We start from the raw sequence: 56,419 nt of genomic DNA on the forward strand, positions 1-56,419 counted from the left end.
GCGCCACGCCGCCCGCGTGGGCGCGCGCACCATCCTCATTTCGGATCTTGCCGGGCCGCTGATGGAGCCGGCGGCGGATCTCATGCTGGCCGCCCCGCGCGGGCGCTCGGGAAGCGAATTCCAGACGCCGACCATTCCCTTCGCCATCGTCAACGGCATCGTGCTGACGATCGCCGGGCGGCATGAGCGGGAGGTCATCGGAAGACTGGAGAAACTGTCGGAGCTGTTCAACGACTTCGATTGACTGGGGAAAGTGGAGGAGGAAACCATGTTGAAACGACTGTCCATGACCGTACTTGCCGCCTGCCTGGCGCTGCCGGCCGGCGCTCTCGCCGAGGATCTCGACGGCCTGACGCCGGAGCAATTGCTGCCGATCGCCAAGAAGGAGGGCAGCGTCACGGTCTTCTCCCTGTCGAGCCGCATCGCCAAGATCGAGAAGGCCTTCGAGGGCGCCTATCCGGGCGTCGACCTCATCGGGCTCGACATGAGCTCGACCAAGCAGATCGCCCGCGTGGAGGCCGAGCAGCAGGCCGGCGTCCATGCCGTCGACGTGCTCTATATTGCCGATACGCCCGTCGTCTTCTCCAAGCTGGTGAAGGAGAACCGCGTCGTCAACTATGTTCCCCCGCGCATCGCCGGTGAGCTGGAGGATCGCTACAAGACGCCGCTGCTCACCCAGCGCCTTTCCACCAAGGTCCTGATGTACAACGAGAAGGCCTTCCCGGACGGCGCGCCCATCACCAACCTGTGGCAGCTCACCGAGCCGGAATGGCAGGGCCGGGTGCTGATGGTCGATCCGAGCCAGCGCGGCGAGCTGCTCGACCTCCTGACCGAGATATCGCTGCATTCCGACGAGATGGCCGCCGCCTACAAGGCGCTGTACGGCAAGGACATCGTCGTCGAGGACGGTCTCGAGGGCGCGGGCGACCAGTTCATCAAGGCGCTGTTCGAAAACGACCTGATCCTGCTTCCCAACAGCGACGTGCTCAACAAGTCTATCGGCGACGTCGACGCCAAGAACCCGCCCGTCGGCTTCGGCACCTATTCGGACCGCCGCGACAACGAGAAGGAGGGCTGGGCCCTGCAGGTGGCCAACGATGTCGCGCCGGCCAATGGCATCCTCTTTCCGGCGGTGCTGACCATCGCCGACAAGGCGCCGCATCCGGCCGCCGCGCGCCTCCTGATCGACTTCATGTTCGGCGACGATTCCCCGACGGGCGGGCCGGGCTTCGAGCCCTTCAACGTGCCCGGCGACTATGCCGTGCGCAAGTCGATCGCCGACGCCGCCGATTCCGTCAAGCTCGCCGACCTGAAGGCCTGGACGATCGATCTGGCCAAGACCGCCGCCGCCCGCGGGCGCGTCGCCGACCTCATCATCACGCTCCAGTGACGGAGCCGCATGCCGGCGCGCCTTGTCCGGGCGCCGGCATGCCCGGAGGATTTTCCATGACATCGACTTCGCTTCTTGCGCCATCGGGCAGCCGGCTGCTCCGATCAGGCTTTCTCCTGCCGGCCGCCCTTGTCGTCATCGTCGCCGTCCTGGTGGTGGCGCCGCTTGCCCGCATCCTGCTGACGACGCTGACGCCGGAAGGCATGGCGGCATGGAAGGCGGTGCTCGCCAGCCGGCTTTCGGCGAACCTGTGGTGGTGGCCGCTGCTCGACACCATGGTGCTCGGCTTCGCCGTGGCGGGCGGCTGCCTGCTGATCGGCGGGTTCCTCGCCTGGCTGGTCGTGCTGACGGACGTGCCGGGGCGCCGCATCCTCGGCCTGATGGGATCGCTTCCCTACATGATCCCGAGCTTTGCCGCGGCGCTCGCCTGGGGCACGCTGTTCCGCAATTCCCGCCTCGGCGGGTCGGCCGGCTTCTTCGAGACGAACGGCCTTGCCATTCCCGACTGGCTCGCCTGGGGCCTCGTCCCGACGGCGATCGTGCTGGTCGCGCACTATTATTCACTCGCCTACACGATCATCGCCGCGGCGCTCGGCTCCGTCGGGGCCGATCTCGTCGAGGCGGGGCAGATGGCCGGCGCGAAGCGCCCGCGCATCTTCTTCGGCATCGTCCTGCCGGTGGTGACGCCCGCGCTTGTCGCGGCCGCCTCGCTCACCTTCGCCGGTGCGGTCGCCAATTTTGCCGCGCCCGCCCTCCTCGGCCTGCCGGTGCGCATGCAGACGCTTTCCACCCGCCTCTTCGGCATGATCGAGACGGGGCAGAATGAGCGCGGTTTCGTGCTCGCCCTGTTGCTGATCGTCGTCTCGGCGCTGTTCCTCTTCCTGTCCGACCGGCTCGTCTCGGGGCGCAGGGCCTTCATCACGGTCACCGGCAAGGGCGGGCGCACCAAGCGCTTCCCGCTCGGTGCCTGGCGCTGGCCGCTCTTCGCGCTCGCCGTCCTCATCGGCCTGCTCACCACCGTCCTGCCGGTGCTGGTGCTCGCCGCCTCGAGCCTCGCGCCGCAAAGCGGGGCGCTGTTCTCCAACTGGACGCTGCATTTCTGGATCGGCGAGGGCGGCGGGGAGATCGCGCAGGGCCAGGCCGGCATCTTCCGCAATCCCGTGCTCATCGACGCGCTGTGGACCACGATCCGCCTCGGCCTCGTCGTCGCCTTCACGACGATGGTGCTGGGCCTGGCACTCGCCTATACGATCGTGCAGCGCAAGGGCACCCTGCTCGCCACGGTCCTGAGCCAGCTCGCCTTCCTGCCGCTGCTTGTGCCGAGCATCGCCTTCGCGGCCGCCTATATCGCGCTCTACGGCGCGCCGATCGGCCCGCTGCCCTCGCTCTACGGCACCTTCGCGCTGCTGGTGATCGCGGCCTCGGCGCACAACCTGCCCTTCGCCGTGCAGTCGGGCCGCTCCGTGCTCGGCCAGATCTCGGCCGATATCGAGGAGAGCGCGCGGCTGACCGGGGCAAGCCTCGTGCGCCGCCTCTTCGCCATCGTCTTCCCGCTGGCGATCCGCGGCCTTTTCGCGGGCGCGATCCTCGTCTTCGTCAAGATGGTGCGAGACCTCTCCTTGGTCGTCCTCCTGTTCACGGCCACCTCGCCGGTGCTCAGCATGGTCGCCTATCGCTATGCGGTCGAAGGCTTCATGCAGTTCGCCAACGCCATCACCCTCGTCATCCTCGTGGTCTGCCTTGCGGCGTCGTTCCTCGCCCACAGTCTGCAGAACCGCGTCCAGAAATGGAAAGAGTCATGAACGCCCTTGCTGCCGGCGCCGCGGACGCCATCCAGATCCGCAACCTCGTCAAGCGCTTCGGTGCCTTCACCGCCGTCCGGAACGTCGATATCGCCGTGCCCGCCGGCTCCTTCCTCGTGCTCGTCGGCCCGTCCGGCTGCGGCAAGTCCACGCTGCTGCGCATGCTGGCGGGCCTCGAAAGCCCGAGCGAGGGCGAGATCGCCTTCGTCGGGCGCACGGTCTCCAGCGGGACGGGCGGGGTCATCGCCGATGCCGGCCGGCGCAATGCGGGCCTTGTCTTCCAGAGCTACGCGCTCTGGCCGCACATGACGGTGGCCGGCAATATCGCCTGGCCGCTGAAGGTGGCGAAATGGCCGCGGGAAAAGCGCGACAGGCGCGTGAAGGAAGTGCTTGCCCTGCTCGGCATCGACGCCCTTGCCGAGCGCTATCCGGCGGAAATCTCCGGCGGCCAGCAGCAGCGCGTGGCGATCGCCCGCACCATCGCGCCCGAGCCAAGCATCCTTCTCTTCGACGAGCCGCTCTCCAACCTCGATGCGAAGTTGCGCATCGAGATGCGCAGCGAGCTGATGCGCATCCACCGGGCGACCGGCGCCACCTCGGTCTATGTCACGCACGACCAGGTGGAGGCCATGACCATGGCGACCCACGTCGCCGTGCTCAACAACGGCCGCGTCGAGCAGTTCGGCCGGCCCATCGACCTCCTGCGCGATCCGCAGACCGCCTTCGTCGCGACCTTCCTCGGCACGCCGCCGGCAAACCTGCTACCGGTGCGTCGCTCTAGTGAAACCCTCGTCTTCGGCGAGACGGCGCTGGCGCCGGCGGCCCTTTCCGGCGGCAGGGACGACGTACAGCTTCTCTATCGCGCCGAGGATGTGAACGTGGGCGCCGTTGCCGGCGCGCCGACGCTGACCGCACGCTTTGCCGAGGCGGCCCCCATTGCCGGACGCACCATGGTGACGGCGATGGTGGGGGATTTGCGCATCACAGCCATGGCCGACGGCTATTTCACGGCAATGCCGGGCGACCCTCTCGCACTCTCGTTCATACGCACACCCGACGCGGTCTTCGCCGCCACTGGAGAAAGGATTCATCAATGAGGCTCATCCTCATGCGTCACGGCGAAACGGCATGGAATGCCGAACAGCGGCTGCAGGGGCAGGACAATTCGCTGCTTTCCGAGCGCGGCGTCGCCCAGGTCAAGCGCTTCCGTCCCTATGTCAAGGCGTTGCAGCCTGCCCGTATCATCGCCTCCGATCTCGGCCGTACCCGCCAGACGGTGGCCCTGATCGGCCACCCCGACGCGCCCTCCGACAAGCGTTTTCGCGAATTGGACATGGGCGCATGGACCGGCCGTCGCAAGCCCGACCTCATTGCCGAGCAGCCGGAGGACTATACGGCCTGGCGGGCGGGTACCTTCACACCCGACCGCAGCGAGACCTGGCTTGCCTTCCGCGCACGCGTTGCCGAGGGCGTGCGTGACTGGATGGCGCGCACGGAGGGCGATCTGCTTGTCGTGGCGCATGGCGGGGTGATCCGCGCCGTCTGCCACGAGTTCCTCGACCTGCCTCCCTCGCGCGTTGTGCCCGTAACCCCGGGAACCGCGACCATCCTGCATTTCCCAGGGCGCGACGGGCGTGCCGCACAACTCGAAGGCTACAACATCGGTGCCGTCGCCCCCGATGTCTCGGTTGCCGATTGACGGGGCGGCCTGTTCAGGCGCCGGACAAAACTGTCCTATAGCAGACGCTTTTGTCCATGTCCGTCTCTCGTGTTCACCGAACGGCTCGAAGTGGGGGGCGATCTTGCCATTGTACCAATCGGTAGATCGTGGACCGGGAGGGCCCCTCACCTGCGAGCTTGCTTGTCGCTGAATGGGCAAGAGCGGCCTCCTGCCCATTGGCGCTTCTCGCCGATACCTTTGTCGGCGATGGCCGCACGGAAACCTTCGATGGGGAAGTACGGCAGGCTGCGTTTCGGAATAACCTGCCTCGGCGATTGTCCGGCGAGAGTATCGCGCGCCGCTGATAGACCGAGCCTCAAGACAGCGGCGCCCAGCGTGCGGGAATCTTAGTCCCTGACGGAGGCGACTATCAGAAGGATCAGCGCCAGCATGTTCAGAACGGCGCTTCCTGCATGTCCATATTCCCATTGTATGCGAAGCGCTTCCCAGTTCCGCGGGAGGGTCGTCCAGTTCCCGGTCGCCTTGTTCGCCGGGAAAACGAATGTCCAGAAGATCGCCTGAGTTCCGAGAATGGAAAGGCACGCCAACGCGGGAAGCAGATAGGATTGTCCGGCTCGATAGAGCAGGACCGCCAGCAGCAGACTGCTGAGAGCTGCGCCGATGACGACGATCGCGAAAAGGTTCCACCCATCATATGCGCGCTGGCTGACAAGGTAGCCGGCGGCCTCGAGGCGCAATTTGTTGGGCATCGAGAAGAGATGCGCGCCGGATGGAACCAGGGCGAGCGCGGCAAATACAATCGCTATCAGGCGGACTTTCGTCGTCATATCGCCCGAACGCGTTGAACCGCGGTGCGTTCCGTCACGGCGCCGAGACGGCCGGAAGGCGCATGCCTATTCGAAAAGGTCCGGGTTGTCGGCCTCGATCTGCGGCAGGTCGGCGAGGATGCCGTTGAGGTGGCGGCGCATGGCGGCCTCGGCCGCTCCCGCATCGCGCGTGTCGATGGCGGCGATGATCGCCTCGTGCTCGGCGATCAGCTTCGTCATGGAATCGGGATGGCGGAGCTGGAGGTTGCAGACCCGGTCCATATGCGCCTTGATGTCGGAGATGGCGTTCCAGGCAAGGCCGCAGCCGGCGCCCTCGGCGATCGCGATGTGGAACTGCTCGTCCTCGCGGCGGAAGGCATTGTGGTCCTGCGCCTCCATCGCCGCTTTCTGGCGGGCGAGGATCGTGTCGATCCTGCGCCGTGTCCAGCCGTCGAAGGTCTCGCTGGCGCGGCGGGCGACGGCGGTCTCGATCGCCTCGCGCACGAAGCGCGCCTCCATCATCTGCCGCGCGGAGATGCGCACGACGACCGTGCCCCGGTTCGGGCGGATATCCACCAGCTTCGACTTGCCGAGTGCGATCAGCGCCTCGCGCACCGGCTGGCGCGATACGCCCATGCGCGTCGCGATCTCCTGCTCGGAAAGCCGCATGCCGGGGGCAAGCTCCAGCCGGATGATGGATTCGCGCAGGTCCCGCTCCACCTGCGCGGCCGCCGTCTCGCCGGTGTCGATCTTCATAGATTCAAGGTTCATTTCTTTCGCCGCCATCACGCGTTGACATCCAATTTAAACCACCATACAGTACCATACAATTCAAGCCAACAGAAATCCGGCGGCTGAAAACCGGATGACGCAACAGGGAGAGGCGGGCACCGCGTGGCCGGCCTGAAGACGATATTGCTGACCAATTTCATTGCGCCCGATTCCCGTGATCCCCGCCTCGGCATTAAATCCCGCTACCGGATGCTTGTCGATGGCAAGTCCGTGGACGCGGCCTCGGGCAGGACCATCGACCGGGTGAGCCCCGGCCATGCCGGCGTCGTGGTCGGCACCTGGCCGGACGCCTCGGCCGACGACGTTCGCACGGCGATCGCCGCCGCGCGCCGCGCCTTCGATACCGGCCCGTGGCCGCGCATGTCGGGCGCCGAGCGCTCGCGCCTGATGTTCAAGGTGGCGGACCTCATCCTTGCCCATCAGGAGGAGCTGGCGCTTGCCGAAAGCCTGGAGGTCGGCAAGCCGATTGCCCAGGCGCGCGGCGAGATCGGCTTTTGCGCCGACCTCTGGTCCTATGCGGCCGGGCAGGCGCGCGCACTCGAAGGCCAGAGCCACAACAATATCGGCGAGGATCGCCTCGGCCTCGTGCTGCGCGAGCCGGTCGGCGTCGTCGGCATCATCACGCCCTGGAACTTCCCCTTCATCATCGCCTCCGAGCGCGTGCCGTGGGCCATCGGCGCCGGCTGCACGGTGGTGCTGAAGCCCTCGGAATTCACCTCCGGCACCTCGATCCGCATGGCGGAGCTGGCGCGCGAGGCCGGCATTCCGGACGGCGTCTTCAACGTCGTCACCGGCTACGGCGATCCGGCGGGCCAGGTGCTGGCGGAAGACCCCGGCGTCGACATGGTAGCCTTCACCGGCTCCGTCCGCGTCGGCACGAAGCTCGGCGAGATCGCGGCGCGCAGCGTCAAGCGCGTCGGGCTGGAGCTCGGCGGCAAAGGCCCGCAGATCGTCTTCGCCGATGCGGACCTCGATGCGGCGGCCGACGGCATCGCCTACGGCGTTTACCACAATGCCGGCCAGTGCTGCATTTCCGGCAGCCGGCTTCTCGTCGAGGAAGGTATCCGCGATGCGCTGATGGAGCGCCTCGTCGATATTTCCCGCAAGGTCACCTTCGGCGACCCGCTCAACGAGCGTACGAAGATCGGCGCGATGATCTCGGAAGCGCATGCCGAGAAGGTGCATTCCTACGTCGAGGCCGGCGTCGCGGCGGGCGCGGAGCTGCTGCTCGGCGGCGAGAGGGTCGGCAGGGACGCCGGGCTCTATTACGCGCCGACCGTCTTTGCCGGCGTGACGCCCGACATGTCGATTGCCCGGGAGGAGATTTTCGGGCCGGTGCTCTCGACGCTGACCTTTAAAACGGCGGACGAGGCCGTCGCGATGGCCAATGCCACGGAGTTCGGCCTGTCGGCCTCGGTGTGGTCGACCAATCTGGAAACCGCGCTGCAGAGCATCCGCCGCATCCGTGCCGGCCGCTGCTGGATCAACAGCGTGATCGACGGCACGCCGGAACTGCCGATCGGCGGCTACAAGAAGAGCGGCCTTGGCCGCGAGCTCGGCCGCTACGGCTTCGACGAATATTCCCAGTTCAAGGGCGTGCACGTCACGCTCGGGCGCCCGGCGCCCTGGTTCGCATAACCGGCTGCCGCGAGGCGGTTCGGAGGAGGAAAATCTCGGCTGGCGAAATCTTTGGTCGGAGCCCGCCAGCCGAGACTTGGGTCTTTTGGACCCGCATTGCACATCCAAAGGGAGGATACGCAAATGAAATTGACCAGGTTGAAAGCCGCGGTTCTTGCCGCGGGCGTTACCACCATGCTCGCATCGACGGCGCTCGCCGCCGACGTGAAGGCGACGATGATCATCTACCTCGATCCGAGCGTCCAGTTCTTTAATCCCGTGGTAAAGGGCGCGCAAGATGCCGCCGCCCAGTTCGGCGTCGACCTCGACGTGCAATATGCCAACAACGATCCGGTGCGCCAGAACGACCTGATCGAGAGCGCCACGGCAAGCGGCGTCGACGGTATCGCCGTCTCCATCTCCTCCTCGGACGCCTTCGACGAGAGCATCTGCGCGGCCGTGAAGGCCGGCATCGTCGTCATCGGCTTCAACAACGACGACCTCGACGGCGCCAAGGGCAATTGCCGCCAGGCCTATGTCGGCATGAACGAGTTCGCCTCGGGCTACGAGCTCGGCAACCGCATGATCAAGGAATTCGGCCTGAAGTCCGGCGACGTCGTCTTCAATCCGCGCGAGATCCCGGAGGCGAGCTTCGCCGTCGCGCGCGGCGGCGGCATCGAGAAGGCGATGACGGAGGCCGGCATCAAGGTCGAGACGGTGCGCGCCGGCCTCGATCCGGCGGAAGCACAGAACATCATCGCCCAGTTCCTCATCGCCAACCCGAACGTCAAGGCGCTGTTCGGCACCGGCTCGGTCACCTCCACGGTCGGCGCGGGCGCCATCAAGGATGCCGGCGTGGATATCCCGTTCGGCGGCTTCGACCTTGCGGTCGAGATCGTCAATGCGGTGGAGAGCGGCGCGATGTTCGCGACCATGGACCAGCAGCCCTACCTCCAGGGCTACTATCCGATCGCCCAGATCGCGCTTTCCAAGAAGTACGGCCTGACCCCGACCGACATCGACACCGGGCAGGGCGCCTTCCTCGACAAGTCGCGCATCGGTTCGGTCAAGCCGCTGATCGGCAGCTACCGCTAATCGTGCCCCGAGGGGCCCGCCGGCCTTGCCGGCGGGTTCCCGTTCCCCAACGATCGAGTGCCAGACCGTGACACCCATCCTTGCAGAAAGCGCCGCGCCCCGCTCGCGCACCCAAAGACAATCCATCCTCAAGCGGATCATGGCCACGCCCGCGGGGGCGATCCTGCTCGTCTTCGTGACGTTGCAGATCGTCTGCATCGCCGGCGCGCTCCTCTATCCCGACGATTTCCGCTATCTCTCGCCGCAGAACCTGACGATCCTGATGAAGGCTGTTCCGGTGCTCGGCTCGCTGGCGCTCGGCGCGGGCGTGCTGATGATCGCCGGCGAGTTCGACCTTTCCGTCGGCTCTGTCTACACCTTCACCGCGGTGCTGATGGCAAGCCTCGTCGGCGCAGGCCTCAGCGCCTTTCTCGCCGCGCCGCTCGGCATCCTCGCCGGCGTGCTGATCGGCCTCCTCAACGGCCAGATCACGCTCCGCTTCGGCCTGCCGTCCTTCATCGTCACGCTCGGCGGCCTCCTGTTCTGGCGGGGCGCAGTGCTGCTCTACAACGGCGCGGTGCAGGTGCGCTTCGATCCCGAGTCGGCCTTCACCAGCCTGTTTTCCGGCACGCTTTTCGGCATCAATGCCGCCTTCATCTGGATCGTGCTCTTCGTTATCGGCTTCCATTTCCTGCTGCACCGCCACCGTTTCGGCAACCACGTCTTCGCGACGGGCGGCAACCGCGGCGCGGCGGAGGCCATCGGCATCGACACGAACCGCGTCAAGCTCATCGCCTTCGCCATTGCCGGCGGCATGGCGGCGGTCGCCGGTATCCTCGCCACGGCCCGCGTCGGCAGCGTGCAGCCGGGGCAGGGCGCCGGGCTCGAATTGCAGGCGATTGCCGCCTGCGTCATCGGCGGGCTTTCCCTTCGAGGCGGGCGCGGCTCGATCGTCGGCGTCTTCCTCGGCGTGCTGCTCATCCACACCATCACCGACGTGCTGCTGCTCCTGCGCGCACCGGGCTTCTATCTCGACATGTTCATCGCGACGCTCATCGTGTTGGCCGCCATCTTCAACCATCTTATCGAGCGGCGAGGGCTTGCGTGATGTCTCATCTCCTCGAACTGCACAACATCTCCAAGAGCTTCGGCGCGCTCACCGCGCTGCGCAACCTCAGCTTCCACATCGGCGAAGGGGAGGTGGTGGGCCTGCTCGGCGACAACGGCGCCGGCAAGTCGACGACGGTCAACCTCATCTCCGGCATCCACAAGCCGACCGACGGCTACCTGACCGTCGACGGCCGGAAGACCGCCTTCACCTGCCGCTCGGATTCGGCCGAGGCCGGCATCGAGACGATCTACCAGCACACCGCGCTGGTGGATTCGCTCTCGATCACCCGCAACATCTTCATGGGGCGGGAGCTGACGGACCGCTTCGGCTTCCTGCGGCAGCGCGAGATGCGCGACATCGCCATGGAGGTGCTGCAGAACGCCGTGCACATTTCCGGCATCGATTCGCCCGATACGCTGGTCGGCAACCTTTCCGGCGGGCAGAAGCAGGCCGTCGCCATCGCCCGCGCCGTCCATTTCAAGAAGCGCGTGCTGCTGCTCGACGAGCCGACCTCGGCGCTCTCCGTGCGCGAGACCGAGGCGCTCCTGAACCAGGTGCTGAAGCTGAAGGCGGAGAACGTTTCCAGCGTATTGGTGACGCACAATATCTACCACGCCTACCAGGTCTGCGACCGGTTCGTGATCATGAGCCACGGCACGAAGGTCTTCGACGTCGCCAAGGCCGACACGACCATCAGCCAGCTCACCGACTATGTCGTGCTCACCTGAGCGTCCCCGAAAGCAGGAGGCAGATGCCGTGACCATTTCCGTATCCGTACGCCAGGTCGTCGGGCCCGAGGACGCCGCAAGGCGCAACACGCAGGGCCTGCGCGAAGGCTTCGTCATCGAGGCGCTGTTCCAGCCGGGCGAAGTGAACCTCACCTACAGCCACCTCGACCGCATGGTGGTCGGCGGCATCGTTCCGACCGGCGAAACGCTCGTGATCGACCGGGTCGCCGAGACCGGCACGGAGCGCTTTCTGGAGCGCCGCGAGGCCGCCGTCGTCAATATCGGCGGTGCCGGGCGGGTCGGCGTCGGCGGCCGGGATTACGCGCTCGGCTTTCAGGAAGCGCTTTATGTCGGCATGGGCGAGGGGGCGCTTGCCTTTTCCAGCGACGACCCGGCCGAGCCCGCCCTGTTCTATCTCCTGAGCGCGCCGGCGCACCGCGCCTGCCCGACCGTGCACATCACGCGCGAGATGGCGAGGAAGGTGCATCTCGGCTCGGCGGAGGAATCCAACGCCCGCACCATCAACCAGTATGTGCATCCGGATGTCTGCGAGAGCTGCCAGCTCCTCGTCGGCCTCACCATGTTCGAGCCTGGCTCCGTCTGGAACACGATGCCCGCGCATGTGCACGACCGGCGCATGGAGGTCTATCTCTATTTCGGCATGGAGGAAGCGACGCGCATCTTCCATTTCATGGGCGAGCCGGGCGAGACGCGGCATGTGGTCCTCAAGAACCATGAGGCGGTGCTGTCTCCGGGCTGGTCGATCCATTCCGGCGCGGGCACCGGGCGCTATGCCTTCATCTGGGCCATGGCCGGCGATAACATGAGCTTCACGGACATGGACAAGGTGCCGATGGAAGCGCTCCGATGAGAGGACCTATGTATTATACCCTGCCTGAAGACACCGTCTGGACCGAGGTCGCGCCCGGCAATCGCCGCGCGGTACTGAGCGAGCGCCCGGAAATGATGCTCGTCGCCTTCCGTTTCGAGAAGGGCGCCGTCGGCGCCCTCCATTCGCATCCGCATACGCAGGCAAGCTACGTCGCCGAAGGCGCCTTCGACGTCACGGTGGACGGCGTCACCACGCGGCTCGAGGCCGGAAGCAGCTTCATCGTCGCGCCGAACCTCGTGCACGGCGTGGTCGCCCTGACGCCCGGCCTGCTGATCGACACCTTCACCCCGCGCCGGGACGATTTCCTGTAGGCGAGGAGGGGTAGAGCCCGCCGCAGTATGATTCAGCAGGAAACGACGGTGACGGGCAGAGAGAACTGCCGTTCGCGCAGCTTTCTTTTGAAAATATGTCGCGATGCGATGTTTCCGGTTGACCGCTCAATTTCGGGATGTAATTTGCCTGCAGGCAGATCGCCGTATTGTTGCAATCAGGATATGATCCTTAAAGAACTTTACCATCGAGCTGGGGCCGGATGCGCTGATCACCATTGTTTTCGATAGGTGACCATCCGGCAAAGGTCGCAAGTTACGGGATGCTTTTGGCGTTAAGCATCTCTTGGATTAATTTTCTATCAGGCCCTATTGAACGTATCGGGCTGCTTCGGGGGTATCAATGTGCATGTCATTCAAGTGGCTGGTCGCCGCCGCGATGGCCGGCCTGACCGCCATGCCGGGTATTGCGCAGGCGGAATCCTTTTCCAAGCTTGCACGGCAGGATTACGCCGTCGGCAAACTCACAAGGGGAAAGTCCGGTGCGTATGGCTGGATCGTCTCGAACGGTAGCAAGCGGTTCTTCTGCCGGCTGAATGTCAGCCTGGCCTATGTCAACAAGAAGGAGATGGTCAGCCTCACGTCAAGCGGACGGATCGTCAAGCTGGACCGCGCCACCTTCGAGGCATCGATCGGCGGTCATGACCCGTCGATACCGCAATGGAGCGACCTTCAGGCAGGCCGCCCCAAGCCGGCCGACGTCGGGAGCTGCGCGCCCGTTCGCTGAAGAACATGGACACCGTCCGCGCCAAGGGCGACGCGGGCCTGACCAATGACGCCCTGCGCGCCGTTTCGCCATCTACCGGCTCTCCCAAGGTAAGCCAAGCCTTCTGGATGCGGCCCCGTCCGGGTTTTGAGCTTGCGCGGCGTCCTAGGCCATGGCGGCGTAGCGGGCTTCCATGAGGTCGGCTTCGCGCACGAGCTTGCGCACGAGGTCGTCGGAGAGCTTGCGGGCGCGTCCGAGGCGGTAGATCTCGTCGCGTTCGGCTCTCACGCCGGCCAGCCGCAGCCGCCGCTCGATCTCCTCGAGATGCTTGACCTGCTCGGCCTCGTCGCCGGTTTTGGAGCGGGTGTCGATCCTCTGGCGGTAGAGCTCCATCAGCCGGCTTCCGACATCGGCATAGAGGTCGGCGTCGCCCCGGCCTTCGCCCAGTTCGTGTTGCAGCCTTTCGATCATCCGGATCGCCGCTTCCGCCGCGGCGATGCGCGCCGCGTCCTCCTCGCGCTGATGGCCGGGCTCGGGCGGCAGTTCCAGGTCGCGAAGCAGGAACGGCAGGCCGATGCTGGCGGCAAGGAGCGATGCGATGATCACGCCCGCCGCAAGGAAGATGGCAAGGTCGCGCGCCGGGAACGGCGTCCCGTCGTCGAGGACGAGCGGCAGCGTGAGGATACCGGCCAGCGTGATGGCGCCGCGCACGCCGGCCACCGACATCGCCACCACCAGCCGCCAGTTCGGCTTCGCGACCGTCCGTCCCTGCCGTGCGGCGCGATAGAGGGTGAAGCGCAACGATATCCAGACCCAGACGAGGCGCAGCAGGGCCAGCGCGAGGTTGATCGCCACGACGTAGATCGCCAGCCAGACCGGATCGTGATGACCCGTATCGACCACCACCTGCGCCGCCCCCGCCACGATGCTCGGCAACTGTTCGCCGAGCAGCACGAAGATGATGCCGTTGAGGGCGAACTGCGCCGTGTCCCACACGGCCGCGCGGCGCACGCGCGTCACGGCGAGGGCCTGGCCGGTCTGTTCCGCATAGCTCATCGCGATTCCGGCGGCGACGGCGGCAAGGATGCCCGAGCAATGCAGCTCCTCCGCAAGGAGATAGGCGCCGAAGGGAATGAGCAGGCTGATGAGGATCTGCGAGCCCGGCTCCTCGCCGAGCTTGCGCGAGAGGTGGTCCTTGGCCTTCATGACGATCCAGGTCATGCCCGCGCCGATGGCGATGCCGCCGAGCGCGAGCCACAGGAAGGTGCCGAGTGCCGAAACCGGCGAAAAGACGCCGGTGAGGGCGGCGGCAACGGCAAAGCGCATGCAGACGAGGCCCGAGGCGTCGTTCAGCAGGGATTCCCCTTCCAGGATATGCATCAGGCGTTTGGGGATCGGCACGCGGGCGGTGATCGCCGAGACCGCGATCGGGTCCGTGGGGGAAACGATGGCCGCGAGCGCGAAGGCAACGGGCAGCGGCATCGACGGGATCAGCCAGTTGATGAAGAAGCCCACCCCGATCACGGTGAAGACGACGAGGCCGAGCGAGAGCTCGAGGATCGTTCCCTTGTCGCGGAACAGCCCCTCCTTGGGAATGCGCCAGCCGTCGAGAAACAGGAGCGGCGGCAGGAAGAGCAGGAAGAAGAAGTGCGGTTCGAGCTCCACCCTGGACCCGGTGACGCCGGCGATGGCCGCGCCCAGCGCGATCTGCACCAGCGGCAGGGGAACGGCGACCGGGGAGAGGCGGGCAAGCGTCCCGCTCACGACCACCGCCAGCAACAGGATCAGCGCGATACCGATATTCTCCATGCAATCTCCTGCCCTGCGGACCGGCGGCAACCTTGCGAGTCCCGCTTCTCCCTGAGTTTGAAAACGGCGGTTTCGACGGTCAAGTCGCCGGCACCGGAAAAGTGCCGCTATTTCCGAGCGAGGTGAGGCGATCTTCTCGCTTGCGGCGGCATATGTTCGCCTGCGGGAAAATACGTGTTCGCTGCCGGTCAAGCCAACCTTGCGCGAATGCCTGTACAATTCCGCAAAACGGTACAGAATCGAATTCCGTGCATCCGTCGTATTTGCTGGAAACCTTCGAAGTCGCCAAACTGAAAGGATAGCGGTTGGGTTCCATCCTGTTTCCCACGCGTCGATTGTCGACGGAAGACGTCCCGCTGCGCGAGCGGCTTGCCTTCGTGCACGATTTCATGGCGCGTCATATCGGCGGGCGCCGGTTTGCCCCGGCCGACCGCGACAATGTCCGCATCGACATGGAGGCAATGCCCCTGCCCGGCGGCCTGACGGTGGCCCGGGGCCACTACAACCCGATGGGCGGCGCCCGGACGCGGGAGCTGCTGCAGGACGGCCGTGAACAATACCTGCTGCTGATCCACAACGAGGAACACGAGATTTCGATCGACGGCAAGGCGCTGGTCAAGATCGCCCCGGGCGATATCGTTCTCCTGAACGAGGGGACCTGCCACGAATTCTGGTACGGCAGGCCGACGACCGTCGACCTCGTGTCGCTGGATCGCCAGACGCTTGCCGATCTCGCCCCCCGCATCGAGCTGGAAGCGAGCTACCTGATACCGGCATCGGCCTGCGGCATGCCGCTGCTGGCGAACTATGTCGAGACGCTGCGCCGCCATCCGCCCGCCTCGGCCAAGGCCGGCGACATGGCGTCGCGCCACGTCTACGACCTGACGGCGCTGGTGCTCGACGGCTTCGTGCGCGGCGGGGCGGAGCGCAACGAGCGCAGCAAGGCGGCCGCGCGGCGCCGGCTGGTGCAGAGGGACGTCCTGGAGAACCTCTCCGATCCGGGGCTTCATATCGATCTCGTCGCCCAGCGCCAGGGGGTCACCCCGCGCTACATCCAGCGCCTGTTCGAGAGCGAAGGCACGACCTTCACGGAATATGTGCGCGACTGCCGGCTCGACCTCGCCTTCCGCCTGCTCAAGGAGCGCGAGGCGGATTCCGGCATGATCACCGCCATCGCCTACGATGTCGGCTTCTCGGACCTGTCGACATTCAGCCGGGCGTTTCGCCGGCGCTTCAACGCCACGCCGTCCGAGATCCGGCGCTCGTCCTTTTGAGATCGAGCGGCCGGATGGTCCGGCATATGTGCGTCCAGCGTCAAAAATCGGTTCCGTATTTCCCAAGAGCACCATGGCCCCGTTTCGTATCGTTCAGCGTCAACGATGCGGAATCGGTCTCCGCGTCGCAAATCCACGTTGGAGACAGTTCGACATGACCAGGGAGTTACGGAGTGCGCTCGGTATTTCATAGCAACGGCCTGCTGACGGCATCGCGTGCGGGCGCGCAAGACGATGCGCGCGCAGCCGTGTCCATCCGTTCGGTCGGCCGGCATTTCCCATGCTGCCGTGCGGCAGGCATCAGGGCGGGAAACGACAGAAGAATTGTCGCTGACCGTCTTTTCGGCCCCACAAGGAGCTTTGCGATAGACCGCGAGCGTTAGCGCCGTCCATCGGCCCGAGGGGCTGCGCCGCGTCTGCGGCAGCGCGGACCATCAAGCAGAACAATCGGTTTTCAGACTTCGGATGCGCAGGCGTCCGTCGCCGGTGTCGGCGTGTCCGCAGCCGGCAAAAAAACGGGAGCAGAAAATTGCAGAACAGGACTTTCAATCCGCCGCATCCGGCCAGGGGGCCGCGTCTTCGGCATGTGCAGGCGCTTCTGGCCGGGGCCTCGATGCTGGCGCTTGGCCTTCCGGCCTCGGCCGACACGGTGGAACTGGAGAACGGCGAGGTCGAAACCGGCGCGATCTCGCAGCCGGGCAACACCACCTTCCTCGTCAAGGAAGGAGCGGGGGCGACCATGGCGGGGACGATCTCGGGAACGGGGTCGGTTTCCAAGACCGGTCCGGGTACGTTGACGATCACGGGGGAAAATTCCTATTTCGGCGGCACGGACATCGCCGGCGGCTATGTGTGGTTGACGCATGGCAGCGGTCTCGGCACCGGAACCGTCACGTTCAACGGCGGCGGCCTCGGCTTCCTGGGGCCTGACGCGCTGTCCATGTCCAACGACATGGTGTTCAACAATGCCACCGTCCTCTACACGATGCAGGACACGACATTGTCGGGCGTGCTTTCCGGCGGGTCGCTTTTCAAGAAATTCGGCGAAAAGACGTTGACGCTGACGGGCGAGAACACCTTCACGGGCGGTCTTCTCATCCACGAGGGAACCGTGCGGGCGGAAAACGGCAAGGCGCTCGGCTCCGGCACGATCACCTTCGACAGCGGGACGCTCGGGATCTACACGCCCGCCCTGACGACGCTTTCCAACGACATGGCGTTCAACGGCAATGCCACGCTCGATACCGCGCAGCACACGACGATCTCCGGCACCCTGTCGGGCGCGGGCGGCCTGACGAAGACCGGCGGGGGGACGCTGACCCTTTCGGCGGACAACAGCGCGTTTTCGGGCGGCCTGACGGTGCGCAGCGGAACCGTTCGTGCCGAGAACGACCATGCGCTCGGCACGGGAGTGTTGAGCATCGGCCGGTTCGGATACTCGTCGGCACTGTCCTATGCGGATGGTGTCACGGTCGACAATGACGTCCTGATAACCGGGAATACGGATTTTCACGTCGCGGCGGGCACGGCGACGCAGTCGGGCCGGATCGACCAGGCCAGCGGAATGCACTTCCTGGCAAAGACCGGTGCCGGAGAGCTCGTCGTCACCAGTGCCATCGACGCCGGATATCAGTTCAGGGTCAACGAGGGCCAACTGACGGCCGCGGTCGAGGACGTCCTTGCCGGCCGCAGCTACGCCATCTTCGGTGCGGGAACCTTGAAGCTCGAAGCGGACCAGCAGGTCGCTACAGTCACCAGCGCAGGCAAGCTCGATCTCGGTTCCCGCAAGCTGACGCTCGGCACGGACGCACAAGTCGGGGCCGATTTCAGCGGGAAACTCGTCGGAGATGACGACGCGCATCTGGTGAAGGTGGGCAGAAACAGCCAGACGCTCAATGGCGACGGCCTCGACTATTATGGCCGGATCACCGTGGAAGCGGGGAACCTCTCCGTCGGCGGCAATTTCGCCGGCGCGCCCGTTCTCGTCACCGGCGGCCGCCTCAGCGGGGCCGGCCAGCTCGGCGACGTCACGGTGGACGGCGGCATCCTGGCGGGCAAGGACGGCGGCACGCTGTCCATGCGGGACCTCTACCTTACGGGCAACGCGATCGTCGAGGCCAACCTCGGCACGGAGAACAGCGCGGCGCTCTTCGACGTCGCCGGCGACCTCGTGCTGGACGGCACGCTGAACGTGAACAACATGGGCGGCTTCGGCCCGGGCCTCTACCGCCTGATCAGCTATGCGGGCGCGCTCGACGACCGGGGCCTTGAGATCGGCACCGCGCCGATGGGCTACGATGCCGACAATCTCGCCGTGCAGACGTCAATGGCGGGGCAGGTCAACCTCGTCGCGGACGATCCCGACTACGGCCCCGTGATGTTCTGGGATGGCGACGATCCGGCGAACCGGGACAACGGCAAGATCGATGGCGGCGACGGCCAGTGGAGCAAGTACGGCTATTCCTTCACCGATGCATACGGCATGCAGAACGGCAAGATGGATCCGCAGCCCGGCTTCGCCGTGTTCGGCGGCAAGGCCGGCAACGTCGTCGTCTATACGGGCATCGGTGAGGTGAAGGCGACCGGCATGCAGTTCGCCACCGACGGCTATGTCATCTCGGGCGAACTGCTCGAGCTGGTGGCCGGCGATGCGTTCATCCGCGTCGGCGACGGCACGGCAGCCGGAGCGAGTTATACGGCGACCATCGCCAACAAGCTCGACGGCGCGGGCAAGCTGATCAAGACTGACCTCGGCAAGCTCATCCTCACGGGCGACAGCGCCTATCGCGGCGGCACCGAGGTGCGCGAGGGGACGCTCCAGATCGGCGACGAGGGTAACGAGGGCTCGATCGCCGGCCTGCTGGACGTTGGGGCCGACGGCCGCCTGACCGGCCTCGGCATGCTGGAGCAGGTCGTCGTTTCAGGCACGATCGCGCCGGGCCTGTCGATCGGCACGCTTCATGTCGCGGACATCGCCTTCAACGAAGGCTCGGTTTTCGAGGTCGAGGTGAATGCGGACGGGGAATCGGACCGTATCCTCGCCTCCGGCGTGGCAACGCTCGACGGCGGCACGGTGATGGCGCTTGGGGGCACGGGCAACTACGCCGCCGCCACCCGCTACACCATCCTTTCCGCAGACGGCGGCTTTGCGAGCGAGGACGACCGTTTCGACGGCGTGACTTCGAACCTTGCCTTCCTCACGCCGGACCTCGAATACGACGAGAACAACGTCTACCTGACGATGACCCGCAACGGCGTCGCCTTCGAGAATGTCGGCAACACGCGCAACCAGGTCGCGACGGCCGGGGCGGTGGAAAGCCTCGGCGCGGGCAATGCGGTTTACGATGCGGCCCTCGGCCTTTCCTCGGATCAGGCGCGCGGCGCCTTCGACCGGCTCTCGGGCGAGATCCACGCTTCGGCCAAGGCCGCGCGGATCGAGGACAGCCGCTTCCTGCGCAATGCCGTCAACGACCGCCTGCGGGCGGCCTTCGACGCCGCGGGCGCTCCGGCCGGCATGGTCGTCACCTATGACGACGGCAGGCCGGGCGCGGCGGCGGCGAGCACGGACGGCTTTGCGCTCTGGAGCCAGGGTTTCGGCGCCTGGGATCACACCGGCGGCGACGGCAATGCCGCGCGCCTGAACCGTTCGACCGGCGGCTTTTTCGCCGGTGCCGATGCGTCGGTGTTCGACAATTGGCGCTTCGGCGCGGTGGCCGGCTACAGCCATAGCAGCTTCGAGGTGAAGGACCGTGGTTCGTCCGGATCGAGCGACAACTACCATTTCGGCCTTTATGGCGGCGCGCAATGGGGCGAGTTCGCCTTGCGCACGGGCGGCGCCTATACGTGGCACGACATCTCGACCAGCCGCAGCGTCGCCTTCGCCGGCTTCACCGATAGCCTGAAGGCCGACTACGATGCCGGCACGGGGCAGGTCTTCGGCGAGCTGGCCTATGGCTTCGGGATGGGCGAGGCCCGCTTCGAGCCCTTCGCGAACCTTGCCTATGTGAACCTGCATACGGACGGCTTTGCCGAAAAGGGTGGCGCGGCCGCCCTGAAGGCCGGCGCGTCCAGCACCGACATGGCCTTCACGACGCTCGGCCTGCGGGCTTCGACGAATGTCGACCTCGACGGCACGACGGTCACCGCCAGGGGCATGGTCGGCTGGCGGCACGGCTTCGGCAACATGACGCCGACCTCGCGGATGCGCTTCGCCGGTGCCGGCGACGCCTTTACCGTCGCCGGCGTGCCGGTCGCCCGCAACGTCGCCGTCGTGGAAGCCGGCCTCGACGTCGCGCTGACGCCGGACGCCGATTTCGGCGTCTCCTATGGCGCGCAGTTCGGCTCGGGCGCCGTCGACCAGTCGCTGAAGGCCAATCTCAACATCAGGTTCTGAGGCGAAGCGGATCGCTTCTCCAGTCATACGAACGGACAAAACCATGAACTTCGACATTTCCAACGAGGCAACCACATCGGGGAGGAGCGATGCCGCCGCTTCGACGGTCTGGTTCGGCTATCTGGCCAGAACGGTGCTTACCTTCATGTTCTGGTCGAGCGCGCTCGCAAAGCTCGGCGATGCCGAGGCCGCCCTTGCCGAGATGCGGCATTTCGGGCTCGAGCCGGGCTTCTTCTACTATTTCCTCACCGTCATCACCCTGCTCATCGGCTCGCTGCTGGTGATCCTCGATAAAGGGACATGGCTGGGGGCGGGCGCCCTTGCCGTCTTTACTCTCCTGACCATCCCCATCGCCCACGATTTCTGGGCGATGGAAGAACCGCGGAAGACGGCGGAATTCCATGTCGCGATGGAGCACATCACCGTGGTCGGGGGCCTGCTCGTGGCCGTCCATGCATCGGCGGCGCTCAGGAGGCGGTCCGGCGGCGGCCCGGATACCCGGCTGTTCGAGATCGCATCGCGCAAAGGGTGGCCCGGACCATGATCGCAGGACGCTTTCTTGCAGGCGCGCTCTGCATGCTCGCGGCCGGTTGCAGCAGCGGCGATGCGCGGATGAGCGCCCTGCGCGCCGACATGGCCGGCCGGCAGGCCGCCGCGGAACTGGCCGCCAGCCGTCCCGACGGCACGGCCGGGGACAGGGAGCGCGCAAGAGGCTACGCCTCGGCGCAGAAGTGCATCGACCAGCTTCAGGCGCATTCGCGGCGCGTGCAGGCGACGAGCATGGCCACGAGGAGCGCGCTTGCCGCCGTGAGCTTTGCGGGGCCGGGCGGTGCGCTGGCCGCCCGCTCGCTGGCTCCCGTGAGCGGCATGGCCCTGCAGAGCCAGGGCCGATATAGCGTCGCCTGCTACTAGGCGGCGCCTCATCCTCAAACCGCGCAGGTCCTATTCCGAACATGTCCCGGAACCGCTTCGCCGTCGCATTCCTCGCCGTCTCCGCGCTTTAGAAGCTTCGTCTCACCAACTGACGTAGAACATCGCCTTCGCCAGGAAGACGATCAGGCATATCTGGCAGAAGACGCTGAGGTGGATGAACTTGAAGTGCCTCGATCTCAGCTTGCCGCGCGCGCTCAGCGTGATGGCGGTGATGAAGTGCGCAAGGACGCTGAGGGCGAGCAGGATCTTCAGCGAGAGAAGCGTGGCGAAGCTGCTGGCGAAGGGATGGGCGAGGTCGTCGCGGTACTGCCAGGCCATGAGGATGCCGGCGCAATAGAGGACCGCGATGACGAACGGCATCAGGCGGCGGGCCCGCCGGCCGATTGCCGTCTCCACGGTCCGCATGGCCTCGCGCCCCACGGGCTTGCGGATGCCTTCGAGAATGAGGACTTCGAAGAAGACGGTGCCGCCGAACGTGATGGCGGCGAAGAGATGCAGCGTGACGAGGGCGAAATGGCTCATGGGCGTGGGTTCCCTATCCGGTGACCGCACCTTCGTCGGCCGGCCGGGCGAGGGCGGCGAACTTGGCGAGCACGCCGCGGCGATAGCGCGGCTCCGGCTGGATCCAGGCGGCGCGGCGGCGGGCGATCTCCTCTTCCGCCACTTCGAGCTGGAGCAGCCGCCGGTGCGCGTCGATTGTCACGGTGTCGCCTTCCTCGACGAGGGCGATCGTGCCGCCGACATAGGCTTCCGGCGCGACATGGCCGACGACCATGCCCCAGGTGCCGCCGGAGAACCGGCCGTCGGTGATGAGGCCGACGCTCTCGCCGAGCCCCCTGCCGACCAGCGCTGCGGTCGGCGCCAGCATTTCCGGCATGCCCGGCCCGCCCTTGGGGCCGAGATAGCGCAGCACCACCACGTCGCCGGGCCGGATGCGGTCGGCAAGGATCGCCTCCATGGCGGAGGCCTCGTCGTCGAAGACCCGCGCCGGGCCCGAGATGACGGGGCTCTTGAGGCCGGTGATCTTGGCGACCGCGCCCTTTTCGGCAAGGTTGCCCTTGAGGATGGCAAGATGGCCCTCGCGATAGAGCGGCCGGGTCATCGGCATGATGACGCCCTGATCGGCGCGGGGTTCGGAGGGCACGCCGGCAAGCTCCTCGGCGAGCGTGCGGCCGGTGATCGTCAGGCAGTCGCCGTGGAGAAGCCCGGCATCGAGCAGGATCTTCAGCACCTGCGGCACGCCGCCGGCCGCATGCAGGTCCACCGCCATGTAGCGGCCGGACGGTTTCAGGTCGCACAAGACCGGCACCTTGCGGCGCACCCGCTCGAAATCGTCGAGCGTCCAGTCGATCTCCGCCGCATGGGCGATGGCGAGATAGTGCAGCACCGCATTGGTCGAGCCGCCGAGCGCCATGATCAGCGCCACCGCGTTCTCGATCGACTGGCGCGTGACGATGTCGCGCGGGCGGATGTTGCGCTTGACCGCCTCCACGAGGACGCGGCCGGACTGCGCGGCGCTGTCGAGCTTCTCGCGGTCGGGGCTCGCCATGGTCGAGGAATAAAGGAGCGACATGCCGAGCGCCTCGAAGGAGGAGCTCATCGTGTTGGCGGTGTACATGCCGCCGCACGAGCCGGTCGTGGGGCAGGCGTTCCGCTCGATCCCCTCGAAGTCCTCCTCGCTCATCGTGCCGGCCATGAAGGCGCCGACCGCCTCGAAGGCCGAGACGATGGAAAGGTCCTCGCCCTTCCAGCGGCCGGGCTTGATGGTGCCGCCGTAGACGTAGATGGCGGGCGCGTTGGCGCGCAGGATGCCGATCATGCCGCCCGGCATGTTCTTGTCGCAGCCGCCGAGCACCAGCACGCCGTCCATCCACTGGCCCTGCACCGAGGTCTCCACGCAATCGGCGATCACCTCGCGCGAGACGAGCGAGTATTTCATGCCCTCCGTGCCCATCGACATGCCGTCGGAGATCGTCGGCGTGCCGAAGGTCTGCGGATTAGCGCCCGCTTCCTTGATGGCCTGCGCGGCGGCATCGGCGAGCGGCTGGAGGCCGGCATTGCAGGGGGTGATAGTGGAATGGCCGTTAGCGATGCCGATCATCGGCTTGTCGAAATCCGCCTTCTCGTAGCCGAGCGCGTAATACATCGCCCGGTTGGGGGAGCGGGCGATGCCTTGCGTGATGTGCCTGGAGCGTTCGTTGAAGGGCATGGAAACCTCGCAGGAAGACGGCGGCGTCGCACCGCCTTGTCATTTCGGCATAAAGATATATTTTAAATACATGTATTCCTCTGTTTTCAGGAATGCAATGGCGAAAGATCAGGAGAACCCGCCGGATGCGATTGACCAACTTTTCCGACTATGCGCTGCGGGTGCTGATGTTCGCGGCCGAGCGGGGCGACCGGCTGATCACCATCGAGGAGACCGCCACGCTGCACGGGATCTCGCGCGCGCATCTGATGAAGATCGCCAACCAGCTCACCCGCACGGGCTTCCTGAAGGCGGTTCGCGGCCGGTCCGGCGGGCTGACGCTCGCGAAGGCCCCCGAAGAGATCAATCTCGGCGACGTGCTGCGCGTGACGGAACTGGACTTCACGCTGGTGGAGTGCTTTGCCGCCGACGGCCGCTGCATGCTGATGCCGCGCTGCCGCCTGCGCGGCGTCCTGCACGAGGCGTTCGCCGCGTTCAGCCACACCGTCGAGCGCTATACGCTGGCAGATCTCATCTCGAATCCGATGGAGCTGGGCGCCCAGCCGGCCGCGTGAGGCGAACGGCGAGCCGGGCACCCGGGATGAGGGGAAGCTGCGGATGCGGTCAGGCCTCGGCGGGCCTTCTCATTCCCGGCCGGCGCATGGACAGGACCAGCAGGAGCCCGACGGTCGCGGAAAGCCCGCCGACCAGGAAAACCGAGGAATAGCCCCTGGCATCCGCCAGCAATCCGACGACCGGGCCGGTCGCGCCATAGGCGAGGTCCTGGAACGCGGCGAAACCGCCGACCGCCGTGCCCCTCAGATGGGCCGGCACCTGCTTGACGACTTCCGAGCCCATGGCGGGAAACACCATCGAGCAGCCGAGGCCCGTCAGCAACGCCCCGGCAAGGGCCGCATAGGGCCCCGGCGCGAGCCAGAGCAGGTATTGCCCGGCCGCTTCCACCGTCAGCGAGACCGCCGCGACGGGCAGGCCGCCGAACCGGTCCGGCATGTGGCCGAAGAACAGGCGGACCAGCACGAAGCCGGCACCGAAGAAGGTCAGCCCCAGTCCGGCATAGGGCCAGCCGCGGCTGAGGAAGGCGAGCGAGAAGAACGCGCCCAGCGCGGCAAAGCCGACGCCCTGCAATCCGACGGCTGCGCCTGGCCGCCAGATCCGGCCGATGATCCGCCAGAACGGTTCGCGGTGGCCGGACTGCGGCGCGACCGCCGGGATCGGGCTGACCGCGACCATGCCGATGATCGGCAGGAGCGTGCAGGCGATCATCAGGCCGGCAAAGCCGAGGCGGTCGAGCAGCATCAGGCCGAGCGGGCCGCCGACGGCGAAGGCGCCGTAAAGGCCCATGCCGACAAGCGACATCACCCTGCCGGACCGGGCCTGCCCCATCAGGCCGATCGCCCAGCTTATCATGCCGACCATGGCGACGCTCTCGCCGAGGCCGAGCAGGAGCCGGCCGGCGAGCAGCACGTCGTAGCGCGATATGGCGGGCAGGGCGGGCCAGCCCGCAAGAAGGCAGATCAGGCCGGCGGCGGCATAGATGAGAAGGCCGCGCTGCATGCACAGCTTGCCGCCGATCCGGTCGGCGAGCGCGCCGGCCCAGCCGCGCGTCAGGATCGTCGACAGGAAGGCGATGCCGACGGCAAGGCCGCCATAGGTGTTGCCGAGGCCGAGATTCTGCACGACGTGGACGGTCACGGCCGACAGAGACATGGCGACGGTGAGATAGGAGAGGAAAAGGGCGATCGTCAGGGCGACGACGTGGCGATAGGCCGGATCAGGCCGTTCGATGGCAGGCATGGATACGCACTCCGAATGAGGATCGTGGCGGGGAGGGGCATGAACGCCGTCTTCCCGATGGGCTGGTGAGCGCGTTGGATGACGTGAACGCTTACGGCCGGGCGCGCGAACGCGCGCGGCATTTCAGGAGGAGGCAGCGACTACGCGCCGTAGTAGGCGGGCCGGTCGATCTCTTCGAGAAGGCCGGGGCCGGCGGGCTGCCAGTTAAGGAGGGCCCGGGTCCGCCGGCTGGAGGCGGCCATGTCCGCCCCCGCCATCATGGCGAACCAGCCGAAATGCTCCCGCGGGCGTGCTGCGACCGGAAGGCCGAGCCGGCGGCCGATGACGGTGGCGATCTGCCGGAAGGGCACCGCCTCGTCGGCGATAGCGTGGTAGGCGGCTTCCGTCACGCCCTGTTCCAGCGCAAGCCGGTAGAGGCGGGCCGCATCGAGCCGGTGCACGCCCGACCAGCAGTTCTCTGCCTCCTCGATATAGGCTGACACGCCCGTCCTGCGCGCAAGGTCCGCGAGCATCGGCACGAAGCCGTGATCGCCGATGCCGTGGACCGAGGGGGCAAGGCGCACGGTCGCCGCCCGGATGCCCCGCGCGGCAAGCGCCCTTGCAGCGGCTTCGGACTTTCGCGGCGCGGCGGGGTTCGGAAGGTCCGCCTCGGTGGCGCCCCTCGGCAGGCCGGAGAGGCCCGAGGTCACCAGCAGCGGCCGGTCCGATCCCTCGAGCGCATCGCCGAGCGCTTCGATGACGCGCTGGTCCCCGGCGGCGTTCTCGAGGAATTTCGAGAAATCGTGGTTGAAGGCGGTGTGGATGACGGCGTCCGCCGCCGCGGCGGCCTCGCGCAGGATGTCGAGGTCTTCAAGCGTGCCCAGAAGCACGTCGGCGCCGGTGGCGGCAAGGCGCTCGGCCTTCTCCATGGAGCGGGCAAGGCCGGTGACGCGATGGCCGGCGTTCAACAGGTCGTCCACGACGGCCGAGCCGACCCAGCCGGTCGCTCCCGTTACGAATATGTGCATGGTGTTTTCCGATCTTGATCGTGCGAATTTCGGGAGCGGCCGGTCACGCCGCCCGCATGGAAAGCTCGATGTCGTCCGCGAAGGGCACGGAGATGTAGCCCGATGCGGCCGAGCGGATGTGAGCGAGGTAGTCGGGGCAATAGTCGACATTGTCCGCGACGATCAGCGCGCCGGGCCGAAGGCGGTCCTCCACCAGGTCCAGGATATCGCGGTAGAGGGACTTGGCGCCGTCGAGCAGCAGGAGGTCGATCGTCGCCGGCAGGCCGGTGCGCAGGGTCTCCAGCGCGTCGCCTTCCCGGATCTCGACGAGGTCGATCAGGCCGCCCTCGGCAAGGTTCTGCCGGGCCCGCGCGACCTTGGAGGGCTCGAACTCGCTGGTGATCAGCCGGCCGCCGCCATTGTCGCGCAGGGCGGCGGCAAGGTGGAGCGTCGAGATGCCGAAGGATGTGCCGAACTCCACGATGGACGTCGCACCGCGGCTGCGGGCCAGCATGTAGAGCAGCGCGCCCGTCTCGCGCGATACCGGCAGCCAGAGGTCCTTCATCCGGCCGTAGAGATCGAGATATTCCGTCTTGCTGCGCATGAGGCGTTCGCGCTCGTCGTGCGGGATCGCGGCGATTGCCGGGCTGGAGGCCGTCTCGGCTTCCTCGAAAAGCCGGTCGAGAAGCGATGCGAGCGGCTCCGTCGTCAGGGTGGTCATGGAAAATGCTCCGTGGCTTGTGTTCGCGGTGAAAATACGAATAATCCGTCGCGTTTTCTAATCGCATTGCCGAGCGCGCCCATGACCGACCGCCCAAGTGCCCGTATATCCTCGCGAAAACAGCCGAAGCAGGCGCGCTCGGGCGCGCTCGTCCAGGCCGTCTTGCAGGCTGCTGTTCAGGTTTTGGCGGAGGAGGGGGCGCAGCGTTTCACCACCGCCCGCGTTGCGGAAAGGGCGGGCGTCAGCATCGGGTCGCTCTACCAGTATTTCCCGAACAAGGCCGCGATCCTCTTCCGGCTGCAAAGCGACGAGTGGCAGCAGACCAACGACCTTCTCCGGCGCATCCTGGAGGACCGCGCGCAGCCGCCGTTCTCCCGGCTGCGGGCTCTCGTCCATGCCTTCATCCGGTCCGAATGCGAGGAGGCGACCGTCCGCATCGCCCTCGATGACGCGGCCCCGCTCTATCGGGATGCGCCCGAGGCCCGCGAGGCGAAGGAGGCGGGCGATCCGATCTTCGCGGGCTTCCTGCGGGAGGTCCTTCCCGATAGCACCGATGTCGTGCGGGACCTTGCCGCCGACCTGGTCATGACGACGATGAGCACGGTCGGCAAGGAATTCTCGGAAACGCCGCGAAGCCTTGCCGAGATGGAAGCCTATGCCGATGCGATGGCCGACATGTTCTCCGCCTATATTCGCAGCCTTGCGGGCGGCCCCCTGCCGTCATAGGCGCGGGGCCTATTCTCCGGCCACGACGAGGCCCGGCACGGCCGCGGCAAGCGCCTCGAAGCCCGGCTTCTGGCGGGCCTTCGCGTCGGTGATGAGATGGGCCATCTCGCCCGTCTCGCAGAACACCGAGCGGCTGACGACGCCGACCTTGGAATGGTCGGCGAGGATGATCGTGCGGCCGGAATTGCGCACCATGGCGCGGGCGATCTCCGCGCCGTGCAGGAAGTAGTTCATCGCCCCCATCGAGGCGTCGACCCCCCAGGGGGCTAGCAGCGCGATATCCGCCCGGTAGCGCTGGATGTCGTTGATGGTTGCCTCGCCATAGGTCTCCATCGGGTCCTGCTTGACGTTGCCGGCGAGCAGGATGACGCGCGTGCCGCGCGAAAGCTCGCCCGTGCGCTCCGCAAGCTGGCTCGCCACGTCGACGGAATTGGTGAGGATGGTGAGGTTGGTGAGGCCCGTCGGCCCGGCCAGTGCCTCCGCCATGGTGGAGCTCGTCGAGCCCGCATCCATGAAGATGGTCTGGCCGCTTTCCAGATAGCCGAGGGCCGCCGCGCAGATCGCGCGCTTTTCCTGCAGGCGCAGCGTGATGCGCACGCCGAAGGTCGTGTCCTCGCGCGCCGCCGGCACCGCGCCGCCGCGCACCCGGCGCAGCTCGCCCGCCACCTCCATCTCCATGAGGTCGCGCCGGATCGTTTCGCGCGATACGCCGAAATCCTCGACGATGCGGTCGATCGACACCTGGCCATAGGCCGCAAGCAGCGAACGGATTTTCTGCTGACGCTCTTCTTGCCACATGCGGCACCTCCTTTGGCGGCTTCCTTGATACGTGACGCCTCGCTTTGCCACAAGCGCCATGTTGCTTGCCGCATAAAAACTCACTTTGCCAATAAAAACACATATTGCCACATCGGCAAAATGGATGTAGGTAAATTGCAAGGGCTGGAGACGGCCCGGCCAAATCCATCAATCGGTCGCAATGCAATTGCCGGCGCGCCAACCCGCATGTCTTTGCGGGAGGGGCGGCGGCTTGCCTGAAGCCGGGAAAGCGTCGAAGCGAGAATGACCAGCGCCGCCCTCATCGAAGACCAGCATGTGGCATTCGCCGTGGAACTGGCGGAGGTCGCCCGCACGGTGCTGCGCGAAAACGACGTGGCGCGCATCGACGTCTCGGTCAAGCCGGACCGCAGCCTCGTCACGGCGATGGATATTCTCATCGAGGACCGCCTGCGCGCGATGATCGCCGCGCGCTATCCCGCGCACGGCATCATCGGCGAGGAGCGCGAATGGGTGCGCCCCGGCGCCGAGCATGTCTGGGTGCTCGACCCCATCGACGGCACGACGGCCTTCATCGCGGGCATGCCGGTCTACGGCACGCTGATCGCGCTTGCCGTCGGCGGCGTGCCGCGCCTCGGCATCATCGACATTCCGGCAATCGATTCCCGCTGGATCGGCGCGGAGGGCCGGCAGACGACGCGCAACGGCACGCCCGTGCGCACCCGCGCCTGCCCCTCGCTGGCACAGGCGATCATGACCAACAGCAACCAGGATTATTTCGCGCTGAAGGAGCGCCCCGCGCTCGACCGGCTGCGCGCCGTCACCAGCGCGCGCGTCTATGGCGGAGCGAGCCTCAATTACGGCCTGCTGGCCGACGGGCGCACGGACCTAGCCATCGACGGCGGCCAGAAGGTCTTCGATTTCGCGCCCTTCCGGCCCATCGTGGAAGGGGCGGGCGGCGTCGTCACGGACTGGGCCGGCGCGCCGCTGACGCTCGAAAGCTCCGGCCAGCTTCTCGGCGCGGGCGATGCCAAGATCCACCGCCAGGCGCTCGACCTCATCAAGGACCTGAAGGCCGTCCCGGCCGGCGCATGAGCGAAAAGACCAAGGAGGAGGGGGAACCCATGGGCATAGCGATTTCAAACCTCTCGGTGAAATACGGGGCCGAGACCGTCATCTCCGGCCTCTCCCTCGATATCCCGGAAGGCTGCTTCTTCACGCTGCTCGGCCCCTCCGGCTGCGGCAAGACCACGCTCCTGCGCACCATCGCCGGCTTTGCGCCGGCCAGCGGCGGCCAGATCCGCTTCGGCGGGCGCGACGTCACCGAGCTGCCGCCGCACAGGCGCGCCATCGGCATGGTCTTCCAGGACTACGCGCTCTTCCCCGACAAGACGGTCGCCGACAACGTCGCCTATGGGCTTCGCGCCCGCGGCGAGAAGGGCCCCGGTGTGGAAGAGAAGGTGAAGGCCGCGCTGGAGCGCGTCGGCCTCGGCCATCTGCTCTCGCGCCACCCGGCCGCCCTTTCCGGCGGCCAGCGCCAGCGCGTGGCGCTCGCCCGCGCCCTCGTCATCAAGCCGCAGGTGCTGCTGATGGACGAGCCGCTCTCCAATCTCGATGCGAAGCTGCGCGTGCAGATCCGCGAGACGATCATCGAATTGCAGCGCGAGGCCAACATCACCACCGTCTTCGTCACCCACGACCAGGAGGAGGCCCTTTCCATGTCGGACCTCATCGGCGTGATGAACAAGGGCAAGGTCGAGCAGCTCGGCACGCCGCAGGAAATCTACGCGACGCCGCGCACCGGCTATGTCGCCGATTTCGTCGGCGCGGCGAACCGCACCGAGGTCCCTGTCCGCCCGGCTTCCGCAGGCCTCGTCGAGGTCGAGGTGGCGGGCCACCGCCTGACGGCGACGGATGCGCTGGAAGGTCCCGCCGAGCGCGGCCTCCTCGTCCTGCGCCCGGAGGACCTCAACATCTCCGCCGAACCCGCCGCGGGCCGCCAGTCGCTGCCGGCGACCGTCCGCGGCCGGCAATATCTCGGCGCGCGCACCAGCTACAGCGTCGAATGCGCCGGGGGCCTCCTGCTCAATGCCGAAATGCACGGCGCCGGGCACGATGCCTTCCTGCCGGGCGCCCATGTCCATCTCGGTTTCGAGCCGGCCGCCGCACGGGTGATCCGCTCATGAACCACTCGGCGCTCCGCACCCCCTGGCCCTGGCTTTCGGCCCTGGCGCTCGCCCTTCTCGGCGTCTTCGTCCTCTATCCGCTGCTCTATATCTTCACGGCGAGCTTCGCCGGCGAGGGCCGGTCCGGCTGGCTCCAGCTCCTCGAAGACCGGCGCAGCCTGGAGGCCATCGGCAACACGCTTGTTCTCGCCTGCGTCGTCACGCTGTTCGCAACGCTGATCGGCGTGCCGCTCGCCTATGTCTCGGCGCGCTATCGCTTCCGCGGCAAGCTGTTCATCACGCTCCTGCCGCTCATCACCCTCGTCATCCCGGAAGTCGTGACGGCGCAGACCTGGCTGATGATCCTCGGCAACAACGGCGTCATCACCCGCTTCCTCAAGGGCTACGGCATCCTGATCCCGAGCTTCTACGGCTGGTTCGGCCTCATCACGTCGATGAGCTTCATCTACTACACCTATGTCTACATCGGCACGGTGGCGGCCATCGGCAAGTTCGATGCGCAGCTCGAGGAGGCCGCCCAGAGCCTCGGCACGCCGCCGGTGCGCGCGCGCCTTCATGTCATGCTGCCGGTCATCCGCCCGGCCATCCTCGCCTCGGCGCTGCTCGTCTTCACCATGGTGGTCGGCAACTTCGCCATCTCCACCATCCTCGGCCATAACCTGCCGCTGCTGTCGGTCGCCATCTATCAGGCAGCGGTCGCCGAGGGCGCGACGAACCTCACCATGCAGAGCACGCTCGCCAGCACCTCGGTGCTGATCGTCATGGCCGTACTCTTCGTCAATCGCCGCATCATCGCCAAGGGCCGCTACGAGATCGTGCAGGGCAGGGGCGCCAAGCCCCAGCCGCTGAAGGGCGCGCAGGGCCTCCTCGTCAGCGCCGCCGCCGGCATCGTCGTCGCGGTCTCGCTTCTGCCCCTCGTCACCATCGCCGTCGGCGCCTTCACGGTCTCGCGCGGCCCGGTCATGCGCTGGGGCGAATGGACGCTCGACAACATGGCGCGCGTCTTCATCACCGCGCCCGGCCCGCTCGTCAATTCCATCGTCTATGCCGGCATCGCCACGGTCATCTCCGTCTGCTTCTCGACGCTGGTGAGCTACCTCGTCGTCAAGAAGCCGAACCTGATGACGCCGGTGATCGACTACGTCTCGGCCATTCCGCTGGCGCTTTCCGGCACGGTGCTCGGCGTCGGGCTGCTCGCCTCGTTCAACGGCGGCTTCCTCGCGCTGACGGGCACCTCGACGATCATCGTGCTTGCCTATGTCGTGCGCCGCATGCCCTTCGGTATGCGCAACGGCCAGGCCATCCTGCACAACATTCCGAACTCCATCGAGGAGGCCTCGATCAGCCTCGGCTCGCCGCCGCTTCGCACCTTCCTGCGCGTCGTGCTGCCGATGATGCTGCCCGCCGTCGCCTCCGCCGCGATCCTCACCTGGACGACGACGGTGTCCGAGCTCTCGGCCTCGCTGCTCGTCTATTCGGGCGGGCGCGAGACCCTGCCGATCCAGATCTTCCGGCTCATCGATTCCGGCCTGATGGCCTATGCCTCGGCCTACGGCCTGGTGCTCGTCGCCGTGATCCTCGTGCCGGTGGTCGTCGCCACCACCGTGTTCAAGGTCGACCTGTTCGCCTCGAAGTGAAACGCAAAACCAAAAGAGAGGAACTGCCATGAAGAAACTTGCCGCAACCACCCTTCTGCTGGCCGGCCTTGCCGCCGGCGCGAATGCCGCCGACCCGGTCATCTACACCACCAATCCGGTGCCGGCCGTCGAGGCCGCGCAGGCCGTCATCAAGGAAAAAGCCGGCCTGACGACGGGCATCATCACCGGCGGCAGCGGCGTGCTGCTGCGCCGCATCGAGGCGGAGAAGGCCGCGCCCCAGGGCGACGTCTTCTGGTCGTCCTCGGCCAACACGATGGGCGCCTTCAAGGACGTGCTGGAGCCCTATTCCTCGCCGGAGCTTGCCAATGTGCCGGCGGACCTGCGCGTCGCCGACGACTATTTCCAGCCGGCCAACCTCCATGTCGTCACCGTCATGGTCAACACCGACCAGCTTGACGGCGCGCCCGCGCCCGCCGACTGGAAGGACCTTGCCGATCCCGTCTGGAAGGGCCGCATCATCCTTCCCGATCCGGCCAACAGCTCGACGGGCTACACCATCGTCTGGGGCCTTTCCAAGCTGCTCGACGCGGAGACCTACAAGGCGCTCGTCGGCAACCTCGTCGTCTCGTCCTCGTCTTCCGCCGTGCCGAAGGGCGTGGCGATGGGCGAATATGCCGTGGGCCTGACCTTCGAGACCAACAGCTACAGCTATGTCGACGGCGGCCAGACCGAGATTGCCATCGTCTACCCGTCTTCCGGCACCTTCACGACGCCGGAATATTCCGCCCTCGTCAAGGGCGCGCCGGCCGGCGACGACGCCAGGAAGGCGATCGACGCTCTGCTCTCCAAGGAAGCGCAGACGGAGCTGCTGAAGGTCGCCTTCCGCCGCCCGAGCCGCACCGACATCAAGGTCTCCGACTACGTGAAGCTGCCGGAACTCTCCTCGATCAAGGTCTTCAAGATCGACGAGGAGGAGGCCGCCCGCAGCCGCGATGCGTTCCTCGCCGAATGGGCCGCCCTGCCGAAGGCCGGTTCGAGCGAGTAAGGGTCCTCCCGCGCGGCAGGCCGGCAGAGGTCCGCGCTTTCGTGCCGGTTTGCGCGCTCGGGGCAGCGTGCGGGCAATCTCCAGCCCGCACGCTGCTGGGCATTTGCGGGAGGCGACGTTTCGATTACGCGCCTTGGCGGATGCAAACTTCAGGCGCCGTACTGGGCGTCGCTGACATGCTCCAACCAGTCGACGACCTTGCCGTCCTTGACCTCCTGGAGCGCGATATGGGTCATGGCGACATCGGGCGCGGCGCCATGCCAGTGCTTTTCGCCCGGCGCGAACCACACGACGTCGCCGGGGCGGATTTCTTCGACGGCGCCGCCCTCGCGCTGCACGCGGCCGAGGCCGGAGACGACGATGAGCGTCTGGCCGAGCGGATGGGTATGCCAGGCGGTGCGCGCGCCCGGCTCGAAGGTCACCTGCGCGCCCTGCACCCGTTCGGCGTCGAGCGGGTTGAAGAGCGGATCGATGCGCACCGTCCCGGTGAACCAGGCCTCCGGCCCCTTTGCCGAGGATCGTGTACCTGCCCGTAGAATGTCCATGGTCGTTCTCCTGTCATCGTCCTGTGCTGCCGGACCCGCGCGGCCTTGCCGCCTGAAGGAATAGCACTAAATCGGGTCGGGCGTCCTCCGCCGAGGCCGCCGGCGGCTGCGAAGGAAGGAACCGGGATGGCAAAGACATTCAAGGTGGGCGATCATGTGGGCTGGAATTCCGAGGCGGGGCAGGTCTCGGGAACGATCGTCGAGGTCCACACCCGCGATTTCGACTACAAGGGCCACACGCACCGCGCCTCCAAGGAAGACCCGCAATATGAGATCAAGAGCGACAAGACCGACCATGTCGCGGCTCACAAAGGCAGCGCCCTCCGGCACATATAGGGGAGAGGCGTGACGCTTCCGTTCTTCACGATCGGCCACTCCAACCGGAGCATCGACACGTTCGTCGAGCTGCTGCAGGAGCCGCGGGTCGAGCGCGTGGTCGACGTGCGGAAGATGCCGATGTCGCGGGCCAATCCGCAGTTCAACCGCGACAGCCTGCCGCTTGCGCTGGAGCCGTACCAGATATCCTACGAGCATATCGCCGCGCTCGGCGGCCTTCGCGGCAGACGGCCGGCTGAGCCCTCCGACGTCAACGGATTGTGGGAGAACCGGAGCTTCCACAACTACGCCGACTACGCGCTGACGGAAGAATTCCATGCAGGGCTCGCCCACCTGATCGGGGAAGGCCGCAAGCGACGCTGCGCGGTCATGTGCTCGGAGGCCGTCTGGTGGCGGTGCCACCGCCGCCTCATCGCCGACAACCTGATCGCGCACGGCGAAACCGTGATCCACATCATGGACAAGGGCCGGCTCGAACCCGCCCGCCTGACGCCGGGGGCCGTCGTCCGGCCGGATAAATCCGTCGTCTATCCCGTAGCGCAGCCCGACCCGGCCTGAACGCGCGAATTTTCCTCATCGCGGCAATGCGCCGGCGGTGCGAACCTGCTATTGCGGGAGAGGCGCCCGGCGCCCGCGGACTTTACGATAGCTGACCAGAACGGACCCGAACGATGGCCTCCCATCCCGACAATACGACGCTTTCGACCTCGTTTGAGCCGGAGCCGGTCTCCTCGCTCGATTGTGCGGACCGCGCCTGGGCGCGGCACGCCATAGGCATCCTGGAGGGCGACGCCCGCCGTTCGGCCGACACGCACCTCGTCAATCCGGTCTTCAAGGGGCTGAAGGGCATTTCGATCTACCTGAAGGACGAGAGCACGCACCCGACCGGCAGCCTGAAGCACCGGCTGGCGCGCTCCCTCTTCCTCTACGGCATCTGCAACGGGCGGATCTGCAAGGGCACCACGCTGATCGAGGCCTCTTCCGGCTCGACCGCCGTCTCGGAAGCCTATTTCGCGAACCTTCTCGGCCTGCCTTTCATCGCCGTCATGCCGCGCAGCACCAGCCGCGCGAAGATCGACGTCATCGAGCGCTTCGGCGGGCGCTGCGCCTTCGTCGACGCGCCGGGCGAAGTCTACGAGACGGCCGCGCGCATCGCCGCCGAGACGAACGGCCACTATCTCGACCAGTTCACCAATGCCGAGCGCGCCACCGACTGGCGCGGCAACAACAACATCGCCGAGAGCATCTTCGGCCAGATGGAGCGGGAAGCCCATCCGGTGCCGGCCTGGGTGATCATGGGCGCGGGTACCGGCGGCACCTCGGCGACCATCGGCCGCTATATCCGCTACCGCAACCTTGCGACCCGGCTCTGCGTCACCGACGTCGAGCATTCGGTCTTCTACGACGCCTGGAAGAGCGGGGACGCGGAAACGACCTGCACGGCGCCCTCGCGGATCGAAGGCGTCGGCCGGCCGCGCGTCGAGCCCTCCTTCATTCCCACGGTCATCGACCACATGATCAAGGTGCCGGACGCGGCCTCCATCGCCGCCGCGCACGTCCTCTCCGACCGCCTGTTCCGCCGGGTGGGCGCCTCGACGGGCACGAACTTCTTCGGGCTCCTCTCCATCGCCGACAGCATGATGAGGGAGGGCCGCGAGGGCTCGCTCGTCACGCTGATCTGCGATAGCGGCGACCGCTATTCCGGCACCTATTTCAATCCCGAATGGCTGGAGCGCAACGGCATCGACATCGCGCCGTGGAGCAACACCATCGAGACCTTCCTGGATACCGGGGTCTTCAAGGCGCCCTGAGCGCGATTCGCCACGGTTTTTCCTTCCTGCGAGCGGCCGTCCGGCTTTCCGGCGGCCGCTTTCGCGTGAAAGACGTATCGTTTTCCGACATATCCCGTGTGCAAAGGGGTTGTGCGCAGGCTCGCCCGCTTGACGTGCCGAACGAGCATGAAAGAATTGCCGAATCCCAAGAGGAGCGCTGGTTTCTCGCGGGATCCGGGTACGGAGGGGTGCCCGGTGTCGTTCGAAGACGTTTTTAAGGGATTTTTTTCAAGGAGGAGACAACCCATGGAGACAGGATCAGGGGGCGGCGGCTGGTTCAGCCGCGAGCGCACGGTGGCCAAGCCCGGCTTCAGCCGCTGGATGGTGCCGCCGGCGGCATTGTGCGTCCATCTGTGCATCGGCCAAGCCTATGCCTTCAGCGTTTTCAACCTGCCGATGACCAAGCTCATCGGCATTTCTGAATCTGCGCCCGACGACTGGAAGCTGACCGAGCTGGGATGGATCTTCTCGCTCGCCATCTTCTTCCTCGGCGTCTCGTCGGCGCTGTTCGGCCGCTGGGTCGAGGAGGGCGGTCCGCGCCGGGCGATGTTCACCGCGGCCTGCTGCTGGGCCGGCGGCTTCCTCATCTCGGCCTTCGGCGTTTCCATCCATAACCTGTGGCTGATCTATCTCGGCTACGGCGTGCTCGGCGGCATCGCGCTCGGCATCGGCTACATCTCGCCGGTCTCGACCCTGATGAAGTGGTTCCCCGACCGCCCGGGCATGGCGACCGGCATGGCCATCATGGGCTTCGGCGGCGGCGCTTTCATCGCCTCGCCCCTTTCGGTCTGGCTGATGAACAGGTTCAACACCGAGACCCATATCGGCGTCATGGAGACGTTCGTCGTCCTCGGCATCGTCTATTTCGTCTTCATGATGGTGGGCTCGATCATCGTCAGGGTTCCCGCGGCCGACTGGAAGCCGGAAGGCTATGTCGCCCCGAGGGAAAACAAGCTCATCAGCAAGAACGACGTCTACGTCTACGACGCGCTGAAGACGCCGCAGTTCTGGCTGATCTGGGTGGTGCTGTGCGTCAACACCACGGCCGGCATCGGCGTGCTCGGCCAGGCCTCGGCCATGAGCCAGGAAATGTTCCCCGGCCAGATCACCCCCATCGCCGCCGCCGGCCTCGTCGGCCTGATGAGCCTCTTCAACATGGGCGGGCGCTTCGCCTGGGCGACGACGTCGGACTATCTCGGCCGCAGGAACACCTATTTCGTGTTCATGACGCTGGGCTTCATCCTCTACTGCCTCGTGCCCTATACCGGCGCGATCGGTTCCGTCGCGGGCTTCGTCCTGTGCTTCTGCATCATCATCTCGATGTATGGCGGGGGCTTTGCCACGGTGCCGGCCTACCTGCGCGACATGTTCGGCACCCGCTATGTCGGCGCCATCCACGGCCTTCTGCTGACGGCCTGGTCGGCGGCGGGCATCTTCGGGCCGGTGCTGGTGAACTACATCCGCCAGTACAACGTCACCCACGACGTGCCCAAGGCGCAGGCCTACGGGACCACCATGTACATCATGGCGGGCCTGTTCGTGCTGGGCTTCATCTGCAACTTCCTCGTCAAGGCGGTCGACGCCCGCTTCCACATGAAGAACGAAACTCCTGCATTGGGCGCCGCCGATGCAGCGGCCAAGGCATAGGAGGCGGTCATGGAAAACACCAATCGCACCACAACCACGACCCTGCAGCTCGTCCTCGCCTGGGGCTTCGTCGGCATCCCGCTGGTCTGGGGCGTCTTCCAGACCCTTCTGAATACCCTGCAACTGTTCCAGTAACAGGCAGCAGACAACGTGGCCGGGGGCATCGCCCCCGGTCATCCTTTTTCGTCAGTGCTGCGGTGCCGGCAGGGCGTCCGGCTCGCCCGCCATCGTCGAGCGGCCGTGCTGGACGAGCGGACGGTTGCCCGCCAGCCGGCGCAGGAGGACGTAGAACACCGGCGTCATGAAGATGCCGAAGAAGGTGACGCCGATCATGCCGCAAAAGACGGCAAGGCCCATGGCGGCGCGCATCTCGGCCCCCGCGCCGGTTGACAGCACCAGCGGCACGACACCCATGATGAAGGCCATGGAGGTCATGAGGATCGGCCGCAGGCGAAGACGGCTCGCCTCGATCGCGGCCTTCACGGGCGTCCTTCCCTCGAATTCCAGCTCGCGCGCGAACTCGACGATGAGGATGGCGTTCTTCGCCGATAGACCCACCAGCACCACGAGGCCGATCTGGGTGAAGATGTTGTTGTCTCCGCCCGTGTACCAGACCCCCGCCAGCGCCGCGAGCACGCCCATCGGCACGATCATGATGATGGCGATCGGCAGCGTCAGGCTCTCATACTGCGCGGCGAGCACGAGGTAGACCAGCAGCAGTGCGAGCGGGAAGACGACGATGCTCGAATTGCCGGCGAGGATCTGCTGGTAGGTGAGGTCCGTCCATTCGAAGTCGATGCCCGCCGGCAGGGTTTCCGCGGCGATCTTCTCGATGGCCTCCTGCGCCTGGCCGGAGGAGAAGCCCGGCGCCGGCCCGCCGTTGATGTCGGCGGAAAGGAAGCCGTTATAGCGCGTGGTGCGCTCCGGCCCGGTCGTGGCGTCCACCTTCAGGAGGGCGGCAAGCGGGATCATCTCGCCGGACTGCGAGCGCACCTTGAGGTGGCCGATATCCTCCGGCTCCGCACGGAAGGCGGAATCGGCCTGCACGCGCACGCTGTAGGTCCGCCCGAAGGCGTTGAAGTCGTTGACGTAGAGCGAACCCAGATAGATCTGCAGCGTCTCGAACACGTCCGTCACCTTGACGCCGAGCTGCTGGGCCTTGGCCCGGTCGAGGTCGGCATAGAGCTGCGGCACGTTGATCTGGAAGCTGGAGAACAGGCCCGCCAGCTCCGGCGTCTGGTAGGCTTTCGCAAGGAAGGCCTTCGTCGCCTCGTCGAGCGCCTTGTAGCCAAGGCCGGCGCGGTCCTCGATCTGCAGCTTGAAGCCGCCCGTCGAGCCGAGGCCGTTGACCGGCGGCGGCGGGAAGATGGCGATGAACGCGTCCTGGATGCCGGCGAATTTCTGGTTGAGCTGCATGGCGATCGCCCCGCCGGAAAGCTCCGGCGTCGTGCGCTTGTCGAAATCGTCCAGCGTGGCGAAGACGATGCCCGAATTGGAGCCGATGGTGAAGCCGTTGATCGACAGGCCCGGGAAGGCGATGGCGTGGGAGACGCCCGGCTGTTCCAGCGCGATCTCGCTCATCTTCTTGATCACCTCTTCCGTGCGGTCCAGCGTGGCGCCGTCCGGAAGCTGGGCAAAGCCGATGAGGTACTGCTTGTCCTGCGCCGGCACGAAGCCGCCGGGCACGGCGTTGAACACCGTATAGGTCGCCCCGACCAGCACCAGATAGAGCGCCATGACGAGCGACTTTCGCGAGACGAGCCCGCCGACGCTGCGCCCGTAGCCGTTCGAGGCCGCGCCGAAGACCCGGTTGAAGCCGCGGAAGAACCAGCCGAACAGGCGGTCCATGGCGCGGGTCAGCCAGTCCTTCGGGGCGTGGTGGTCCTTCAGGAGAAGGGCCGCCAGCGCCGGCGAGAGGGTCAGCGAGTTGACCGCCGAGATCACCGTCGAGATGGCGATGGTCAGCGCGAACTGCCGGTAGAACTGGCCCGACAGGCCGCTGATGAAGGCGAGCGGCACGAAGACGGCGACGAGCACGAGCGCGATGGCGACGATCGGCCCCGAGACCTCGCGCATCGCCCGATAGGTCGCCTCGCGCGGGGAAAGGCCGTTCTCGATGTTGCGCTCGACGTTCTCGACGACGACGATCGCGTCGTCCACCACGATGCCGATGGCAAGCACGAGGCCGAACAGCGTCAGCGCGTTCACCGAGAAGCCGAAGGCATACATCACCGCGAAGGTGCCGATGATGGAGACGGGGACGGCGAGCAGCGGGATGATCGAGGCGCGCCAGGTCTGCAGGAACAGGATGACGACGAGCACGACGAGCGCCACGGCCTCCAGGAGCGTATCGACGACCTTGTCGATGGAGGCGCGGACGAACTCCGTCGTGTCGTAGACGATCTCGTATTTCACGCCGTCCGGCATGGAAAGCTGGAGCTGGTCCATGGTCGCGCGCACGTTGTCGGCGATCTCGATGGCGTTGGAGCCGGGCGCCTGGAGCACGGCTATGGCGACGGCCGGCTGGCCGTCGAGGAGCGAGCGCAGCGTATAGTCGGCTGCGCCCATCTCGATGCGGGCGACGTCCCTGAGGCGTGTGATCTGCCCTTCGGGGCCGGCCTTGACGATGATGTTGCCGAATTCCTCCGGCGTACGAAGACGGCCCTGCGCGTTGACGTTGAGCTGGAGGTTCACGTCGGACGGCGTTGGCGAGGCGCCGATGATGCCGGCGGCGGCCTGCACGTTCTGCTCGCGGATCGCATTGGTGATGTCGCTTGCCGCAAGCGCATGCTCGGCCGCCTTCTGCGGGTCGATCCACACGCGCATCGCATAGTCGCCCGCCCCGAACACCTGCACCTGCCCGACGCCCTCGATGCGGGCGAGGCGGTCCTTGATGTTCAGCGTCGCGTAGTTGCGCAGGTACGTGACGTCGTAGCGGTCCGTCGTCGAGACGAGGTTGACCACCATGATGAAGTCGGGCGAGCTCTTGACGGTGGTGACGCCGAGCGCGCGCACCTCCGCCGGCAGCCGCGGCTCGGCCTGCGCCACGCGGTTCTGCACGAGCTGCTGCGCCTTGTCCGCGTCCGTGCCGAGCTTGAAGGTGACGGTCAGCGTCAGGACGCCGTCGGACGTCGCCTGGCTGTTCATGTAGAGCATGTCCTCCACGCCGTTGATCTGCTCTTCCAGCGGCGTGGCGACGGTTTCGGAAATGACGACGGGGTTTGCGCCGGGATAGACGGCGCGCACCACGATGGATGGCGGCACGACCTCCGGATATTCGGAAATCGGCAGGGCGCGCATGCCGATCAGGCCTGCCACCACGATGAGGATCGACAGCACCCCGGCAAAGACCGGGCGATCCACGAAGAAACGGGAAATATTCATGTCATGAACCCCTCTCCAGGGACGAACGGACCCGTCCGGCGGGCAAGGCTCCGCCGGCAGGCATGGGATTTCTGTGGTTGAAGGCAGGGCGCACGTTGCGCCCCGCCGGCCTGCGTTACTTCACGGAGGCGACGTTTTCCTGCACCTGCGGGTCGACGACGGCGCCGGGGCGGATGCGCTGCAGGCCGTTGACGACGACCTTGTCGCCGGCCGCAAGGCCGCTTTCGACCACGCGCTCGCCGTCCGACAGGCTGCCGAGCACGACGGGCCGGTAGGCCACCTTGTTGTCCTTGTCGACGACGAAGACGAACTTCTTGTCCTGGTCGGTGCCGACCGCCTTCTCGCTGACGAGAATCTTGCTTTCGGCGCGCGGCTCGCCCATGCGGATGCGCACGAACTGGCCGGGGATCAGCCTGCCGCCGGGATTGTCGAAGACGGCGCGCACGGCGACGGTGCCGCTGGCCGCATCCACCTCGTTGCCGATGAGCTGGAGCCTGCCGCGGATCGGCGTGCCCTCGTCGGCGAGCGTGCCGACCTCGACCGGGATCTGCTCGATGGGCCGCAGCGCGCCGTCGGTGGCGGGCAGGGCGGCGAGCGCCGCGGCGACCGTCTCCTCGCTGACGTTGAAGCCCGCATAGATCGGGTCGACGGAGACGAGCGTCGTCAGCGCCGGCGAGGCGGACCCCGCCGCGACGAGATTGCCCACGGTGATCTCCACCTTGCCGGCGCGGCCGGAAACGGGCGCGCGGACATTGGTGTAGTCGAGCTCGAGCTGGGCGGCGTGCAGGGCCGCCTGCGCGGTCTTGAGCGCCGCGTTGGCCTCGGCCAGTGCGTTCTGGCGCTGGTCGATGTCGCTCTGCGAGATGCTGTTGCTCTGGGCGAGGCGCTCGCCGCGCCCGAGCTGGACCTTCGCCAGCTTCACCCGCGCCTCGGCGGAGGCGAGCTGGCCTTCGGCCTGCGTCACCGCCGTCCTGTAGGGTTCGGGATCGATGGTGAAGAGAAGATCGCCCGCCTTCACGAGCGCGCCTTCGCGAAAGTCGACCGACTGGATGGCGCCGGCAACGCGCGAGCGGACCTGCACGCGGTCGATCGCCTCCAGCCGGCCGGAAAATTCCTGCCATGTCACGACGTCGCGGTTCTCGACCACGGAGACCGTCACCGGCACGGCGGGCACTTCGGCAACTGCGACGGCCTCGGCCTTCGCGGCCGTGCCCGGCAGGTGCAGCATCAGGGCTGCGGCAGAAACGGACACGGCCAGTCCCAAGCCGGCGCCCGTGAGGGCCCAGCGCTTGCGCTTCGACATCATTGTTTTCTCCTTGTGGCCTCAGGCCACGCTATGCGTTGTTTTCATATAAAATCAGTGAACGCTAATATTTTGAATGAAGCCGCAGAACTGGTCGGGGAGGATGTCCGCCCAGGGTTCGGCCCCGTTGAGTGTCCCGCCGTAAATTCCCGGCCAGCCTGTTCCCGCGGGAAGGACATGCTGGCGAACCGTGACGCCCGCTTGCGTGAGGCGGGCGGCATAGCCGAGCGTCTCGTCGAGCAGCGGATCGTCCGCCGAGGAAAGGACCAGCGCCGGGGCGAGGCCCGCAAGGCGCGAGCAGAGCGAGGGCGCGGCATAGGGGTGGCAGACGCCGGCGCTGAGATAATGGCTCCAGCCGTCCGACCAGCGCTCGCGCATGCCGCTATCGGCCCTGCCGAAGGATTGCGTCGCCATGAACGGGTCGAGCAGCGGCGAGAGCAGCACCTGGCCGTCCAGCTCGTCGGCGAAGTGGTCGCGCGCCTTGAGCGCGACGCCGGCCGCGATGTTGCCGCCGGTCTCCTCGCCGCCGACGAGGAGAGGCGACTTGCGGTCGCCGAGGCCCGCGCGCTTCTTGGCGAGATGGGAGAAGATGGAGAAGCCGACCTCGAGCGGGGCGGGGAAGACGCTGCCCGCCGCGTTGTAGTCCGGCACGGCGACGATGGCGCCGGTGCCGGCGATGCATTCGGCAAGCGGGCAATGCGAAAGCCCGGTTTCCCTGAAGGCGCCGCCGTGGAAATAGAGCAGGACGGGCGCGCCCCTGGCGCACTCGGCGCCCTGGTAGACGCGCACCGGCACGGGGCCGGGGGCCACCGTGTCGAATGTCATGTCCTTGATCTCTACGGGCATCGATTTTGTCCTGCGGCCCGTCTGGAAATACGCGGGGCCCTCACCATTTATATCGTTCGTCATTTTGCCTCGGATAAGTATGGTAAAACCGATTTCACTGTCCAATATTTCGAACAATCATATCTTTCAGGGCGGGAATGTTCCATGGATCAGCTTTCTGCGATGCGCGCCTTCCTCCGCGTGGTGGAGACGGGCAATTTCACGCGGGCTTCCGCCGCGCTCGGCATGCCCAAGGCGACGGTCAGCAACCTCATCCAGAATCTCGAGACCCATCTCCAGACCAAGCTCCTCAACCGCACCACGCGCCGCGTCATGGTGACGACCGACGGGGCACTCTACTACGAAAGGGCGAACCAGATCGTCAGCGAGCTCGACGAGCTGGACGGCAGCCTCACCCACTCGCGCACCAGCCCGAGCGGGCGCCTGCGCGTGGAGATGTCGGGCGCCTTCGCCGACCTTATCGTCATCCCCGAGCTCAACGATTTCCATGAGCGCTATCCCGATATCCATATCGACCTCGGCGTCGGCGACCGGACGGTGGACTATCTTGCCGAGAACGTGGACTGCGCGTTGCGCGCCGGCTCGCCGGGCAACGTGTCGCTGATCGCCCGCCGTGTCGGGGAGATGGACATGATCGCCTGCGCCGCGCCGCGCTATCTCGAAACCTTCGGCGCGCCGGGGCACCCTTCGGAGCTGGAGGCGGCGCATCATTGCGTGAACTATTTCCTCGCGCAGACCAACCGGGTCATCCCCTTCGAGTTCGAGCGGGCGGGCGAGACGGTCGAGGTCAACGGCCGCTACATCGTCTCGGTCAACGACGCGCGCAGCTACCTTGCCGCCGCGCTTGCCGGGCTCGGCGTCGCGCCGATGCCGTGCTTCATGGCGCACGATGCGCTCGCCGGAGGCCAGCTCGTTCCCGTGCTGCCGGACTGGCGCACCGTTCCCGTCCCCCTCTATGTCGTCTATCCGCCGAACCGGCACCTCAGCAACAAGGTACGCGTCTTCGTCGACTGGCTCGCGCCCCTGCTGGCGCGCACGCATCTGGCGGCCCGGGCGGCGAAAGCCTGAGCCCGCGGCTTTTGTCGCGCCGCGGGGCAGGTGCCCGATTGACAGCGGCGCCGCCTTCGCGCATGAAAGTTTCAGTTTATACTCCACTTATGGGGTGCGCGTTGACATTCCAGCCCCGAATGAACAACCGGATCAGCGGCTTCAAGGTCGTCGGCAACATCCATAGCCGCCGGTGGAACGGCATCACCGCCGACCTTACCGAGGTGGAATGCGCGCCGAGCGCCGGCGGCTATTATATCGCCGCCGATCCGCGGCTGTTCATCCTGCTCGAGGCGGAAGGCGAGGGGCGTCCGCTCCTGAAGATGACCGCAGACGGCGCCGCCACGCCGCATGATACCGGGCAGCGGCCGATCTCCTTCGTGCCGGCCGGCATGGACCTGTGGGTCGACGTGATCGGCGTGCGCTCCATGCGCCATCTGGACCTTCATTTCGATACGCAGGTGATCCTCAGGCGCCTCGGCGAGGACCTCGACCCGAAGAAGCTGGACGATCCGCACCTGCTCTTCAACGATCCCGGGATCGTCGCACTCGGTGAGCTCATCGCCGCCGAATGCGCCAATCCGCAGCCGCTGCACGATCTCTACGGCGACGGGCTGGCGATGGCGCTGATCATCGACGCGATGAAGCTCGGCCGGTCCGCGCCGCGCCGGCGCAACGCCCTTGCCGCATGGCAATTGCGGCGGGCGCTGGATTTCATCGAGGCCAATTGCCTGCGCGGCATCCGCCTCGAAGAGCTCGCGGTGCTGACGGGCCTGTCGCAATCGCATTTCAGCCGGGCCTTCAAGGCATCGACCGGCGCGGCACCGCACCAGTGGCAGATGAAGATGCGCATCCGCAGGGCGCAACAGATGCTGCTGTCGGAGGGCAATGCGCTGAGCGACATCGCGGCGGAGACGGGCTTTTCCGACCAGGCGCATTTCACCCGCATCTTCCGCCAGGTCACCGGCCTTCCGCCCGCCCATTGGCGCAAGGCGCAGAAGTAGCCGCAAAGCGGTCAAAATTGCCCAAATCCGTTCAAGAACCGCAAATGCGTTCAATCCGCCCCGCTAAAGATGAGTTAATTGCTCATCTTATTTACGCCGCATGCAGGGGCTGCGGCATCGGTGGGGTTGTTTCATGAAGACGAAAGTTCCGGGGATGATGAGGGGTCTGTTGAAGGCGAGCACGGCCGCCGCCGTGCTTGGCGCGGCCATGCCCGCGCTGGCGCAGGAGACGCAGCTTCAGGCCGTCGTGGTCGAGGGGGCGGCCGGCAAGGCGGGCTCTGCCGTCGCGCCGGTCAAGGGCTATGTCGCCAAGGCGTCTTCGGCGGGCTCGAAGAGCGACACGGCGATCAGCGATATCCCGCAGGCGGTCTCCGTCGTCGGCCAGCAGGAGTTCCAGGATCGCGGCATCACCAACAAGGTCGACGAGATCCTGCGCTATACGCCGGGCGTCGCGACGCAGCCGTTCGGCAGCGACCCGGATACCGACTGGTTCTATATCCGCGGCTTCGACGTGGCACAGACCGGGGTCTATCTGGATGGCCTCAGCCTCTTCACCTACGGCTTCGGCGGCACCCAGATCGATCCGTTCATGCTGGAGCGCGTGGACGTGCTGAAGGGCCCGTCCTCCGTTCTCTACGGCGGCGCGACGCCCGGCGGCCTGATCGACATGGTGCGCAAGCGGCCGACCGACGATCCGCTCCGCTATGCCGAAACGGGCATCAACTCGAACGGCAACGCCTTCCTCGGCTTTGACATGTCCGATGCGGTGAACGCGGACGGCACCGTGAAATACCGCCTGACCGGCAAGATCTCGGGCGGCGACAACTATTCCGACTATTCGGAAGACCTGCGCGGCTTCCTCATGCCGCAATTGACGATCACGCCGGACGCGTCCACCAGCCTTACCGTCTGGGGCTATGCCGGCGCGCTCGACCAGGTGCATGTCGGCAACGGCTTCTTCCCCTATGTGGGCACGGAGGTCGACGCGCCATTCGGCAGGATCGATCGCAAGGCCTTCTACAGCGAGCCGGGCATAGACGACGGCGATTATGTGCAGAACATGCTCGGCTATGAGTTCGAGCACACGTTCGACAACGGCTGGAAATTCTCCCAGGACGTCCGGTACGGCCACCTGCGCAAGCACGAGGACAGCCTGTTCCTCGGCGGATGGGTGGGCGGCGCTCCGACCGGCCCCGACTACGAGCTGGCGCGGTCCCGCTTCGAGCACAAGTCGGTTGCCGACAGCTTCACGATCGACAACCGCGTCGAGACCGGGTTCGATCTGGGCCCGACGAGCCACAGCTTCATGGCCGGCCTCGACTACCGCTACTATCGCCTCGACACCGAGCAGTATTGCTGCGGCACCACCCCGCCGATCAGCGCCACGGACCCGGTCCATGGCCTGCCGCTGGGCACCGGCGTGCTGTCGACCGACCAGGTCGTCAGCCTGAGCCAGATCGGCCTCTACGCGCAGGATCAGGTGCGTTTCGGCGATGGCTGGCTCGTCACCCTGAACGGCCGCTACGATGTCGTGAAGACGGACAGCGACAACGGCGTCTCGGCGTTCAACCCCGTTGCCAACAGCTACGGCTATAGCGAGAATGCCTGGAGCGGCCGCGCCGGCATCGCCTACGAATTCGACAACGGCGTCACGCCCTATGCGAGCGTCGCGACCTTCTTCAGCCCGCTCATCGCCACGACCGCCACGGGGCTGGCCGAGCCGGAGGAGGGCGAGCAGTACGAACTGGGCGTCAAGTACGAGCCCGGCTTCGTCGACGGCATGATCACCGCCTCGCTCTTCCAGATCGACAAGAGGAATTTCACCGTCAGCGAGCCCGCTCCCTCGACGATCTCGCGCCAGTTGGGCGAGGTCCGGTCGCGCGGCTTCGAGATCGAGGGCAAGGTCAATCTGAACGAGAACTGGCGCGCCCTTGCCTCCTTCTCCTATACGGACATCGAGATCAGCAAGAACCCGCTCAATCCGTCCCTCGTCGGAAACTCGCCCTATATCGTGCCGGCGGTCACCGCCTCGCTCTGGCTCGACTATGCCTTCACCACGGATGCGCTCGACGGGCTCAGCGTCGGCGCTGGTGTCCGCTACCAGGGCGAATCCTGGGCGGACGAGGCGAACACGCTCAAGGTCTCCGATGCGGCGCTCGTCGATGCGGCGGTCCGCTACAAGAAGAACGACTGGACGGCGTCCCTCAACGTCGCGAACCTCTTCGACAAGGACTATGTCAGCGGGTGCCAGGGCGTGAACGTCTGCGGCTACGGCGAGGCGCGCACGATCACCTTCAAGCTCAGCAAGTCCTGGTAAGTATAAGACTTGGAGGGGCCGTGCCGGATCCGGTACTGCCCCTTCGCTCCGGATTGATTTAGCTCAACGACGGACCGCCGCGAACATTCCAATGTCCCGCCACGACTTGCGGGAATACCCTGGAATGAAATTCATCGGCTTCGTCCTTCTGCTCTGCGCCAGCCTGTGCTGCGCGGTATCTGCCAGCGCGCGCACCGTATTGCAGGATTACCTGCCGTCCGCGGTCGCCTCAGATTTCGTCCCCGGCGCGGAGGGCTTCGGCCCGATCCGCGAGGACCTCGCGGTGGCGCCGGTCCTGAAGGGCGGCGAGACGGTGGCCTGGGTCTTCGTCACCTCCGATTTCGTCGGCACGACGGGCTATTCCGGCAAGCCCATCCACACCCTCGTGGCGGTGGGCAAGGATGCCAAGATCATCGGCGTGCGGCTCGTCAAGCACTCCGAGCCCATCGTCCTCATCGGCATTCCCGAAGCCAAGGTGAAGGCGCTGGTCGCCGGCTATGCCGGCCTCGACCTTGCCGCCGAGGCGAAATCCGGTGGCACGGCACATGAGGTGGACATCATCTCCGGCGCGACGGTGACGGTGATGGTGATCGACGATTCCATCGTCCGCTCGGGATTGAAGGTCGCGCGTGCGCTCGGCCTTGGCGGCCTCGCCCCGGAAAAGGACGGGGAGGGCCCGCGCTTCACGGTCAATCCCGACGCTGCCGCGCCCGCCGACTGGATCGAGGCCGAGGGCGACGGCACGCTGCGCCGGCTCTCGCTCGACGTGGCGCAGGTCAACAAGGCCTTCGCCGACCATCCGGACGCGCGCGCCCGCGACAGGGCGCTCACCGAGGCGCCGGATGCGACCTTCATCGACATGCAGGCGGCGCTCGTCTCCGTTCCCGCCATCGGCAAGGCCCTGCTCGGTCCGGCCGAGGAGGCGAACCTCAAGGGCTGGCTGAAAGAGGGCGAGAACGCCATCGCCGTGATGGGCCGCGGTCTCTATTCCTTCAAGGGCTCGGGCTATGTGCGCGGCGGCATCTTCGACCGCATCGTGCTGATCCAGGACGATGTCTCCGTGCGCTTCCGCGATCGCGATCACCGCCGCCTCGGCGCCATCGCGCTTGCCGGCGCGCCGGACTTCTCCGAGGCGGACCTGTTCCGCATTCCCGCCAATGTCGGCTTCGACCCGGCAAAGCCCTTCCGCATCCAGCTTCTTGCGCATCGCGAGGTCGGGCCAATCGAGAAGGTCTTCCACACCTTCGACCTCGCCTACCAGCTGCCGCAGAAATACCTCACCGCGGTCGCCCCGCCGGCCAAGGAGGTCGCCGTCGCCACCGAGCGCACCGAGGGCAGCGCGCAGGCCGAACTCTGGAAGCGCATCTGGCAGGACTCCAGGCTGAAGATCGCGGTGCTGGGCGCCATGCTGGTGGTGCTGACGGGGGCGTTCTTCTTCCAGACCTATGTCGTCCGCAATGCACGCGGCTTCTATATCTTCCGCATCGCCTTCCTCACGGTCACGCTGGTCTTCCTCGGCTGGTACGCCAATGCGCAGCTTTCCGTCGTCAACCTGATGGCGCTCTTCGGCAGCCTGGTGAACGGCTTCAGCTGGCAGGCCTTCCTGCTCGATCCGCTGACCTTCATCCTGTGGTTCGCCGTCGCCGCCGCGCTGCTCTTCTGGGGGCGGGGCGCCTATTGCGGCTGGCTGTGCCCCTTCGGCGCCCTGCAGGAGCTGACGAACCAGATCGCGCGCAAGCTGCATATCCCGCAATGGACGCTGCCCTGGGGCTTGCACGAGCGGCTCTGGCCGATCAAGTACATGGTCTTCCTCGGCCTGTTCGGCGTCTCGCTGGTCAGCGTGGAGCAGGCCGAGCACCTCGCCGAGATCGAGCCCTTCAAGACGGCGATCATCCTGAAGTTCATCCGCGCCTGGCCGTTCGTTGCCTATGCCGTGGCGCTGCTGGTCGCCGGGCTCTTCGTCGAGCGGTTCTACTGCCGCTACCTCTGCCCGCTCGGCGCGGCGCTGGCGATCCCGGCACGCATCCGCATGTTCGACTGGCTGAAGCGCTACCACGAATGCGGGAACCCCTGCCAGACCTGCGCCAACCAGTGTCCGGTGCAGGCGATCCACAAGACCGGCGAGATCAACCCGAACGAATGCATCAACTGCCTGCATTGCCAGGTGCTCTACCAGTCCGAAACCGTCTGCCCCGTCGTGATCAAGAAGATGAAGTCGCGCGCCAAGCTCGCGGCAAGTCCCGGCGGCGCTCCGGCCCATCCACAACCAACCGCCAAGGTTTAACCACAAGGAGCCATCCATGGAATCGAAGGAAAACAAGGGGCTGAGCCGCCGAGCGCTGTTCAGCGCCACCGCCGGCACGGCCGTTCTCGCCGGCACGATGGGGCCTGCCGCCCTCGGCCTCGGTGCCGCCGGCCTTGCCACCCCGGCCCGTGCCGCCAGCGGCGCCGACGGCTCGGTCGCACCGGGCAAGCTCGACGACTACTACGGCTTCTGGTCTTCCGGCCAGAGCGGCGAGATGCGCATTCTCGGCATCCCCTCGATGCGCGAGCTGATGCGCGTGCCGGTGTTCAACCGCTGCTCGGCCACCGGCTGGGGCCAGACCAATGAATCGATCCGCATCCACCAGCGCACGATGTCGGAGAAGACGAAGAAGCAGCTTGCCGCCAACGGCAAGAAGATCCACGACAACGGCGACCTGCACCACGTCCACATGTCCTTCACCGAGGGCAAGTACGACGGCCGCTACCTCTTCATGAACGACAAGGCCAACACGCGCGTCGCCCGCGTGCGCTGCGACGTGATGAAGACCGATGCAATCCTCGAGATCCCGAACGCCAAGGGCATCCACGGCCTGCGCCCGCAGAAGTGGCCGCGCTCGAACTACGTCTTCTGCAACGGCGAGGACGAAGCGCCGCTCGTCAACGACGGCTCGACCATGACGGACGTGTCGACCTACGTGAACATCTTCACCGCGGTCGATGCCGACAAGTGGGAAGTCGCCTGGCAGGTTCAGGTCTCGGGCAACCTCGACAACTGCGATGCCGACTACGAGGGCAAGTGGGCCTTCTCGACCTCCTACAACTCGGAAATGGGCATGTCGCTGGAGGAGATGACCAAGTCCGAGATGGACCACGTCGTCGTCTTCAACCTCGCCGAGATCGAGAAGGCGATTGCCGCCGGGAAGTACGAGGAGATCAACGGCGTCAAGGTGCTCGACGGGCGCAAGGAGGCCAAGTCCCTCTTCACCCGCTACATCCCCGTCGCCAACAACCCGCACGGCTGCAACATGGCGCCGGACAGGAAGCACCTGTGCGTCGCCGGCAAGCTCTCGCCGACGGTCACGGTGCTCGACGTGACGAAGTTCGACGCGATCTTCTACGAGAACGCCGAACCGCGCAGCGCCGTCGTCGCCGAACCGGAACTCGGCCTCGGCCCGCTCCACACCGCCTTCGACGGGCGGGGCAACGCCTATACCTCGCTCTTCCTCGACAGCCAGGTGGTCAAGTGGAACATCGAGGAGGCCATCCGCGCCTATGCCGGCGAGAAGATCGATCCGATCAAGGACAAGCTCGACGTCCAGTACCAGCCGGGCCACCTGAAGATCGTTATGGGCGAGACGCTGGATGCGGCCAACGACTGGCTGGTGTGCCTGTGCAAGTTCTCCAAGGACCGCTTCCTCAATGTCGGCCCCCTGAAGCCGGAGAACGACCAGCTCATCGACATTTCCGGCGACAAGATGAAGCTGGTGCACGACGGCCCGACCTTCGCCGAGCCGCACGACGCCATCGCCGTCGCGCCGTCGATCCTGCCGAACATCAAGTCGGTCTGGGATCGCCAGGACAAGCACTGGGCCGAGACGCGCAAGCAGGCCGAGGCCGACGGCGTCAACATCGACGAGTGGACCGACGCCGTCATCCGCGACGGCAACAAGGTGCGCGTCTACATGACCTCCGTCGCGCCGAGCTTCAGCCAGGAGAGCTTCACGGTGAAGGAAGGCGACGAGGTCACGGTGATCGTCACCAACCTCGACGAGATCGACGACCTGACGCACGGCTTCACCATGGGCAACCATGGCGTGGCCATGGAGGTCGGGCCGCAGATGACGAGCTCCGTCACCTTCGTCGCGGCCAATGCGGGCGTTTACTGGTACTATTGCCAGTGGTTCTGCCATGCCCTGCACATGGAAATGCGCGGGCGCATGTTCGTGGAACCGAAGGACGCCTGAGCCATGCGCCTGCCCGTCCTCCTCATCGGCCTTCTTCTCGCCTCGCCGCTTGCCGCGGCGGAGCGTGTGGTCGCGCCCGGGGCGGGCAGCCTCGCTATCGCCATCGCCGCGGCCGCCCCCGGCGATGTGCTGACGCTATCCGGCGGGACCTATGCCGGCCCCGTCGTCATCGACCGGCCGCTCACCATCACCGGCCCGCGCGGGGCCGTGGTCGACGGGCTCGGCAAGGGCAGCGTGATGACGATCGCCGCGCCGGACGTGCGGCTTTCCGGCTTCACCGTCACCGGCTCCGGCCGCATCAACGAGGACCTCGACGCCGGCGTGAAGATCGTCAAGGGCGCCGACCGCGCCCGCATCGAAAAGCTGCTCGTTACCGGCAACATGCACGGCATCGACGTGCACGGCGGGCGCGATGCCGCCGTCATAGCAAACGAGATCGTCGGCACGCGCGACGCCCGCATGAACGAGCGCGGCAACGGCATCTATGTGTGGAACAGCCCCGGCACGCTGCTGGAAGGTAACCTCATCCGCTACGGCCGCGACGGCATCTTCTCCAATGCCAGCTCGAACAGCATCTATCGCGGCAACGTGATGCGCGACCTGCGTTTCGCCGTGCATTTCATGTACACGCGCAATACCGAGGTTTCCGGCAATGTCTCCGTCGGCAACCATCTCGGCTTCGCCATCATGTTCTCCGACCGCACGAAGATCCGGGGCAATCTCAGCCTCGGCGACCGCGAGCACGGGCTGATGCTCAACTATGCCAACAATGCCAACGTCACCGGCAACCTCGTGCGCGGCGGCACAAAGAAATGCCTCTTCATCTACAATGCCCACAAGAACCTCATCTGGAACAACCGCTTCGAGGGCTGCGGCATCGGCATCCATTTCACCGCCGGCTCCGAGAAGAACGTGCTCACCGGCAACGCCTTCATCGCCAACCGCGAACAGGTGAAATATGTCGGCACGCGCAACATGGAATGGAGCCATGAGGGCAGGGGCAATTTCTGGTCCGATCACCCGGCCTTCGACCTCAACGGCGACGGCATCGCCGACAGTTTCTACCGCCCCAACGACCTGATGGACCAGATCCTCTGGTCGCAGCCGGCGGCAAGCCTCCTCATCGGCTCGCCCGCCGTGCAGCTCGTGCGCTGGAGCCAGCGGGACTTTCCCGCCACGCTCCCCGGCGGCGTGCGCGACAGCGCACCGCTGATGCGCCCCCTTGCCATATCCGTCCCGCCCGAAATCCTCGGCTACGAAGCCGAGGCCGCCGGCCGCTGGGCCGAAGGAAATAACGATGACACCGACACTGACGATCTCGCGGCTCACTAAGCGCTTCGGCGCGGTGGAGGCGCTGAAGGCGGTCTCGCTCGCGCTGGAGCCGGGAAAGCGCGCGGCCCTGCTCGGCCATAACGGCGCGGGCAAGTCGACGATGATGAAGATCGTCCTCGGCCTCATTCCCTTCGACAGCGGCGAGGTTTCCGTTTGCGGCCTGCGCCCCGGCTCGCCCGCCGCGCGGGTCGAGGTTGCTTACCTGCCGGAAAACGTCGCCTTCCACCCGGCGCTGACGGGCGAAGAGCAACTTCGCTATTATCTGGCATTGCGCGGCGAGAGCCCGCGCCAGGCCATGGACCTTCTTGCGCGCGTCGGCCTTGCCCATGCCGCGCGGCGGCGGATCGGCACCTATTCCAAGGGCATGCGTCAGCGCGTGGGCCTTGCCCAGACGCTGATCGGCAAGCCGCGCCTCCTCGTGCTCGACGAGCCGACCTCCGGCCTCGACCCGGTCTCCCGGCGCGATTTCTACGATCTCCTCGACGGCCTTGCCGCCGAGGGGACGGCGATCCTCCTCTCCTCCCATGTGCTGACGGAAGTCGAGGCGCGCACCGACAGCATCCTCATCCTGTCCGGCGGCGTGCTGGTGGCCGAGGGCACGCTTGCCGACCTGCGCGCCCGCGCCGCGCTGCCGGTCGCCTTCTCCGTCCGCCCCGCGCCCGGCCACGCTCCGGTGCTGGCGGCGGCCTTTCCGGAAGCCGCCCTGGGTGAGGACGGGGTCCTGCGCCTTTCCTGCGCGCAGAAGGACAAGCTGCCGCTCCTTGCCCGTATCGCCTCCCATGGCGCGGCGGTCGCCGATATCGACGTGATCCCGCCGAGCCTCGAGGACATCTACAGCCATTTCAGCCGGAGGGACGGGCAATGACGAGCCGCATCCTCGCCACCGCGCTCTCGGAATTCCGTATCGCCTTCCGCAACCGCTGGGTCGCCATCGCCACCGGCATGATGGTGCTGTTCGCGCTGGTGCTTGCCGCCGCCGGCGCCGCCCCGACCGGCGATGTCGGCGTCGACCGGCTCTCGGTGACCGTCGCCTCGCTGACGTCGCTTGCCGTCTATCTCGTGCCGCTGCTCGCGCTGCTGATGAGCTTCGATGCGGTGGCGGGCGAGGTGGAGCGCGGCACGCTGCCGCTGCTGCTCACCTATCCCGTCTCGCGCCTCGAAATCCTCATCGGCAAGCTCGCCGCGCATCTCGCCATTCTCGGCCTTGCGGCCTGCCTCGGCTACGGCGCGGCGGCGCTGGTGGCGGTATGGGCCGATCCGGCCGCGATCAAGGGGCTCGGCGCGCTCTGGCGGCTGATCTGGTCCTCGGTGCTGCTGGGGGCGACCTTCCTCGGCGCGGGCTATGCGCTCTCGGCGCTCTCGCGCCGGCCCTCCGGCGCGGCGGGGCTTGCCATCGCTCTCTGGCTCGCCGCTGTGGTGCTCTACGATCTCGCCCTGCTGGCGCTTATCGTCAGCGACGGCGGCGGGGCCTTCACCACCGGGGCGCTGCCCGTCGCCCTCCTCGCCAACCCGGCCGATGCCTTCCGCGTCTTCAATCTCTCTGCTGCCGAGGCGGTCGCGGCTGCCGGCGGCATCGGCGGGGCGGCCGGGGCGATCCCGCTCTGGCAATCGGCCGCCTCGCTCTTCCTCTGGCCGCTCGCCGCCCTCGCGCTCGCCGTTGCCGCCTTCCGCAAGGTGACGCCATGAGAAGCCGCCTTCGCCCCGTGCTGCTCCTTGCCGCCCTCGCGCTGCTGTCCGCCTGCAAGGAGGATGTGGCGCAGAATATCGTGCCGCAGGAGATGACGCCGGAAACCCTCGGCCACTATTGCCAGATGAACCTCCTGGAGCATCCCGGCCCCAAGGCGCAGGTCTTCCTCGAAGGCAATGCCGCACCGCTGTTCTTCAGCCAGGTGCGCGACGCCATCGCCTATATGCGCGGGCCCGAGCAGGTCGCGCCGATCCTCGCCGTCTATGTCAACGACATGGGCGCGGCCGGGGCGACCTGGGACCAGCCCGGCAAGGGCAACTGGATCGCCGCGGACGCCGCCTTCTATGTCGTCGGCTCCGACAGGCGCGGCGGCATGGGCGCGCCGGAGACCGCGCCCTTCTCCAGCCGGGAAAAGGCCGAGGCCTTCGCCCGTGCGGAGGGCGGCCGCGTGCTGGCGCTCGCCGAGATCACCGATGCCATGGTGCTGACGCCGGTGGAGACCGGCGCGGACGACCAGAAGGAGGGCGACGAGGACTACCTCGACCGCCTGCGCACCCTGCCACAAAAAGACGGAGATTGATCCCATGATGCTGACCCGCCGCCGCCTGATCGCGATTTCCGCCGCTCTCGCCGTCCTGCCCGCCGCCGCCCGCGCCGGCACGGGGACCGCGCATCTGTGGACCGGGCAGGCGCTCGGCGCGCGCGCCTCGATCCGCATCGACCACCCGGACGGCGCGGCCATCGCCGCCCGCGTCATGGCCGAGATCGACCGGCTGGAAAACATCCTCAGCCTCTATCGCCCGAATAGCACCCTCTCGCGGCTGAACGCCGAAGGGCATCTTGCCGAACCGCCCTTCGAGCTTCTCGAATGCCTGTCGCTGGCCGGCGCGGTGCATGCGGCAAGCGCCGGCCGGTTCGACCCGACCGTGCAGCCGTTCTGGGCGCTCTGGGCGGAAGCGGCGGTCCGCGGCGAGCGGCCGTCGGAAAAGGCCGTCAAGGCCGTGCTGAAAAAGACCGGCTGGCAGAAGGTGGCGCTCGACGCCGGCGCAGTCACCCTCCGGCCCGGCATGGCGCTCACCCTCAACGGGATCGGCCAGGGCTATGTCGCCGACAGGGTCGCCACGCTGCTGGAGGCCGAGGGCCTCACCGATATCCTGATCGACACCGGCGAGTTCCGCGCCCTCGGTGGTGAGCCGCGGGGCGGCGACTGGCCGGTGCGGCTGGAGACCGGCGAGCGCGTGGCGCTGCGCCAGCGCGCGCTTGCCACCTCCGCCCCGCTCGGCACGACCTTCGACCAGGCCGGACATGACGGCCATATCATCGATCCTGCGACGGGAATGCCGGCGCCCGCGAAATGGCGGGCGATTTCCATCTCCGCCCCCTCGGCGGCAATCGCCGACGCCCTGGCGACGGCCGCCTGCCTCATGCCGGATACCGGCACGATCCTCGCCATGCTCGACCGCTTTGACGGCGCGCGCCTTGAAGCCGGAACGGCGGCCTGACCCGTTCCGGCACATCTTCTTGGTTAACC

At 66.6% G+C, this 56,419-nt stretch carries 50 protein-coding genes (1 of these 50 running past the window's edge); 37 read left to right on the forward strand and 13 right to left on the reverse strand.

Annotation, left to right across the window (positions count from 1 at the left end; translation table 11 throughout):
• The 5 genes in view from HNQ66_RS15060 to HNQ66_RS15080 are tightly spaced (at most 56 nt apart) and all read left to right on the forward strand, a layout consistent with a single transcriptional unit that may run on beyond the window.
• Positions 1–244, forward strand: the final stretch of a protein-coding gene (locus HNQ66_RS15060) for a MurR/RpiR family transcriptional regulator (protein ID WP_184144985.1). It extends 593 nt beyond the left edge of the window; 244 of the gene's 837 nt are visible here — the last part of the coding sequence; its start codon lies off the left edge, out of view; its stop codon occupies positions 242–244.
• A gap of 27 nt (positions 245–271) precedes the next feature.
• Positions 272–1,390, forward strand: coding sequence for an ABC transporter substrate-binding protein (locus tag HNQ66_RS15065; protein WP_246434326.1), 1,119 nt, complete (start codon positions 272–274; stop codon positions 1,388–1,390).
• A 56-nt stretch (positions 1,391–1,446) separates the two neighbouring features.
• Positions 1,447–3,192: an ABC transporter permease gene (locus HNQ66_RS15070; protein WP_184144987.1), complete on the forward strand. Its 1,746-nt coding sequence runs from the start codon at positions 1,447–1,449 to the stop codon at positions 3,190–3,192.
• Positions 3,189–4,289 (forward strand): ABC transporter ATP-binding protein, encoded by a 1,101-nt coding sequence (locus tag HNQ66_RS15075; RefSeq protein ID WP_184144988.1) that lies wholly within the window; start codon positions 3,189–3,191, stop codon positions 4,287–4,289. Before HNQ66_RS15070 ends, HNQ66_RS15075 begins: the two co-directional genes overlap by 4 nt.
• Entirely contained in the window at positions 4,286–4,891 is a 606-nt protein-coding gene (locus HNQ66_RS15080; protein WP_184144989.1) for a histidine phosphatase family protein, read from the forward strand. Before HNQ66_RS15075 ends, HNQ66_RS15080 begins: the two co-directional genes overlap by 4 nt.
• Positions 4,892–5,259: 368 nt before the next feature.
• Here HNQ66_RS15080 and HNQ66_RS15085 read toward each other — a convergent pair whose 3' ends face one another.
• Together HNQ66_RS15085 and HNQ66_RS15090 are read right to left on the reverse strand one after the other, a co-directional pair.
• Complete coding sequence (locus HNQ66_RS15085) at positions 5,260–5,700, reverse strand: hypothetical protein (RefSeq protein ID WP_184144990.1); 441 nt, start codon at positions 5,698–5,700, stop codon at positions 5,260–5,262.
• A gap of 66 nt (positions 5,701–5,766) precedes the next feature.
• Positions 5,767–6,468: an FCD domain-containing protein gene (locus HNQ66_RS15090; RefSeq protein WP_184144991.1), complete on the reverse strand. Its 702-nt coding sequence runs from the start codon at positions 6,466–6,468 to the stop codon at positions 5,767–5,769.
• A 126-nt stretch (positions 6,469–6,594) separates the two neighbouring features.
• Here HNQ66_RS15090 and HNQ66_RS15095 point away from each other — a divergent pair, with 126 nt between their 5' ends.
• From HNQ66_RS15095 to HNQ66_RS15125, 7 genes are all read left to right on the forward strand, one after another.
• Entirely contained in the window at positions 6,595–8,109 is a 1,515-nt protein-coding gene (locus HNQ66_RS15095) for an aldehyde dehydrogenase family protein (protein ID WP_184145090.1), read from the forward strand.
• Between the two features lie 123 nt (positions 8,110–8,232).
• A complete protein-coding gene (locus tag HNQ66_RS15100) occupies positions 8,233–9,183 on the forward strand; it encodes a sugar ABC transporter substrate-binding protein (RefSeq protein WP_184144992.1) in 951 nt (316 codons plus the stop codon).
• A gap of 67 nt (positions 9,184–9,250) precedes the next feature.
• Positions 9,251–10,270 (forward strand): ABC transporter permease subunit, encoded by a 1,020-nt coding sequence (locus tag HNQ66_RS15105; protein WP_184144993.1) that lies wholly within the window; start codon positions 9,251–9,253, stop codon positions 10,268–10,270.
• Positions 10,270–11,001 carry an ATP-binding cassette domain-containing protein gene (locus HNQ66_RS15110; protein WP_184144994.1) on the forward strand — a complete coding sequence of 244 codons (732 nt, stop codon included), beginning with the start codon at positions 10,270–10,272 and terminating at the stop codon, positions 10,999–11,001. The genes HNQ66_RS15105 and HNQ66_RS15110 overlap by 1 nt, the downstream gene beginning before the upstream one ends.
• 28 nt (positions 11,002–11,029) lie before the next feature.
• On the forward strand, positions 11,030–11,872 hold the full coding sequence (gene kduI, locus HNQ66_RS15115; protein ID WP_343059518.1) for a 5-dehydro-4-deoxy-D-glucuronate isomerase: 843 nt from the start codon (positions 11,030–11,032) through the stop codon (positions 11,870–11,872).
• Positions 11,873–11,880: 8 nt separating this feature from the next.
• Positions 11,881–12,204 (forward strand): cupin domain-containing protein, encoded by a 324-nt coding sequence (locus HNQ66_RS15120; RefSeq protein WP_184144996.1) that lies wholly within the window; start codon positions 11,881–11,883, stop codon positions 12,202–12,204.
• A gap of 367 nt (positions 12,205–12,571) precedes the next feature.
• Positions 12,572–12,949, forward strand: coding sequence for a hypothetical protein (locus HNQ66_RS15125; RefSeq protein WP_246434319.1), 378 nt, complete (start codon positions 12,572–12,574; stop codon positions 12,947–12,949).
• 144 nt (positions 12,950–13,093) lie between these two features.
• Here the strand turns inward: HNQ66_RS15125 and HNQ66_RS15130 are convergent, their stop codons facing one another.
• Positions 13,094–14,737, reverse strand: a complete 1,644-nt coding sequence (locus tag HNQ66_RS15130; protein WP_184144998.1) for a Na+/H+ antiporter — start codon at positions 14,735–14,737, stop codon at positions 13,094–13,096.
• A gap of 305 nt (positions 14,738–15,042) precedes the next feature.
• On the opposite strand from HNQ66_RS15130, the gene HNQ66_RS15135 reads away from it, so the two are divergent.
• The 4 genes from HNQ66_RS15135 (at position 15,043) to HNQ66_RS15150 (ending at position 21,316) form a co-directional block, all read left to right on the forward strand.
• Entirely contained in the window at positions 15,043–16,011 is a 969-nt protein-coding gene (locus HNQ66_RS15135; RefSeq protein WP_210308779.1) for a helix-turn-helix transcriptional regulator, read from the forward strand.
• A gap of 529 nt (positions 16,012–16,540) precedes the next feature.
• Positions 16,541–20,404, forward strand: a complete 3,864-nt coding sequence (locus HNQ66_RS15140) for an autotransporter domain-containing protein (RefSeq protein ID WP_184144999.1) — start codon at positions 16,541–16,543, stop codon at positions 20,402–20,404.
• Between the two features lie 43 nt (positions 20,405–20,447).
• Positions 20,448–20,948, forward strand: coding sequence for a DoxX family protein (locus tag HNQ66_RS15145; RefSeq protein ID WP_184145000.1), 501 nt, complete (start codon positions 20,448–20,450; stop codon positions 20,946–20,948).
• Positions 20,945–21,316, forward strand: coding sequence for a hypothetical protein (locus HNQ66_RS15150; protein ID WP_184145001.1), 372 nt, complete (start codon positions 20,945–20,947; stop codon positions 21,314–21,316). The genes HNQ66_RS15145 and HNQ66_RS15150 overlap by 4 nt, the downstream gene beginning before the upstream one ends.
• Positions 21,317–21,418: 102 nt before the next feature.
• Here the strand turns inward: HNQ66_RS15150 and HNQ66_RS15155 are convergent, their stop codons facing one another.
• Together HNQ66_RS15155 and ilvD are read right to left on the reverse strand one after the other, a co-directional pair.
• A complete protein-coding gene (locus tag HNQ66_RS15155; protein WP_184145002.1) occupies positions 21,419–21,859 on the reverse strand; it encodes a CopD family copper resistance protein in 441 nt (146 codons plus the stop codon).
• Between the two features lie 13 nt (positions 21,860–21,872).
• Complete coding sequence (gene ilvD / locus HNQ66_RS15160) at positions 21,873–23,546, reverse strand: dihydroxy-acid dehydratase (RefSeq protein ID WP_184145003.1); 1,674 nt, start codon at positions 23,544–23,546, stop codon at positions 21,873–21,875.
• A 125-nt stretch (positions 23,547–23,671) separates the two neighbouring features.
• On the opposite strand from ilvD, the gene HNQ66_RS15165 reads away from it, so the two are divergent.
• A complete protein-coding gene (locus HNQ66_RS15165) occupies positions 23,672–24,100 on the forward strand; it encodes an RrF2 family transcriptional regulator (RefSeq protein WP_184145004.1) in 429 nt (142 codons plus the stop codon).
• A 49-nt stretch (positions 24,101–24,149) separates the two neighbouring features.
• On the opposite strand, the gene HNQ66_RS15170 is transcribed toward HNQ66_RS15165, so the two are convergent.
• From HNQ66_RS15170 to HNQ66_RS15180, 3 genes are all read right to left on the reverse strand, one after another.
• Positions 24,150–25,340 (reverse strand): arabinose transporter, encoded by a 1,191-nt coding sequence (locus tag HNQ66_RS15170; RefSeq protein WP_184145005.1) that lies wholly within the window; start codon positions 25,338–25,340, stop codon positions 24,150–24,152.
• Positions 25,341–25,480: 140 nt separating this feature from the next.
• Positions 25,481–26,347, reverse strand: a complete 867-nt coding sequence (locus tag HNQ66_RS15175; RefSeq protein ID WP_184145006.1) for an SDR family oxidoreductase — start codon at positions 26,345–26,347, stop codon at positions 25,481–25,483.
• A gap of 43 nt (positions 26,348–26,390) precedes the next feature.
• Positions 26,391–27,047, reverse strand: a complete 657-nt coding sequence (locus HNQ66_RS15180; protein ID WP_184145007.1) for an O-methyltransferase — start codon at positions 27,045–27,047, stop codon at positions 26,391–26,393.
• An 81-nt stretch (positions 27,048–27,128) separates the two neighbouring features.
• Here HNQ66_RS15180 and HNQ66_RS15185 point away from each other — a divergent pair, with 81 nt between their 5' ends.
• The gene (locus HNQ66_RS15185) at positions 27,129–27,773 is read left to right on the forward strand and encodes a TetR/AcrR family transcriptional regulator (RefSeq protein ID WP_184145008.1); all 645 of its coding nucleotides are present in this window, start codon (positions 27,129–27,131) and stop codon (positions 27,771–27,773) included.
• Between the two features lie 9 nt (positions 27,774–27,782).
• On the opposite strand, the gene HNQ66_RS15190 is transcribed toward HNQ66_RS15185, so the two are convergent.
• On the reverse strand, positions 27,783–28,571 hold the full coding sequence (locus HNQ66_RS15190) for a DeoR/GlpR family DNA-binding transcription regulator (protein ID WP_184145009.1): 789 nt from the start codon (positions 28,569–28,571) through the stop codon (positions 27,783–27,785).
• Positions 28,572–28,835: 264 nt separating this feature from the next.
• On the opposite strand from HNQ66_RS15190, the gene HNQ66_RS15195 reads away from it, so the two are divergent.
• The 4 genes from HNQ66_RS15195 to HNQ66_RS15210 are packed head-to-tail and all read left to right on the forward strand — an operon-like array spanning position 28,836 to position 33,379.
• On the forward strand, positions 28,836–29,645 hold the full coding sequence (locus HNQ66_RS15195) for an inositol monophosphatase family protein (RefSeq protein ID WP_184145010.1): 810 nt from the start codon (positions 28,836–28,838) through the stop codon (positions 29,643–29,645).
• Between the two features lie 29 nt (positions 29,646–29,674).
• A complete protein-coding gene (locus tag HNQ66_RS15200) occupies positions 29,675–30,736 on the forward strand; it encodes an ABC transporter ATP-binding protein (protein WP_184145011.1) in 1,062 nt (353 codons plus the stop codon).
• Positions 30,733–32,373 (forward strand): ABC transporter permease, encoded by a 1,641-nt coding sequence (locus HNQ66_RS15205; RefSeq protein WP_184145012.1) that lies wholly within the window; start codon positions 30,733–30,735, stop codon positions 32,371–32,373. The genes HNQ66_RS15200 and HNQ66_RS15205 overlap by 4 nt, the downstream gene beginning before the upstream one ends.
• Before the next feature lie 28 nt (positions 32,374–32,401).
• Positions 32,402–33,379 carry an extracellular solute-binding protein gene (locus HNQ66_RS15210; RefSeq protein ID WP_184145013.1) on the forward strand — a complete coding sequence of 326 codons (978 nt, stop codon included), beginning with the start codon at positions 32,402–32,404 and terminating at the stop codon, positions 33,377–33,379.
• A 149-nt stretch (positions 33,380–33,528) separates the two neighbouring features.
• On the opposite strand, the gene HNQ66_RS15215 is transcribed toward HNQ66_RS15210, so the two are convergent.
• On the reverse strand, positions 33,529–33,924 hold the full coding sequence (locus HNQ66_RS15215; protein WP_184145014.1) for a (R)-mandelonitrile lyase: 396 nt from the start codon (positions 33,922–33,924) through the stop codon (positions 33,529–33,531).
• Positions 33,925–34,050: 126 nt separating this feature from the next.
• Here HNQ66_RS15215 and HNQ66_RS15220 point away from each other — a divergent pair, with 126 nt between their 5' ends.
• The 5 genes from HNQ66_RS15220 (at position 34,051) to HNQ66_RS23720 (ending at position 37,874) form a co-directional block, all read left to right on the forward strand.
• A complete protein-coding gene (locus tag HNQ66_RS15220) occupies positions 34,051–34,260 on the forward strand; it encodes a hypervirulence associated TUDOR domain-containing protein (RefSeq protein WP_184145015.1) in 210 nt (69 codons plus the stop codon).
• A 9-nt stretch (positions 34,261–34,269) separates the two neighbouring features.
• Positions 34,270–34,818, forward strand: coding sequence for a DUF488 family protein (locus HNQ66_RS15225; RefSeq protein WP_184145016.1), 549 nt, complete (start codon positions 34,270–34,272; stop codon positions 34,816–34,818).
• Positions 34,819–34,931: 113 nt separating this feature from the next.
• A complete protein-coding gene (locus HNQ66_RS15230) occupies positions 34,932–36,071 on the forward strand; it encodes a PLP-dependent cysteine synthase family protein (protein ID WP_184145017.1) in 1,140 nt (379 codons plus the stop codon).
• Between the two features lie 267 nt (positions 36,072–36,338).
• Complete coding sequence (locus tag HNQ66_RS15235) at positions 36,339–37,739, forward strand: L-lactate MFS transporter (protein ID WP_184145018.1); 1,401 nt, start codon at positions 36,339–36,341, stop codon at positions 37,737–37,739.
• Between the two features lie 9 nt (positions 37,740–37,748).
• Complete coding sequence (locus HNQ66_RS23720; RefSeq protein WP_281396987.1) at positions 37,749–37,874, forward strand: MFS transporter small subunit; 126 nt, start codon at positions 37,749–37,751, stop codon at positions 37,872–37,874.
• A 51-nt stretch (positions 37,875–37,925) separates the two neighbouring features.
• Here HNQ66_RS23720 and HNQ66_RS15240 read toward each other — a convergent pair whose 3' ends face one another.
• The 3 genes from HNQ66_RS15240 to HNQ66_RS15250 form a co-directional block, all read right to left on the reverse strand.
• Positions 37,926–41,123, reverse strand: a complete 3,198-nt coding sequence (locus HNQ66_RS15240) for an efflux RND transporter permease subunit (protein WP_184145019.1) — start codon at positions 41,121–41,123, stop codon at positions 37,926–37,928.
• A 115-nt stretch (positions 41,124–41,238) separates the two neighbouring features.
• Complete coding sequence (locus tag HNQ66_RS15245) at positions 41,239–42,429, reverse strand: efflux RND transporter periplasmic adaptor subunit (protein ID WP_184145020.1); 1,191 nt, start codon at positions 42,427–42,429, stop codon at positions 41,239–41,241.
• Positions 42,430–42,480: 51 nt separating this feature from the next.
• A complete protein-coding gene (locus HNQ66_RS15250) occupies positions 42,481–43,272 on the reverse strand; it encodes an alpha/beta hydrolase fold domain-containing protein (protein ID WP_184145021.1) in 792 nt (263 codons plus the stop codon).
• Between the two features lie 144 nt (positions 43,273–43,416).
• Here HNQ66_RS15250 and HNQ66_RS15255 point away from each other — a divergent pair, with 144 nt between their 5' ends.
• From HNQ66_RS15255 to HNQ66_RS15300, 10 genes are all read left to right on the forward strand, one after another.
• On the forward strand, positions 43,417–44,340 hold the full coding sequence (locus HNQ66_RS15255; RefSeq protein WP_184145022.1) for a LysR family transcriptional regulator: 924 nt from the start codon (positions 43,417–43,419) through the stop codon (positions 44,338–44,340).
• 119 nt (positions 44,341–44,459) lie between these two features.
• Positions 44,460–45,323: a helix-turn-helix domain-containing protein gene (locus tag HNQ66_RS15260; RefSeq protein WP_246434320.1), complete on the forward strand. Its 864-nt coding sequence runs from the start codon at positions 44,460–44,462 to the stop codon at positions 45,321–45,323.
• 133 nt (positions 45,324–45,456) lie between these two features.
• Positions 45,457–47,640 (forward strand): TonB-dependent siderophore receptor, encoded by a 2,184-nt coding sequence (locus tag HNQ66_RS15265; protein WP_184145024.1) that lies wholly within the window; start codon positions 45,457–45,459, stop codon positions 47,638–47,640.
• Between the two features lie 124 nt (positions 47,641–47,764).
• Entirely contained in the window at positions 47,765–49,924 is a 2,160-nt protein-coding gene (locus HNQ66_RS15270) for a NosR/NirI family protein (RefSeq protein ID WP_184145025.1), read from the forward strand.
• 16 nt (positions 49,925–49,940) lie between these two features.
• The gene (nosZ, locus tag HNQ66_RS15275) at positions 49,941–51,869 is read left to right on the forward strand and encodes a TAT-dependent nitrous-oxide reductase (protein WP_184145026.1); all 1,929 of its coding nucleotides are present in this window, start codon (positions 49,941–49,943) and stop codon (positions 51,867–51,869) included.
• 3 nt (positions 51,870–51,872) lie between these two features.
• Positions 51,873–53,201: a nitrous oxide reductase family maturation protein NosD gene (locus HNQ66_RS15280; protein ID WP_184145027.1), complete on the forward strand. Its 1,329-nt coding sequence runs from the start codon at positions 51,873–51,875 to the stop codon at positions 53,199–53,201.
• On the forward strand, positions 53,167–54,066 hold the full coding sequence (locus HNQ66_RS15285) for an ABC transporter ATP-binding protein (protein WP_184145028.1): 900 nt from the start codon (positions 53,167–53,169) through the stop codon (positions 54,064–54,066). The genes HNQ66_RS15280 and HNQ66_RS15285 overlap by 35 nt, the downstream gene beginning before the upstream one ends.
• Positions 54,063–54,887, forward strand: coding sequence for an ABC transporter permease (locus HNQ66_RS15290; protein WP_184145029.1), 825 nt, complete (start codon positions 54,063–54,065; stop codon positions 54,885–54,887). The genes HNQ66_RS15285 and HNQ66_RS15290 overlap by 4 nt, the downstream gene beginning before the upstream one ends.
• Positions 54,884–55,468, forward strand: a complete 585-nt coding sequence (locus HNQ66_RS15295; RefSeq protein WP_184145030.1) for a nitrous oxide reductase accessory protein NosL — start codon at positions 54,884–54,886, stop codon at positions 55,466–55,468. The genes HNQ66_RS15290 and HNQ66_RS15295 overlap by 4 nt, the downstream gene beginning before the upstream one ends.
• A gap of 4 nt (positions 55,469–55,472) precedes the next feature.
• Positions 55,473–56,390 carry an FAD:protein FMN transferase gene (locus HNQ66_RS15300; protein WP_184145031.1) on the forward strand — a complete coding sequence of 306 codons (918 nt, stop codon included), beginning with the start codon at positions 55,473–55,475 and terminating at the stop codon, positions 56,388–56,390.
• Positions 56,391–56,419: the final 29 nt, after the last annotated feature.

The organism is Shinella fusca (assembly GCF_014203155.1).
Lineage (GTDB): Bacteria > Pseudomonadota > Alphaproteobacteria > Rhizobiales > Rhizobiaceae > Shinella > Shinella fusca.

Bases quoted from the DNA above. Each gene is read 5' to 3' on its own strand.
- HNQ66_RS23720 (WP_281396987.1), top strand. From the start codon at position 37,749: ATGGAAAACACCAATCGCACCACAACCACGACCCTGCAGCTCGTCCTC.
- HNQ66_RS15265 (WP_184145024.1), top strand. From the start codon at position 45,457: ATGAAGACGAAAGTTCCGGGGATGATGAGGGGTCTGTTGAAGGCGAGC.
- HNQ66_RS15170 (WP_184145005.1), bottom strand. From the start codon at position 25,340: ATGCCTGCCATCGAACGGCCTGATCCGGCCTATCGCCACGTCGTCGCC.
- HNQ66_RS15290 (WP_184145029.1), top strand. From the start codon at position 54,063: ATGACGAGCCGCATCCTCGCCACCGCGCTCTCGGAATTCCGTATCGCC.
- HNQ66_RS15240 (WP_184145019.1), bottom strand. From the start codon at position 41,123: ATGAATATTTCCCGTTTCTTCGTGGATCGCCCGGTCTTTGCCGGGGTG.
- HNQ66_RS15075 (WP_184144988.1), top strand. From the start codon at position 3,189: ATGAACGCCCTTGCTGCCGGCGCCGCGGACGCCATCCAGATCCGCAAC.
- HNQ66_RS15080 (WP_184144989.1), top strand. From the start codon at position 4,286: ATGAGGCTCATCCTCATGCGTCACGGCGAAACGGCATGGAATGCCGAA.
- HNQ66_RS15120 (WP_184144996.1), top strand. From the start codon at position 11,881: ATGTATTATACCCTGCCTGAAGACACCGTCTGGACCGAGGTCGCGCCC.
- HNQ66_RS15285 (WP_184145028.1), top strand. From the start codon at position 53,167: ATGACACCGACACTGACGATCTCGCGGCTCACTAAGCGCTTCGGCGCG.
- HNQ66_RS15220 (WP_184145015.1), top strand. From the start codon at position 34,051: ATGGCAAAGACATTCAAGGTGGGCGATCATGTGGGCTGGAATTCCGAG.
- HNQ66_RS15245 (WP_184145020.1), bottom strand. From the start codon at position 42,429: ATGATGTCGAAGCGCAAGCGCTGGGCCCTCACGGGCGCCGGCTTGGGA.
- HNQ66_RS15215 (WP_184145014.1), bottom strand. From the start codon at position 33,924: ATGGACATTCTACGGGCAGGTACACGATCCTCGGCAAAGGGGCCGGAG.
- HNQ66_RS15195 (WP_184145010.1), top strand. From the start codon at position 28,836: ATGACCAGCGCCGCCCTCATCGAAGACCAGCATGTGGCATTCGCCGTG.
- nosZ (WP_184145026.1), top strand. From the start codon at position 49,941: ATGGAATCGAAGGAAAACAAGGGGCTGAGCCGCCGAGCGCTGTTCAGC.
- HNQ66_RS15300 (WP_184145031.1), top strand. From the start codon at position 55,473: ATGATGCTGACCCGCCGCCGCCTGATCGCGATTTCCGCCGCTCTCGCC.
- HNQ66_RS15110 (WP_184144994.1), top strand. From the start codon at position 10,270: ATGTCTCATCTCCTCGAACTGCACAACATCTCCAAGAGCTTCGGCGCG.
- HNQ66_RS15200 (WP_184145011.1), top strand. From the start codon at position 29,675: ATGGGCATAGCGATTTCAAACCTCTCGGTGAAATACGGGGCCGAGACC.
- ilvD (WP_184145003.1), bottom strand. From the start codon at position 23,546: ATGCCCTTCAACGAACGCTCCAGGCACATCACGCAAGGCATCGCCCGC.
- HNQ66_RS15130 (WP_184144998.1), bottom strand. From the start codon at position 14,737: ATGGAGAATATCGGTATCGCGCTGATCCTGTTGCTGGCGGTGGTCGTG.
- HNQ66_RS15280 (WP_184145027.1), top strand. From the start codon at position 51,873: ATGCGCCTGCCCGTCCTCCTCATCGGCCTTCTTCTCGCCTCGCCGCTT.
- HNQ66_RS15150 (WP_184145001.1), top strand. From the start codon at position 20,945: ATGATCGCAGGACGCTTTCTTGCAGGCGCGCTCTGCATGCTCGCGGCC.
- HNQ66_RS15070 (WP_184144987.1), top strand. From the start codon at position 1,447: ATGACATCGACTTCGCTTCTTGCGCCATCGGGCAGCCGGCTGCTCCGA.
- HNQ66_RS15155 (WP_184145002.1), bottom strand. From the start codon at position 21,859: ATGAGCCATTTCGCCCTCGTCACGCTGCATCTCTTCGCCGCCATCACG.
- HNQ66_RS15230 (WP_184145017.1), top strand. From the start codon at position 34,932: ATGGCCTCCCATCCCGACAATACGACGCTTTCGACCTCGTTTGAGCCG.
- HNQ66_RS15270 (WP_184145025.1), top strand. From the start codon at position 47,765: ATGAAATTCATCGGCTTCGTCCTTCTGCTCTGCGCCAGCCTGTGCTGC.
- HNQ66_RS15250 (WP_184145021.1), bottom strand. From the start codon at position 43,272: ATGCCCGTAGAGATCAAGGACATGACATTCGACACGGTGGCCCCCGGC.
- HNQ66_RS15145 (WP_184145000.1), top strand. From the start codon at position 20,448: ATGAACTTCGACATTTCCAACGAGGCAACCACATCGGGGAGGAGCGAT.
- HNQ66_RS15165 (WP_184145004.1), top strand. From the start codon at position 23,672: ATGCGATTGACCAACTTTTCCGACTATGCGCTGCGGGTGCTGATGTTC.
- HNQ66_RS15185 (WP_184145008.1), top strand. From the start codon at position 27,129: ATGACCGACCGCCCAAGTGCCCGTATATCCTCGCGAAAACAGCCGAAG.
- HNQ66_RS15175 (WP_184145006.1), bottom strand. From the start codon at position 26,347: ATGCACATATTCGTAACGGGAGCGACCGGCTGGGTCGGCTCGGCCGTC.
- HNQ66_RS15205 (WP_184145012.1), top strand. From the start codon at position 30,733: ATGAACCACTCGGCGCTCCGCACCCCCTGGCCCTGGCTTTCGGCCCTG.
- HNQ66_RS15125 (WP_246434319.1), top strand. From the start codon at position 12,572: ATGTCATTCAAGTGGCTGGTCGCCGCCGCGATGGCCGGCCTGACCGCC.
- HNQ66_RS15180 (WP_184145007.1), bottom strand. From the start codon at position 27,047: ATGACCACCCTGACGACGGAGCCGCTCGCATCGCTTCTCGACCGGCTT.
- HNQ66_RS15295 (WP_184145030.1), top strand. From the start codon at position 54,884: ATGAGAAGCCGCCTTCGCCCCGTGCTGCTCCTTGCCGCCCTCGCGCTG.
- HNQ66_RS15255 (WP_184145022.1), top strand. From the start codon at position 43,417: ATGGATCAGCTTTCTGCGATGCGCGCCTTCCTCCGCGTGGTGGAGACG.
- HNQ66_RS15235 (WP_184145018.1), top strand. From the start codon at position 36,339: ATGGAGACAGGATCAGGGGGCGGCGGCTGGTTCAGCCGCGAGCGCACG.
- HNQ66_RS15085 (WP_184144990.1), bottom strand. From the start codon at position 5,700: ATGACGACGAAAGTCCGCCTGATAGCGATTGTATTTGCCGCGCTCGCC.
- HNQ66_RS15100 (WP_184144992.1), top strand. From the start codon at position 8,233: ATGAAATTGACCAGGTTGAAAGCCGCGGTTCTTGCCGCGGGCGTTACC.
- HNQ66_RS15190 (WP_184145009.1), bottom strand. From the start codon at position 28,571: ATGTGGCAAGAAGAGCGTCAGCAGAAAATCCGTTCGCTGCTTGCGGCC.
- HNQ66_RS15210 (WP_184145013.1), top strand. From the start codon at position 32,402: ATGAAGAAACTTGCCGCAACCACCCTTCTGCTGGCCGGCCTTGCCGCC.
- HNQ66_RS15260 (WP_246434320.1), top strand. From the start codon at position 44,460: ATGAACAACCGGATCAGCGGCTTCAAGGTCGTCGGCAACATCCATAGC.